Genomic DNA, 57,671 nt, shown 5'->3' on the forward strand with positions numbered 1-57,671 from the left:
TCTCGATGAAGTAACCACCGACTGGAGAGCTGTATGCGGGAGAACCGCACGTACAGTTCGGAGGGAGGGGATGGCTGATGCCATTCCCTACCCCTATCAGGGTTCACGGCGCCTGCCAGCCGCCCCCCAGCGACCGGATGAGCCCCACCGTGTTGGTGGCCCACAAGCCCCGCAACTGAACGGCCTGCCGCTCGATCGTGAGCAGGTTGCGCTGCGCGTCCATCAGCTGGAAGTAGCTGTCCTCGCCAGCGCGGTAGCGCTTGTCGGCCAGCGCCGCGGCGCGGCGGGCCGACCCCACGGCGGTGTCGGTGTAGGCCACACGTTCGCGCACGCTGCGCAGCCCGGAGAGGCTGCCCTCGACGTCGGCAAACGCCTGCAGCACCGATTGCCGGTAGTCGGCCACGGCCCCTTCGAGCTGGGCCTCGGCGCGGCTCACCGCGGCCTTGTTGCGGCCGCCGTCGATGATGGGCAGCGAGAACACGGCGCTCACCAGCCAGCTGCGGGCATCCCACTTGAAGAGGTTCTCCAGCTCGGCCGACGCGTAGCCGGCGTTGGCCGTCAGCGCGAGGGCCGGGAAGATGGCCGCCTTCGTGGCGCCCACGCGGGCGGTGGCCGCCTGCATGGACAGCTGCGCCGCGGCCACGTCCGGGCGCCGCTCGAGCAAGGCCGACGGCAAACCGGGCGGCACCACCGGCACCTGCACCGTGTCGGTGAGCGGCGCCACCTCGAACCGGAAGTTCGCCGGGGCTTCGCCGAGCAGCAGCGCGAGTGCGTGTTCGAGCCTGGCGCGATCGCCGCGCAGCGCGGCGGCCTCGGCCTGCACCGTGGCGAGTTCGGTGCGTGAACGGGCCACGTCGATCTCGGCCACGTCACCGGCCTGGAAGCGTTTGTCGATCAGGCGCGCGTTTTCGTCGCGCAGCTTGACCGTGGAGTCGATCTGCGCGAGTTCGGCGTCGGCCGTGCGGATGGCAAAGTAGGTCTGGGCCACGTCACCCTGCAGTGCGAGCAGCACGGAACGGTAGTCGGCCTCGACACGCCCTGCGTCGGCGCGGGCGGCGGTCACGGTGTTGCCGACACGGCGGAACAGGTCCACCTCGTAGGTGGCGCCCAGGCCCGCACGGGCCAGGTTGCCGGCGGACATGGGCGTGCCGTCGGCGAAGCCGGCTTCGGCCGGCGCCTGGCGCGAACGGGAGCCACCCGCCGAGGCAGTCACCTGCGGCAGGCGGTCGGCCTGTGCGCTGCGCAGCGTGCTGCGCGCGGCCTTCACGCGGGCCGCGGCCGACGCGAGCGTGGGGTTGGCCTGGGCGGCACGTTCCTCGAGTTCATCGAGTTGCGTGTCGCCAAAGCTCGTCCACCAGGCCCCTCGGGCCACGGCTTCCGACGGCACGGCCGGCTTCCACGTGCCCTGCGTGCCGGGCAGCTCGGGGATCTGGTTCTCCTTGAAGGCCGGGGTGATGCCCATGTCGGGCGCGGGCACCGACGGGGCGAGCGAGCAGCCAGCCAGCACGAGGGCGGCGGCAAGGGCAGAAAGTTTCAGGGTCATCATCAGGCTCCTCAGGCCTCGATCACGTGGGATGCGCCCGAACCAGCCGGCGCACGGCCGCGGTCGAGGCGCACCGCCAGCTTGCGCAGCAGCACATAGAACACCGGGGTCAGGAACAGACCGAACAGCGTCACACCGAGCATCCCGGCGAACACGGCCACGCCCATGGCATGGCGCATCTCCGAACCGGCACCCGACGAGAACACCAGCGGCAGCACACCCATGATGAACGCGAACGACGTCATCAGGATGGGGCGCAGGCGCAGGTGGCAGGCCTCGAGCGCGGCTTCGACGATGCCCTTGCCCTGGTGTTCCAGGTCACGGGCGAACTCCACGATCAGGATCGCGTTTTTCGCGGACAGCCCCACCAGCACGAACAGCGCGATCTGCGTGAAGATGTTGTTGTCTCCCTTCGTCAGGTACACACCGAGCAAGGCGAACAGGATGGATGCCGGCACGATCAGGATCACCGCGAGCGGCAGCGTCCAGCTTTCGTACTGGGCGGCGAGCACCAGGAACACGAGCAGCACGCACAGCGGGAACACGAGCACCATGGTGTTGCCGGCCAGGATCTCCTGGTACGTCAGGTCGGTCCACTCGAAGTTGATGCCACGCGGCAGCGTGTCACGGGCGAGCTGTTCCATGATGGCCTGGGCCTGGCCCGACGACACGCCCGGGGCAGCGCCGCCGTTGAAGTCGGCCGCCATGAACGAGTTGTAGCGCTCCACGCGGTCAGGGCCGTAGCTGCTGGTGATGTTCATCAGGCTGCCCAGCGGCACCATCTCGTTGCTGGCCGTGCGCACCTTGAACTGGCCGATCGACGAGGCGTCGGAACGGAACGCAGCGTCGGCCTGCGTGATCACCTGGTAGGTGCGGCCGAACTTGTTGAAGTCGTTCACGTACAGCGAACCGAGGTTGATCTGCATCGTGTCGAAGATGTCCGACAGCGGCACGCCGAGCTGCTTGGCCTTCGTGCGGTCGACCTTGGCGTCGAGTTGCGGCACGTTGATCTGGTAGCCCGAGAACACGCCCGCGAGCTGCGGCGTCTGCCAGGCCTTCATCTGCAGCGCCTGCACTGCCTTGAACAGTTCGTCCTGGCCCAGGTTGCCGCGGTCCTCGATGTACATCTTGAACCCGCCGATGGTGCCGAGCCCGTCCACCGGCGGCGGCGGGAACACCATGATGAACGCGTCCTGGATGGCGCCGAGGCGCTTGTTCACCTCACCCGCGATCTCGCCGCTGCTCAGGCCGGGGCCCTTGCGCTTGGAGAAATCGTCGAGGGTGTAGAACACGATGCCGGAGTTCGGCGCGTTCATGAAGCCGTGGATCGACAGACCCGGGAACGCCACCGCGCTCTTCACGCCGGGCACCGACTGGGCCACGTCCGTCATGCGGCGGATCACGCTTTCCGTGCGGTCGAGCGACGCGGCATCGGGCAGCTGGGCGAATCCCACGAGGTACTGCTTGTCCTGCGCCGGCACGAAGCCCGACGGCACGATGCGGAACATCACCGCCGCGAGCACCACCAGCACGAGGTACACGCCGATCGTGGCCGTCTTGTGCGTGAGCACCTTGCCCACGCCACGCTGGTAGCTGTTCGACGAACGGTCGAAGAAGCGGTTGAAGCGCTTGAAGAAACCACCGAACGCCCAGTCCATCGCACGCGACAGGCGGTCCTTCGGGGCACCGTGGGGCTTGAGCAGCGCGGCAGCCAGGGCCGGCGACAGCGTCAGCGAGTTGAACGCCGAGATCACCGTGGAGATGGCGATGGTCAGCGCGAACTGGCGGTAGAACTGGCCCGTCAGGCCGGACACGAACGCGATGGGCACGAACACGGCGCACAGCACGAGCGCGATGGCGATGATGGGGCCGGACACTTCCTTCATCGCCTGCACGGTGGCGTCACGCGGACTCAGCCCGTTCGCGATGTTCCGTTCGACGTTTTCCACCACCACGATCGCGTCGTCCACCACGATGCCGATGGCGAGCACCAGCCCGAACAGCGAGAGCGTGTTGATCGAGAAACCGAACGCGAGCATCAGCCCGAACGTGCCCACCACCGACACCGGCACGGCCAGCAGCGGAATGATGGAGGCGCGCCAGGTCTGCAGGAACACGATCACGACGATCACCACCAGCGCCACGGCTTCGAGCAGCGTCATCACGACGGCCTTGATGGAGTCACGCACGAACTGCGTGGGGTCGTAGACGATGGCGTAGTCGACGTCCTTCGGGAAGTCCTTCTTGAGCTCGTCCATCAGCGTGCGCACGTCGGTGGACAGCTGCAGCGCGTTCGACTGCGGTGCCTGGAACAGGCCCATCGCGACGGCGGGCTTGTTGTCGAGCAGCGAGCGCAGCGAGTAGACCTGCGCGCCCAGTTCGATGCGGGCCACGTCGCGCAGGCGCACCACGGCGCCGGTCTCGCCACCGGACTTGATGATGATGTCGCCGAACTCCTGTTCGGTGCTGAGGCGGCCTTGGGCGTTCACGGACAGCTGGAATGGCGCGTCCTTCGCGGGCGCGGCGCCCACCACACCGGCGGCCACCTGCACGTTCTGCTCGCGGATGGCAGCCACCACGTCGGGGGCGGTCAGGCCGCGTGCGGCGACCTTCTGCGGGTCGAGCCACACGCGCATCGAGTAGTCGCCGGCACCGAAGATCTGCACCTGGCCCATGCCCTGGACGCGGGTCATGCGGTCACGGATGTTGAGCACCACGTAGTTGCGGAGGTACACCTCGTCGTACGTGGAGTTGGGCGACAGCAGGTGGACCACCATCGTGATGTTCGGCGAGCTCTTGACGGTGGTGACACCGACCTGGCGCACTTCTTCCGGCAGGCGCGGCAGCGCACGCTGCACGCGGTTCTGCACCTGCGTTTCAGCCTGCTCGACGTTGGTGCCGACCTTGAACGTGACGGTCAGGTTCATGCCGCCGTCGCCGGTGGCCTGCGAGGACATGTAGAGCATGTCCTCGACACCGTTGATGGCTTCCTCGAGTGGCGCGGCCACCGTCTGGGCGATCACCGTGGGGTTCGCGCCCGGGAACCGGGTGCTCACCACCACGGACGGGGGCACCACCTCGGGGTACTCCGAGATCGGCAGCTTGAAGATGGCGAGCAGCCCGCCGAGGAAGATGACGATGGACAGCACGGCCGCGAAGATCGGCCTGTCCACGAAAAAGCGTGAGACGTTCATGGAGGGTCTTCTTTCTGTTCTTTACTTCGCGGATGCCACGGCCACGCCGGACGCCGCGGTGGCCGCCATCGGCACGTCCTGCGGGGTCACCGGGGCGCCGGGGCGCACGCGCTGCAGGCCGTTGACGACGATGCGCTCGCCGGGTTTCAGGCCGGAACGGGCCACGCGCAGGCCGTCGATCGACTGGCCCAGCTCCACCACGCGGTACTCGGCCTTGTTGCCTTCGCCGAGCACGTAGACGTACTTGCGGTTCTGGTCGGTGCCCACGGCGGCGTCCTGGATCAGGACCGACGACGTGCTGTTGGCCTCGGCGCCGATCTGCACGCGGGCGAAGAGGCCCGGCGTCAGCGTGCCGTTCTTGTTGTCGACGATGGCGCGCATGCGCACGCTGCTCGACGTGGGGTCGATGCGGTTGTCGACGAAGTCGAGGCGGCCTTCGCGCGGGAAGCCGGTCTCGTTCGCAAGGCCCAGGTGCACCTTGACGGCCGACGCACCACCGCGCGCGGCGGGGCCCAGCGCGAGGTACGTGGTTTCGTCACCGTCGAAGCTCACGTACACGGGGTCCACCGACACCACCGACGTCAGCACGACGTTGCCGTCGACCAGGTTGCCGATGGTGACTTCGGCCTTGCCGATGCGGCCGCTGAACGGCGCCCGCACCGCCGAGTACTCGACGTTGAGCTTGGCGCTGGACACGGCAGCCAGATCGGCCCGGGCGGCGGCGTCGAGCTGGCGCGCGTTGGCGGCGCGTTCGTCGAAGTCGCGCTGGGCGATGGCGTTGTCGGCCAGCAGGCGCTTGGACCGTTCGAGTTCCGTGCGGGCCAGTTCGGCCCGTGCAGCCGAGCCGGCGGCGGCGGCTTCACCGCGCAGCATTTCGGCTTGGTAGGCACGCGGGTCGATCGTGAAGAGCAGGTCGCCCTTTTTCACCATCGAGCCGGGTTTGAAGTGGATGGCCTCGACCGTGCCCCGCACGCGGGCGCGGATCTCGGCCGATTCCACCGCCTCGATGCGGCCGGAAAACTCGTTGTGTTCCGTCACCTGTTTCGTCACCACGGCGGCAACGCTGACAGGGGGCGGCGGTGGTGCCGCGCCTTGCGCCTGCGCGTCGATCCCCTTCGAGCACCCCGAGAGTGCGAGCAGGCCGGCCGATGCGAGGGCGAGGGTGGTGGTGGTCAGGGTAAGGGAAAGCGGGCGGTCAGTCATGGGGAACCTCGGGGTCTTTTGAAAGAAGGACGGATGCAACGGACTTCGATGGGTGGGGTTTGGCGGGTTGAACGAAAGGGGCGAGGAACGCCTTGATGGCGTCGCGGCAGGCGTCGCTGCCGGCGGCTTCGCAGCGTTCGTCGACGCCGGCCAGTTCGCTGGCGGGCAATGCGGTGCGCTGCACCGGCACGCCGGCGCGCTCGAGCTTGTCGGCATAGGTGCGGGCGCCCGCGGTCAGCGCGTCACCCTCCGCGTAGACGATCAGGGCCGGCGGCAGGCCGGCCATGCGGCTCGATTCAAGAGGGCAGGCGTACGGGTGCACCCGGTCGGCCGCCCGGGGCAGGTAGTCGCGGAAAGCGTCGCTGAAGGCCTGGGCCTCCCGGGCGCGCACCACGGGCTCGAACGGCGACGACCGCGACTCGCGCATGCTCGGGTCGAGCATCGGCATCAGCAGCACCTGGCCGGCCACCTTCGGGCCCAGCCGGTCGCGCGACATCAGCGTCGACACCGCCGCCAGGTTGCCACCGGCCTCGATGCCCGCGACGATCAGGTGCCGTCCGGTCCAGCCGCGCAGGCGGCTGCCGCGGGCGGCGGCCATCTTCAGCACCGCGTGGGTGTCCTCGATGGCAGCCGGGAACGGGTGCTCGGGTGCCACCGCGTAGCTGGGCGCAAGGATCGTCACCTGGCACTCCTGGGCGAGCGACTTCAGGCAGCTGTCGGCCGCGTCCAGGTCCGCCATGACAAAGCCGCCCGGCGGGAAAAAGACGAGCAAGGCCTCGGACTTGCGAGGACCCGCCGTGTAGAGGCGCAGCGTCAGCATGCCGCTGGCGCCTGGCCATTCGAACGTGTCGTCCGGTACGGCCTCGGGATGTGAAGGGCTGTTCATGAAACTGCTGGTAAGCACCGGGTGAATCTGGGCAAAATCGATGCGCCGCGACCTTGTGCAGCGCAGCACGAACTGTATTTGTCGTTGAACACGAGATAAACTACGAAATCTCGGAATGACTGTTCAGGATTCAAGACAATGGACACGATCAAGGCCATGCGTGCCTTTGTGGGCGTGGTCGACACCGGTGGGTTCACCCGGGCGGCCGAACTGCTGGGCACGCCCAAGGCCACCCTGTCCGCCAGCGTGGCCGAGCTGGAGGCGCACCTGAAGGTGCGGCTGCTGCACCGAACCACCCGCCGTGTCTCGGTCACCGCAGACGGCGCCGCGTACTACGAGCGCTGCGTGCGCATCCTGGAAGACCTGCGCGACGCCGAGGAATCCTTCTCGTCGCGCCAGGCCAACCCGCGCGGGCGGCTGCGGGTGGACGTGGCCTCCGCGGTGGCGAGCCGGCTGCTGATCCCGTCGTTGCACACGTTTTTCGAGCGCTACCCCGACATCCAGCTCGAACTGGGCTGCAGCGACGGCCCGCTGAACCTGCTGAGCGACGGGGTCGATTGCGCGCTGCGCGGTGGCGAGATCGAGGACCAGTCGATGATCGCCCGGCGCGTGGGCACGATGCACATCGTCACGTGCGCCACCACGTCGTACCTGGCGAAACACGGCCGCCCCAGGCACCCGCACGACCTGAAGAGCCACGTCTGCCTGAACTACTTCTCGCAGCGAAACGGCCACCTGTACGACTGGGACTTCTCCCGCGACGGCCAGCGGGTGTCGCTGCCGGTGGGCAGCCCGCTGACCTTGAACGACACCAACGCGTACGTCGACGCCTGCCTGGCCGGCCTTGGCGTGGGGCGCCTGCCCACCTACATCTTCAACCAGTACCTCGAGTGTGGTGCGCTCGAACTGGTGCTCGGCGAATGGCTCTCCGACCCCACGCCCTTCCACGTGGTTTACCCTTCGAACCGCCACCTGTCGCCGAAGGTGCGGGTGTTCGTCGAGTGGGTCGCTGAAATCTTCGAGCACCACGCAGGCATGCAGTTGTGCACGCGGCTCAGTGCAGCGCAGTGCGATTGGGTGTGCCAGGACGGCGCGAGGGATGCGCCGGGCAACGACGCGGAGAAAGTGGCAGGGAAGGGCGCGGGGAAAGGCGCGGTGCCGGCCTTGCCCGGATAACAAGAGCAAGACAGGGAGATTCGAGATGGGGTTGTCGATCCGCGCGGCCGCCGTGGCATGCGCCGTGTGGCTTGTTGCGCCTGCAATGGCCCAGGACGTCCGCCCCAAGGTCGGCCTCGTCTTGTCCGGCGGTGGCGCCCGGGGCGGGGCCCACATCGGTGTGCTCAAGGCGCTCGAGGAACTGCACGTGCCGGTCGACGTGATCGTGGGCACCAGCGCGGGGTCCATCGTGGGTGCGGCGTATGCCACCGGCATGTCGCTCACCGAGATCGAGCGTGAGATGGGCGGGCTCAACACCGCGATGCTGTTCCGCGACATCGAACGCGCCGAGGTGCCCCTTCGCACCAAGATCCACGACAACATCAACTACATCGGCCCGGAGATGGGCATCCAGGCCCGCGGCATCGCGCTGCCCAAGGGGGCCGTGGCCGGGGTGTCGATGGAAGCCGTGCTGCGCCGCCTCACGCACCGCCAGCGTGTCGAGGACTTCGACCGCCTGCCCATCCCGTTCCGTGCGGTGGCCACCGACCTCACCACGTCGGAGATGGTGGTGCTGGGCCACGGCAACCTGGCCATCGCGGTCCGCGCCAGCATGGCCATTCCCGCGGTGGTGGACCCGGTCGAGCTCGACGGCCGCTTGCTCGTGGACGGCGGCCCGAGCCGCAACCTCCCCGTGGACGTGGCCCGCGCGCTCGGGGCCGACGTGATCATCGCGGTCAACATCGGCACACCGCTGCTCAAGCGGGAGGAGATCCGTTCACTGCTCTCCGTGTCGGACCAGATGACACGCATCCTGACGAACTCCAACGTTGCCGCGTCCATCCGGGAAATGCGCCCCGGCGACGTGTTGCTCACGCCCGACCTCGGCACCGTCACCACCGGCGACTTCGACCGGCTCGGCGAGGCCGCCCTGGCCGGCGAAAAGGCGGCGCGCGAGGCCGCGGGTGCCCTCTCGCGCTACGCCGTCGCCCCCGACCGCTATGCGGCATGGCGCGCCGGCACGGTGGTGGCCGAGGACACCTCGAGGCGGCCCATCGACGCCATCCGGGTCAAGGGCACCGAGCGGGTGAACCCCGAGGTGGTGATGGCGGCGATGAAGTCGAAGGTGGGCGAGCCGTTCGACACCGTGCGGGCCGATGGCGACATCAAGCGCATCTACGCGCGGGGCGACTTCGAACGGGTCGCGTACACCATCACCGAGGAGCCAACCGTGGGCCGCGTGATGACGGCCGAGGTGTCCGAGAAGTCCTGGGGCCCGAATTACCTGCGGTTCGGTCTCGGCCTGTCGACCGACCTCGAAGGCAGCGCCGTCTTCAACCTCGCCGCCACCCACCGGGCCACATGGCTCAACCAGCTCGGGGGCGAGTGGCGCAACGACGTGCAGATCGGCCACACCGACAGCATCGCGTCCGAGTGGTACCAGCCGCTGACCCCGGCCCAGCGCCTCTTTGTCGCGGCGCGTGTCGAGGGGATGCGCGAACCGTTCGACGTGTACGAGGAAGGCGACCGCATCGCGCGGTTCCGGCGCGGCTACCTGGGCGCGGGCCTCGACGTCGGCACCCCCATCGGCCGGGGAGGCGAGCTGCGCGTGGGCCTCGTGCGGGGCCGCGTGCGCATGTTGACGGACACCAGCGCGGTGGCCGGCTCGCTGATCCAGCCGAATGCGCAGACCGGCGGTGTCCTGACCCGGCTGCGCTACGACACCCTCGACAACCTGCGGTTCCCGACCCGCGGCTACGCCGGTGAGTTCCGGGTGTTCGCCTCGCGGCCCGAGCTGGGTGCCGACGACACGTACACGAAGCTGTCGGGCACGCTCAACGGGGCCCGTGCCTGGGGCCGCCATTCGATGCAGGCGGGCCTGCGCGGCGCGAAGTCGGTGTCCGACGGCGACCTGCCGGTGCATGAGCTGTACAGCCTTGGTGGATTCCTGCGCCTGTCCGGCTACAAGACCGGCGAGTTCCTGGGCCGCGAGCTGGCGTTCGGCCGGCTGATCTACAACTACCGGCTCTCGGTCCCCGGCCTGCTCGATGGTGCGTTTTTCGGGGCGTCGGCGGAAGCCGGCCGCATCGGCGACCGGGTGTCGCGCAACAGTGGTGCGGTGACGCGCCAGGGCTACTCGCTGTACCTGTCGCTCGACACGCCGCTCGGCCCGGTCTACGCGGGCCTCGGCCATACCGGCGACGGCCGCCAATCGGTCTACCTCTACCTGGGGCAGCCCTAGTCCTGCGTGCGGTACCGATGCACCTCGAGCGCCGACACCACGCTGCCCTGGTTGCCCCAGCTCTTGCGGAGGTGGGTCAGTACCGCGGCGACGTCTTCCTCGCTCAGCGTGGTGGCAAACGGCGGCATGCCGAACGGGCGCGGGTTGCCGGCGGTGGACGGGGCGAAGCCGCCCAGCAGCACCACGCGCACGAGGTTGGCGGGTGGGTCCATGGTGACGGCGCGGTTGCCCGCGAGTGCCGGGTAGGCCCCCGGCACGCCTTCACCCTTGTCACCATGGCACTGCGCGCAGTGCTGGCCGTACAGGCGCGAGCCCAGGGTTTCGCCGCGCGGCGGTTGCGAGGCCGCGGGGTCGATCTCGCGTGCGGCCTGCTGCGGCAGCGCCTTCAGGTAGACGGCCATGGCCTGCAGGTCGGCCGCGTTCAGGTGCTGCGTGCTGCTCTGCACCACCTCGGCCATGGGGCCCAGCACCGACGCGTGGGTCGACACCCCGTCGCGCAGCAGCGCCACCACGTCGCGGGTGTCCCAGGTGGCCACGCCGGCTTCGTCGGGTGACGTGAGCGATGGGGCATACCAGTTCTGCATCGGGATCAGGCCGCCGCTCAGGTCGAGCACGCCGCTGGAGCCCCCCAGCAGGTTGCGCGCGGAGTGGCACGCGTTGCAGTGCCCGAGGCCCTGCACGAGGTAGGCGCCCCGGTTCCATTCGGCGCTCTGCGACGGGTTGGCCACGTCGCCCCCCGGCGAGAAGAACAGCGCCCGCCAGACGGCCAGCGCCACCTGCGTGTCGTACGGGAACCCCACCGTGTGCGCCGCGTTGGGCTGGCGCACCGGCGGCAGCGACCGCAGGTAGGCGTAGATGGCGTCCGAGTCCTCGCGGGTCACGTGCGTGTAGTTCGGGTACGGGAACGCCGGGAACAGCCGTCGGCCGTCCTTCGAGCGGCCATGGTGCAGCGCACGCCACAGGTGGGCGGACGACCAGGTGCCGATGCCGGTGGTGTCGTCGGGGGTCAGGTTCGATGTGTAGATGGCGCCGAACGGGGTGTCGATGGCCCGCCCGCCCGCATAGGGCACACCGCCCGGGGCGGTGTGGCAGCCCAGGCAGTTGCCCACGGTGGCGAGGTACAGGCCGCGCTTGACCTGCTCGGCCGTGCCGTCGGTGGGCACCGCGTCGGCGGGGATGGCCTCGTTGCTGCGGAAGTCGAGCACCACCAGCGCGGCCACCGCCAGGAGGCCCAGCGCGGCCAGCACACGGCCCACGTGCCGCATCATCGCGTCACTCCTTCGGTGACCCCGCCGCACGGCATCGGCAACGGGCCGGGAAGCGCGCTGGCGGCCTTCGCGGGCACCGGCACCGGTTGCGCGGCGAGCCACGTGGACACGGCGTTGATGTCGGCGAGGTCGAGCCGCACGGCCACCTCGCGCATGCAATCGGGCTGGTGCGCGCGGCGCTTGCCGGTGCGCCAGGCGCCAAACTGGCCGTTGAGGTAGTCACGCGGCAGGCCCAGCAGCCCCGGGATGGCGGGAGCCACGCCGGTCATCTGCGTGCCGTGGCAGCTGACACAGGCGGGCACACCACGGGCCGGGTCGCCCTTGTGCACGAGCACCTCGCCCCGCGCGGCCAGGTCGGGCGGTGGGTTGGCGGACGGGGCGGGGTAGGGCAGTTCGAGCGCCGAGAAGTGGTTGGCCATCTCGAGCAGGTAGGCGTCGGTGAGCGGCGCCACGAGGTGGGTCATCAGGGGGTACTGGCGGCGCCCGTCGCGGAAGTTCAGCAGCTGGTTGTAGAGGTAGCCGGCCGGCTTGCCGGCAATGCGCGGGTAGAAACCGTCGGGGCCTGCGCGGCCTTGCGCGCCGTGGCAACCGGAGCACGCCATCACCCGCTGGGCGATGGAATCCTCGAACTTGGGCGCGGCGGCGGCTCCGGGGGCGGCAAGCCCCCCGAGCGCCAGGGCGGACAGCAGCGGCAACAGTGGCGACAGCGGCGGGCGGAGCGGCATCCGCACAGCGTAGCAGTTGTGGGCGCCGCGTGGGTCCTCAGTGCAACGTGATGGACCGTGCGCCGCCGATGCCGCTGGGCAGGGCCGGTTGCGCATGCCGGGCCGTCCAGAGCATGGACCAACGCAGGAACTCGTCGGCCGGCAGCGGGCGGCTCATGTGGAAACCCTGGGCCTCGTCGCACCGCAGCGCCCGCAGCAGCTCCCACGACTGCGCGTTTTCCACGCCCTCGGCCACCACGGACAGGCCGAGCCCGTGGGCGAGGTCGATGGTGGACCGCACGATGCGGGCATCGTCGAGGTCGCGTTCCATGCTGAGCACGAACGACTTGTCGATCTTCAGTTCGTCGACCGGCAGCCGCTTCAGGTACGCGAGCGACGAATACCCGGTGCCGAAGTCGTCGATCGACAGGCGGAACCCGAGCGCGTGGAGGCGTTCGAGCGTGCCGAGCGCGCGTTCGGGGTCGTCCATGATCGCGCTTTCGGTGATCTCGAGGCAGAAGGCTTCGGCCGGCACCTGGTGGCGCATCAGCAGCGCATCGAACTTCTGCGGCAGCTCCTGGTCGAGCAGGTCGCGCGTGGACAGGTTCACCGACAAGGTCAGTTGCAGTCCGCTTTCCTGCAGGACCTTCCACTGGCGCGCCGCCTCCTCGAAGATCCACATCGTCAGCACCCGCACGAACCCGGTCTGTTCCGCGAACGGGATGAACTCCATCGGCGGCAAGAGGCCACGCTGCGGGTGTTGCCAGCGCATCAGCGCTTCGGCACCCACGACGCGGGCGGTCTCGAGGCCGAGCTTGGGCTGCAGGTACAGGCGCAGTTCACCGTGGTCCACGGCGTGGCGCAGCTCGGTCAGCAGCGACAGCGTCTGGCTGCTGGCCGCGTCGAGCTTCGCGTCGTAGACGTTCGGGCCGTCGTGGCGGCGCTTGCTGGTGTACATCGCCACCTCGGCGCGGCTCAACAGCGTGTCGGTGTCGTCGGCATGGTGGGGCCACAGCGCGATGCCGATGCTGGCGTTGATGTCGACGGCCTGGTCCGACAGCATCAGGCTGCGGTCGAACGCGTGGTTGATGCGCTGCGCCACGGCCTTCGCGAGGGCCTCGTCGCTGGCGGGGTCGAGGTCGGCCAGCAGCACGGCGAACTCGTCGCCGTCGAGGCGCGCCACGAGGTCGCCGCCGCGCACGGCCTGCTGGCTGAGGCGGTCGGCGACGGCCTTGAGCATCAGGTCACCCACTTCGTAGCCGAGCACGTCGTTGACGTGCTTGAACCGGTCGAGGTCCAGCATCACCACGGCCACCGAGCGGTTCACGAGACGCGCCGCCTCGGTGGCCGCCGTCACGGCGTTGCGGAACTGCACGCGGTTGGGCAGGCCGGTCAGCGTGTCCCAGTAGGCGAGCTTGAGGATCTCCTGCTGCTGGTCGGCGATGCTGATGCGCATGCGCTCGAACGACTGCGCCAGTTCACCGATCTCGTCGGCCCGGTGCTGGCCGCTGAGCGGGGTGGTGTAGTCGCCGGCGCCCAACCGCTCGGCGGCCGCGGCCAACCGCCGGATGGGGTTCGTCACGCGCCGGGCGGTCAGCACGCTGCTGACACCGAACACCACGACCCCGAGCAGTGTCAGCGCGGCCAGGCCCAGCTGCAGCTGGCGGTACGGGGCCACGGCCTCGTCCACCGATCGCATCAGCAAGGCCGAGACCTCGTTCGCATGTTCCACGGCGAGTGGCACGCGGCGGGTGCTGTACTCGCCGTCGGCGAGTTCCAGCGAGGCGGGGGTATCCCGGCTCTCCAGCAATGGCAGGGACGAGGCGGGCAGCGTCGAAACGGCGGTGACCCAGCGGGCGGCGGCCCCGTCGCGCACCTGAAGGCTCACGTGCAGCGACGACAGGTCGCGCATGTCGTCGACCAGCGGGCGGTCGATCGGGAACCCCATCAGCACCCAGCCCACCACCACCGGCGCACGCATCGGCACGAGCACCAGCTGGAACGGGCGCCGGCCCAGCATGACGATCTCGCTGGCCGTCTTGGCGGACGAGGCCCGGTCGGCAAGCCGGTAGAACGCGGGCTGGAGTTCCTCCAGGCCCGGCTGGGCCGCGGCACGCAGCGCGAAGCGGGTGTCGAGCAGCGCCGAGACGGTGGCACCGATGCGGTCGCCATGGTTCGCCAGCACCGACGCGATGGTTTCGGTGTCGTTGCCGTCGAGGGCCGATCGGAAGCCGTAGTCAGCCGCCAGGAGGCTCGCGCCCTGGGTCAGCTTCTGCGCGTTCTGTTCGAGGAGCCGCTGCAGCAGGTGGTCGCCGGACTCCAGCGACTCGGCGATCGAGGCGCGGGCGTTGCGGTCGATCGTCGCGCGGATCGCGAAGAAACTCAACGCCTGCACCCCAAGCAGCAGCCCGAGGAAGAGCAGCACGATGCGCACGCCGAGCGAGCGGCGTGACCAGCACTTCAGCAGGGCGAGGGCGGTGGTGAGCCGGTTCATGGTGCGGCCGTGGCAGCGATGCGCACGGAATCCGGCAGGTCGGCAGCCCACGCGGCGCCCGGCACCAGCAGGGCCAGGCACATCAAGCGGCATGAATTGGAAGGAGTCGCAACCATCGGAAGAACCCGGGAACGAGGCGCGTGGGCGCCGGGCACAGGCTCGTGGCCCGCTCAGCAGGGTATCGGCCCGGGAACGGCGGGGCTTGAACGATGCCGCACGGTCGTGTGACGGACATCACGGTTGCCGCCACACCCGCTCACGCCATGTGACATCCCGAAACCCCTTTGGACGCCGTGCGCCTGTAGCCTGACCGGATGCAATACCCGATCGCCCCCCGCCGCCTCGCGGCCCTCCTCGCCGTCTGTGCCACCCTTGCCGCCTGTGGCGGCGGTGGCGACGACACCCCCGACAACGACGTGGCCAGCGCCGCGGCCACCCCGGCCGCGGCCGACAACCCCGACACCGGCACCGGCACTGCCACCGAGGCGCCCACCAACGAGGTGCTCGCCGTCACCTCGGCTTACACCGGCAACTGCAGCGTCACCAACTTCGTGCCCGACACGCTGGCGCTGGTCAACGCGTTCCGGGCGCAGGCCCGCACCTGCGGCACCACCACCTACCCGGCCGCGCCGGCGCTCGTGTGGAACGACAAGCTCGCGCAGGCGGCCTATGGCCATTCGCTCGACATGGCCACGAACAACTACTTCTCGCACACGAGCAAGGACGGCCGCACGTTCGCCCAGCGCATCACCAACGCCGGCTACACCTGGAGTGCCGCGGGCGAAAACATCGCGGCGGGCCCCACCACGATGGCCTCGGTGATGTCCGGCTGGCAGAAAAGCGCCGGGCACTGCGCGAACCTGATGAACAAGTCGTACACGCACATCGGGCTGAGCTGCTCGAAGGGCTCGGCGACGGCCACGTACCGCACGTACTGGACGATGGACCTGGCGAAACCCCGCTGAAAACGGTCATCCCGGCGCAGGCCGGGATCTCGACCGGTGGCCGGGAACAGCCGTGGTTCAGCGAGATGCCGGAGATCCCGGCCCCCGCCGCGACGACCAGCCGTGAAGCGCAGCCTACGTCGCCGGAGCGCTCGCGATCACCCCACCCCCCAGGCACACCTCGCCGTCGTACACCACGGCGGATTGCCCGGGCGTGACCGCCCACTGGGCCTCGTCGAACTGCAGCGCGAACGATGCGCCGTCGGGTTCGGTCAGCGCACACGCCGAATCGGCCTGGCGGTACCGCGTCTTCGCGGCCAGCGTGGCGCTGCGCGGCGCGTGGCCGGCCACCCAGCTCGTGTCGTCGGCCGACAGCCGGTGTGACAGCAGCCACGGGTGGTCGTGCCCTTGCACCGCGTACAGCGTGTTGGCGGCCATGTCCTTGCGGGCCACGAACCACGGCGCGGCCTCGCGTTCCTTCAGGCCGCCGATGCCGATGCCCTTGCGCTGGCCCAGCGTGTAGAAGCTCAGGCCCACGTGTTCGCCGATGGTGCGGCCGTGGTCGTCCTTGATGGGCCCGGGCTGGTTCGCGAGGTAGCGGTTCAGGAACTCGCGGAAGGGCCGCTCACCGATGAAGCAGATGCCGGTGGAATCCTTCTTCTTGGCATTGGGCAGGCCGATCTCGGCGGCGATGCGCCGCACCTCGGTCTTTGGCAGTTCGCCCACCGGGAACAGCGTCTTCGACAGCTGGGCCTGGTTCAGGCGGTGCAGGAAGTAGCTCTGGTCCTTCAGCGGGTCGAGGCCCTTGAGCAGCTGGAACTGCCCGTCCACCTCGCGCACGCGGGCGTAGTGCCCGGTGGCGATCTTGCCGGCACCGAGGCGCATCGCGTGGTCGAGGAAGGCCTTGAACTTGATCTCGGCGTTGCACAACACGTCGGGGTTCGGCGTGCGGCCGGCCTGGTACTCGCGCAGGAAGTCGGCGAACACCCGGTCCTTGTAGTCGGCGGCGAAGTTGACGTGTTCGATCTCGATGCCCAGCACATCGGCGACGCTCGCGGCGTCGAGGAAATCCTGGCGCGACGAGCAGTACTCGCTGTCGTCGTCGTCCTCCCAGTTTTTCATGAAGATGCCGACGACCTCGTGGCCCTGCTCTTTCAGCAGGTGCGCACTGACGGCCGAATCCACGCCCCCGCTCAATCCCACGACCACACGTTGTTTTGCCATGCCGCGATTTTAGGCAACCCGGCCCGGGCCCGCGGGCGAGGGGCTACTTGAGCTCGGGATCGAAGAGACTCTGATCGGCAAACACCGTGTCGAGCGGGAACCGCCGCCCCGCCGCGAAATCCTCGATGCACCGCAGCACGAGCCCGCTGCGGTGGCGATCGCGGCTCGCACGCACCTCGTCGAGGGTCATCCACACCGTGCGTTCGATGCCGTCGTCGAGCGAGCGCGTGGAATCGGTCTCACCGGCCGTGCCGCCGTACGCGATGCGCAGGTAGGTCACGTCCTCGCCGGTGGCCAGCCGCTGGAACCGCGACAGGTACAGCCCCAGCAAACGGTCCGGCACGAACGTGCGTGCAGTTTCTTCGAGGGCCTCGCGGATGACCCCTTGTTCAGGCGACTCGCCGGGCTCGAGATGACCCGCGGGATTGTTGAGGCGAAGGCCCTCGGGTGTGTGCTCTTCGACCAGCAGGAATCGGCCATCGCGCTCGATCACGGCGGCGACCGTGACGCTCGGTTTCCATCGTTCATTCATGGACCGCATCCTAGGGGGAACGGCTCCTCGGGTTAACCCTTGGTCACTCCGATGGGTTACGCTTGCGGCCCGTTCGTCTTTGTAAGTTGGGTGAAAGTTCCGGTTCACCTGTGCCTGAGGAGGCTTTCATGTTGATTGGGGTTCCGCTCGAAACGGCGGCTGGGGAAGCGCGTGTCGCCGTCACGCCCGAAACTGCAAAGAAGCTGAAGGCCCAAGGGCACACGATCAAGGTGCAGTCCGGCGCAGGGGTTGCCGCCAGTGTTCCGGACGAAGCGTACGTGGCCGCGGGTGCCGAGATCACCGACCAGGCCGGCGCCTTCGGGGCCGAGCTGGTGTTGAAGGTGCGTGCCCCGCTCGACTCCGAACTGAGCCTGATGGAACGGGGTGCCAACCTCGTCGGCATGCTGAACCCGTTCGACCGCGACAACCTCTCGCGCATGGCCGGCGCCGGCATCACGAGCTTCGCGCTCGAAGCCGCGCCGCGCACCACCCGTGCGCAAAGCATGGACGTGCTCAGCTCGCAGGCCAACATCGCCGGCTACAAGGCCGTGATGATCGCCGCCGACAAGTACCAGCGCTTCTTCCCGATGCTGATGACCGCGGCAGGCACCGTGAAGGCCGCGCGGGTCGTGATCCTCGGCGTGGGGGTGGCGGGCCTGCAGGCCATCGCCACCGCCAAGCGCCTGGGCGCCGTCATCGAGGCGAGCGACGTGCGGCCGTCGGTGAAGGAACAGGTCGAATCGCTCGGCGCGAAGTTCATCGACGTGTCGTACGACACGCCGGAAGAGAAGGAAGCCGCGGAAGGCGTGGGCGGTTACGCGAAGCCCATGCCGCAGAGCTGGCTCGACCGCCAGAAGGCCGAGGTCGCCAAGCGCGTGGCCGCTGCCGACATCGTCATCACCACCGCGCTGATCCCGGGCCGTGCGGCGCCGGTGCTCGTGACGGAAGAGATGGTGCGTGCGATGAAGCCGGGTTCGGTGATCGTGGACCTCGCCGCGGCACAGGGCGGCAACTGTCCGCTGACCGAAGCCAACCGCACCGTCATCAGGCACGGTGTCACGCTCGTGGGCGAGACGAACCTGCCTGCACTCGTGGCGGCCGATGCCAGCGCGCTGTACGCGCGCAATGTGCTCGACTTCCTGAAGCTCGTCTTCACGAAGGAAGGGACGTTCAACGTGCCGCTCGACGATGACATCGTGGCCGCCTGCCTGATGACGCATGGCGGCGAGGTCAAGCGCGCCTGAGTTCCCGAATCCCGTTGTTGTCTTGTCTGTCAGTCCATCGAGAGTGTCATGAGTAACCGAGTCATGTTGCGGGCCAAGCTGCACCGCGCCACCGTCACCGAAGCCGACCTGCATTACGAGGGGTCCTGCGGCATCGACAGCACGCTGCTGGAGGCGGCCGACATGAAGGAGTTCGAGCGCATCGAGCTCTACAACATCAACAACGGGGAACGGTTCTCCACCTACATCATCAAGGCGCCGCCGGGTTCCGGCGTCATCTCGTTGAATGGTGCCGCCGCGCGCCGCGCCCAGGTGGGCGACCTGCTGATCATCTGCACCTACGCCACGATGTCCGAAGACGTGGCCGCGACCTACAAGCCGAAGGTGATCCTGCTCGACGAGCAGAACGTCATCAAGGAAATCCGCAAGTTCTGATCTTCAACCAGGAGCACGTCGGATGGACACCATCTCGCCGACCATCATCAACCTCATCATCTTCGTTCTGGCCATCTACGTGGGTTACCACGTGGTGTGGACGGTGACACCCGCGCTGCACACACCGCTGATGGCGGTCACGAACGCCATCTCGGCGATCGTGATCGTCGGCGCGATGCTCGCGGCGGCACTGACCGAGACCTACCTCGGCAAGTCGATGGGCGTGCTCGCCGTGGCCTTGGCCGCGGTCAACGTGTTCGGCGGGTTCCTGGTCACCCGGCGCATGCTGGAGATGTTCAGGAAAAAGGAAAAGAAGGCCCCGGCCAAGGAAGGCGAAGCGAAATGAGCATGAACCTCGTCACGCTGCTTTACCTGATTGCCAGCGTCTTCTTCATCCAGGCGCTGAAAGGCCTGAGCCACCCCACCACGTCGATCCGCGGCAACCTGTTCGGCATGCTCGGCATGGCCATCGCGGTGGTGACCACCGGGGCGCTGATCTGGAAGATCGCGGGCGACCTGGGCAACTCGCCGGTGGCCGGCCTCGCCTGGGTGCTGCTGGGCCTGCTGGCCGGCGGCACGCTGGGCACGGTGATGGCCAGGCGCGTCGAGATGACCAAGATGCCGGAACTCGTGGCCTTCATGCACAGCATGATCGGCCTGGCGGCCGTGTTCATCGCGGTGGCCGCGGCGGTGGAGCCCTGGGCCTTCCACATCGCAGGCAAGGGCGACCCGATCCCGCTCGGCAACCGGCTCGAACTGGCGCTGGGCGCGGCCATCGGTGCCATCACGTTCAGCGGCTCGGTGATCGCGTTCGGCAAGCTGTCGGGCAAGTACAAGTTCCGGCTGTTCCAGGGCGCCCCGGTGTCCTTCAAGGGCCAGCACCTGCTGAACCTGGCGCTGGGCCTCGGCCTCGTGTTCTTCGTGGTGGGCTACACCGTGAGCCAGGCCAACATCGACTTCGTGGGCCTGCTCGCCATCGCGTTCGTGCTGGGCGTGCTGATCATCATCCCCATCGGCGGGGCCGACATGCCGGTGGTGGTGTCCATGCTCAACAGCTACTCCGGCTGGGCCGCGGCCGGCATCGGCTTCTCGCTGAACAACAGCATGTTGATCATCGCGGGTTCGCTGGTCGGCTCGTCCGGCGCGATCCTGAGCTACATCATGTGCAAGGCGATGAACCGCTCGTTCTTCAACGTGATCCTCGGCGGGTTCGGCGGTGAAGCCACCACCGCCGCGGTGGGTGGCGCGGTGCAGCGGGCGGTCAAGAGCGGCAGCGCCGACGACGCCGCCTTCGTGCTCGGCAATGCCGAGACGGTGGTGATCGTGCCGGGCTACGGCCTGGCCGTGGCGCGCGCGCAGCACGCCGTGAAGGAGCTCGCCGCCAAGCTCGTGGAGCACGGCGTGACCGTCAAGTACGCCATCCACCCGGTGGCCGGCCGCATGCCGGGTCACATGAACGTGCTGCTCGCGGAGGCCGAGGTGCCTTACGACCAGGTGTTCGAGATGGAAGACATCAACGGCGAATTCGGCCAGGCCGATGTCGCCATCATTCTCGGAGCCAACGACGTGGTGAACCCCGCCGCGCTCACCAAGGGCAGCCCCATCTACGGCATGCCCATTCTGGAGGCCTACAAGGCCAAGACCGTCATCGTCAACAAGCGGTCGATGGCCGCCGGTTATGCCGGCCTCGACAACGAGCTGTTCTACATGGACAAGACGATGATGGTGTTCGGCGACGCCAAGAAGGTCGTCGAAGACATGGTCAAGGCCATCGAGTAGATCCAATAGCCGGGGAGGGCGCCCTGTCCGCCGGGATGAAAACCCGGGGAACGGTGGCGCGGTTTTCTGACCAGAATCGTGAATGCAAGCAGAGGGGTGAACCAATGGAAAAGACCTGGTTGAAGCACTATCCGAGCGGGGTGGTGCAGCACATCGATGCCGGGCAATACAGCTCGCTGGTGGCGTTGCTGGACGAGAGCTTCAAGAAGCACCGCGACCGCCCCGCCTACCGCTTCATGCGCAAGTCGGTCAGCTTCGCCCAGATCGATGACCAGTCGCGTGCGTTTGCCGCGTACCTGCAGGCGCAGGGTTTCGTGAAGGGCGACCGCGTGGCGGTGATGATGCCCAACGTGCCCCAGTACCCGGTGGCGCTCGCCGGCATCCTGCGTGCCGGCTGCGTGCTGGTGAACGTGAACCCGCTCTACACCCCGCGCGAACTCGAACACCAGCTGAAGGATTCGGGCGCAAAGGGCATCGTGATCCTCGAGAACTTCGCGGCCACGCTGCAGCAGGTGGCGGCCAACGTGCCCACCAAGAAGGTGATCCTGGCCTCGTTGGGTGACCTGCTCGGGTTCCCGATGTCGTTCATCGTCAACTATGTCGTTCGCAACGTGAAGAAGATGGTGCCGGCCTACGAGCTGCCCGGCGCCGTCAAGTTCAACGACGCGCTGGCACAGGGCCGCAACGGCACGCTGCGTGCGCCGGCCGTGGGCCCGGACGACATCGCCGTGCTGCAGTACACCGGCGGCACCACCGGCGTCAGCAAGGGCGCCGTGCTGCTGCACCGCAACCTGGTGGCCAACACGCTGCAGTCCGAGGCCTGGTACCAGCCCGCGCTGCGCAAGGTGCCGGCGGGCGAGCAGGTGGTCACCGTCTGCGCATTGCCGATCTATCACATCTTCGGTTTCACCGCGAACATCATGCTGGGCATGCGCACCGGCGGTTGCAACGTGCTGATCCCCAACCCGCGTGACCTGCCCGCGCTGTTCAAGGAACTCAAGGGCATCAAGTTCCACAGCTTCCCGGCCGTGAACACGCTGTTCGGTGCCATGGCCAACCACCCGCAGTTCAACACGGTGGACTGGAGCAACCTCGTGATCTCGGTCGGCGGCGGCATGGCGGTGCAGAGCGCCACCGCGAAGCTGTGGCTCGAGAAGACCGGCTGCCCCATCGTCGAAGGCTACGGGCTCTCGGAAACGTCGCCCACGGTGAGCTGCAATGCGGTCGACAGCACCGCCTACAGCGGTGACATCGGTTTCCCGCTGCCCGACACCGACATCGCGCTGCTCGACGACGACGGCAACGAAGTGCCTCAGGGCACGCCGGGCGAGATCGCCGTGCGTGGCCCGCAGGTCATGGCTGGCTACTGGCAACGCCCTGACGAAACCGCGAAGGTCATGACCGCCGACGGCTTCTTCCGCACGGGCGACGTGGGCACCGTGGACGCCCAGGGCCACTTCAAGATCGTCGACCGCAAGAAGGACATGATCCTGGTGAGCGGCTTCAACGTGTACCCGAACGAGGTCGAGGACGTGGTCACGCAGATGCCGGGCGTCCTGGAGTGTGCCGCGGTGGGGGTGCCCGATGCCAAGGCGGGTGAAGCGGTCAAGCTGGTCATCGTGCGCAGCAACCCGGCGGTCACCGAAGCCGACGTTCGTGCCTACTGTGAGACAAACATGACTGGCTATAAACGGCCCAAGGTGGTTGAATTCCGCACGGACTTGCCGAAAACCCCGGTCGGCAAGATCTTGCGCCGGGAACTGCGCGACAAAGTCTGAGTCGCAGGGTCCAAGCCACAATAACGTCACTGCAGTACCGAGACATGGCGGGCGGCCCCGTTCCGCGGGTCGTAGCTGCAAGGCCCGACGCGGAATGCGGCCTGTACCCCAGGCCATGATCACCATCGCTTTGCCTGGCGCCTATCGGTGCCGGGCGGGTGTCGCGCTCGAAGGGAGAGGTACGGATGATCTGGTCGAAGACCGATGCGGGCCGCGTGGAAATGCAGTCCCGCACCTTGGTGAAAGAACGCACGCAGCGCAACCTGCTGCTGCTGATCGACGGCGTGAAGTCGCAGGACATGCTGCTCGGCAGCATTGCCGGCGTGACGAAGGCCGACTTCGACGCCCTGCTGGCCCTCGGGCTCATCATGCAGACGGGCGGGGCCGCGCCGTCGTCATCGGCCAGCACGTCGAAGGCGGCCGCGGGCGCCACCACGGTGTCGCCGGCCGCACCCGCCGAGCCGGGCGACTACGCCGTCTTCACGCAGACGCTCACGCAGCTGATCTCGTCGGAGCTCGGGTTGCGGGGGTTCACGCTGACACTCGCCGTCGAAAAGGCCAGCACCAACACCGAATTGCGTGACGTGGCCGAGCGGGTGCTCAAGCAGATCCAGGACCGCAAGGGTGACGACGCGGCCGACAAGGCCCGCCGCAAGCTCTACGGCGCCTGAACCGCGGGAGCGTTTCCTGCGCTCGTTTTTGCGTCATCTCCTGCGTGGTGTTCGGGCGGTGCTGCTGGCGCTGGCCGCCGTGGTGCTGTTCATCGAGGAATGGGGCTGGCGGCCGCTCACGGCCTTGGCCGCACGCCTTGGCCGCTGGCCACCGCTCGCGCGCCTCGAAGCGCTGATCCGCCAGGTTCGCCCCGGTGTGGCCCTGGTGCTGTTCATCGTGCCGGCGGCGGCGTTGTTCCCCATCAAGCTCGTGGCACTGTGGCTCATCCACGTGGGCCAGACGACGCTCGGGGTGACGGTGATCGTGCTGGCCAAGCTGCTGGGCACCGCGTTCGTCGGCCGGCTGTTCCTGCTCACCGAGGCGCAGCTGATGACGTTCCCCTGGTTCGTCCGGGCCTGGACCTGGTGGCGCGCCACGAAGGCCCGGGTGGGTGAGGCCGTGCGGCGTTCGGCGCCGTGGCGTGCCGCCCGGGCCCTGCGGCTCCGGTGGCGCCGCTTTCGCAGGCGGGGCGACGCCTGAGAGACCTGAGGCACACTGTCGGCCCGTTCCCCGTGTTCTGCTGTTGCCATGCCGCCTCGTTTTTACGTCGACCTGCCGCTTGCCGCCGGCGCCTCGCTCACGTTGCCTGCCGGGGCCTCGCGCCACGCGCAGGTGCTGCGCCTGCAACCGGGTGACCCCGTCACGCTGTTCGACGGCCGCGGCGGTGAATGGCAGGCCGACATCGCGCAGATGGGCCGCAAGGACGTGTCGGTCACGGTCGGCGCCCACCACGCCGCCGACCCCGAGCTGGCCTTGTCGGTGACGCTGGCCGTGGGCATGCCGGCCAACGAACGCATGGACGACCTCGTGGAAAAGGCCACCGAACTCGGCGTGGCCCGCATCCAGCCGCTGATGTGCGAACGGTCGGTGCTGCGGCTGTCCGGCGAACGTGCCGAGCGCAAACGCGACCACTGGCAAGCCGTGGCCATCTCGGCCTGTGAGCAGAGCGGCCGCACGCGCGTGCCGGTCATCGAGCCGGTGCGCACGCTGGCCGCCTGGCTGCGGGACCTGCCGGCGGGTGATGCGGCGAAGGTGCTGCTGAGCACGTCCGACTCGCCGCCGCTGCCGGCGGCCCGGGGCGCGGTGATCTCGCTGAGCGGCCCGGAGGGCGGGTTCTCTCCGGCCGAAGAGCAGGCCGCGCGTGGCGCCGGTTTCCAGCCGGCGAGCCTTGGCCCCCGGGTGTTGCGTGCCGACACGGCGCCGCTCGCGGCGCTCGCCGTTTGGGGCTTGATGGCATAGGCAGCGCCTGTTCCCGGGGGGGAGGGCTGCCTTCTACGCGCGCATCTCTGAAGTTTTTTGCCGACGGCGAAATTCCATCGGCGTGCACTCAGCCTCGCGCTTGAAGAACTTGCTGAAGTTGGTGGGCTCGTCGAAGCCCAGTTTCTCGGCGATGGTGACGAGGGACGAGTCCGTATGCACCAGCAGGCGCTTCGCTTCCAGAACGATCCGCGCCGCGATGAAGGCTTTGGCCGTCATGCCCATGGATGCCGTCACGGCGCGCGCCACACTCTTCTCCGTGTAGCCGAGTTGGCGGGCATAGTCGGCCACCTGATGCCACTCTGCGAAGCGTTCCTCCACAAGCTGCTGGAACCGCCTGAAGCGCTGCAATGCCGGGGAGGTCACCGGCTCTTGGGCCTGCTCCCGGCCTTGCAGGATGCTCAGCCGTGTCAGCAGTGCATGAAGCTGATGGCGCAGCAGTGCATGCACATCGTCAAGCGGGGCGTCGAGCTGCGTGTCCTCGCGCATCTGCTCGATCGAGCCCGTCACGATCCGCAGCAGGTCGTCGCCCATCACGATGTGCTCCGGCAGTCTTTCCAGATCGACTGCGAACTTCAGGTTGCGGGCCGTGGTTGAAACGGGCAGGACGAATTCCGGGCGAAACAGAACGACCCAACCATCCCAATCCTCGTCGTGGCCGAAGTTGTGAGCTTGCCCCGGTCGCAAGACGAGCAACGATCCCGGTGCAGACGGGATCGGCTTGAAATCGACTGTTTGAGTGCCTGCGCCCTGCGTGACGCACACCAACATGTGGAATTCGTACCGATGTGTTGTCCGCACCTTCTCTTTGCTGCCCCGCTGCCTCAGGTCGGCCACGGTAAAGGCTTCGAAATCGAGCTGGTAGGGTGCTCGCGGCCGATAGTCCAGGCGCTGAATATCCGTGCTCACGTTCGTGTTTCCTGACGCAGATCGCCCCGTCGTGGCCGTCTTGCACGGGGCCTATCCTTCAAGGATGTCCTGAAAGTATCATTCGTTGTCCGGGAATTATCGTTTAAACCCGTCGATGATGTCCAATAATAATCATATCGGAATTGCCTTTGGAAGGTTAAACGATGAAGGCAGCCGGGGGCTACACGCCGGCACTGGCACAGCCATCTTTCACAACCGCACCAGGACAGGAGCGCACCATGAACAACAGCATCGACATCGCGAAGACGTACATCAAGGCCGTGCAGACCGGCGACCAAGCCACGCTCGGCAGCATCATTTCGCCCGACGTGACCTGGCACCAACCGGGCAACAACCAGTTTTCCGGCACGCATCGGGGCATGGCCAATGTCGGCCCGATGCTGGGCAAGATGATGGAGGTCTCCAAGGGGACGTTCGCGATCACCCGTGCTGACCACTACATGGCCAGTGGCGATTGGGTGGCCATCACGCTGGAGTTCGCTGGCGAGGCCAACGGCATCAGGCTCAAGCAACCAGGCGTGGACCTCATCCGCATCGAGGGCGGCAAGATTGTCGAAGTGCGGCTGTTCTCCGGCGACCAAGCGCAAGAAGACGCTTTCTGGGGGCAGTGACGCCCCTGCCTCACAACGCGCGGTGCCCCTACGCCGCCGCCCCCGGACTTCCAGGGGCTGCCACGCCGTCGGCTTGGCGCATCGACCCGGCCACCAGGTCAAACCGGAAGAGCCGGCATTCGATGGGGCCGTTCCACATCGGTACGCGGCGTGCTTCTTTCAGCCGCATCGCGGTGGGCAGTTTCATGTCGGGGCTCAGCACCCAGGCGGTCCAACCGGCATCGTGTTTCGTGTACGCGCGTTTCCAGTGCGCCGACAGGCGCGGGAAGAAGTCGTCCGGTGTGTCGCGGTCTTCGGCCGACGGGCGTGCGGCCTTGCCCGCCACCTCGATGCGCTCGCCGTAGGGCGGGTTGATCATCAGCGTGCCGTGCAGGCCGCCGGGCAGGTCGGGTGCGGGGCGCTCCAGGGCATCGCCGCCGTTGAACTGGATGGCGTCGAGCACCCCGGCCCGTTCGGCGTTGCGGCGGGCGAAGTCGACCATGCGGAATGACACGTCGCTTGCGAAGATGGGCACTTCGCTCTTGTGGATGTGGCTCTGCGCGTGGCTCTTCTGGCGTTGCCATTCGCCGCGTGAATCGGCGTCGGAGAATGGCAGCAGGCGCTCGAATGCGAAGCGGCGCTGGAGGCCCGCGGCGATGCCGCAGGCGATCTGGGCGGCCTCGATGGCAATGGTGCCGGACCCGCAGCACGGATCGTGCAGGGCGCCGCCCGCGTCGGGTGTGCCACGCCAGCCGGCCGCGGCCAGCATGGCCGCAGCCAGCGTTTCCTTCAGCGGGGCGTCGCCCTTGTCCTCGCGCCAGCCGCGCTTGAACAGCGACTCGCCGGAGGTGTCCACGTACAACGAGGCGCGCTCGGGTCCCAGGTGCAACTGCAGCTGCAGGTCTGGGTGGCGGGTGTCGACGCTCGGGCGTTCACCGGTGGCCTCGCGCAGCACGTCGCACACCCCGTCCTTGATGCGCAGTGCGGCGAAGTTCAGGCTGCGCAGCGGGCTGCGGGTGGCGGTGGTGTCCACGCGCAGCGTGTGCTGCGGTGTGATCCATTGTTGCCAGTCCACCGACCGGGCCAGGGCGTACAGATCGGCCTCGTCGCGGTACGGGCCTTCGGCCACCTCGGCCAGCACCCGCATCGCGAGGCGGCTGTGCAGGTTGAGCTTCATGACCTCCTGCGGGCCGCCGTCGAGTCCCACGCCCCCGCGCGTGGGGTACAGGATCTTGCTGGGCAGGATGCGCTGGACCTCCTCTTCGAGCAGGGCTTCGACGCCGGCGGCGCAAGGGAGGAACAGGGGCAGGGCCATGGGGCGGGCAGTGGGTGGGACGGGACAAACGGGGGAGGCGAGCCCCCATTGTCGCCGTTCCGGCCCGCTCAGCGGCCGTATCGGGCTTCCAGCGTGGCTTGCCCGAGGCGATTCATGCCCAGGAAATAGCCCACCATCGCGGCCGACGCACCGGCGGGCACCTCGAGCCGGTCCACCTTCAGCGCGTGCACGGTGAACACGTACCGGTGGGGCTTGTCGCCCACCGGCGGGCAGGCACCTCCAAAGCCCGCGCTGCCGTAGTCGGTTCGGCCCTGGGCGGCCGGGGCGGGCAACGCCCGGCCGTCGGCCGTGCCGGCGTTGGCAGGCAGGCGGGTGGTGGTGGCGGGCAGGTCGTAGACGACCCAGTGCCACCAGCCCGAGCCGGTGGGCGCATCCGGGTCGTACACGGTCACGGCGAAGCTGCGGGTGCCGGCCGGTGCGCCCGACCACACGAGCGCGGGCGACTGGTTGCCGCCCTGGCAGCCGAACCCGTCGAATACCTGGGCAGACCCGAGCGTGCCGCCGGCCGGGACCTGGGGGCTGGTGACGGTGAAGTCGGCGGCGCGGGCCCCGCAGGCGAAGGCGAGGGGGACGAGGAAGGCGGCGAGTCGCATGGTGCGGACCGGAAGTGGAGAGGCCTCCATGGTTCCCGGCCGCGGCCGTTCGTGTCAGCCCGGGCGTGTCATCCGCTGTGCGAGCGGCGTCACCGGCCGCAGGTCGGACGGCGGCAGCCCGAACCGCGTTCGGAACGCCGCGGAAAACCGGCTGTGCGACTCGTAGCCGCAGCGGGTGGCGATCTCGCCCACCGGCAGGTCGGTGCCATGCAGCAGGCCGAGTGCGGTCTCCAGCCGCACCTCGCGCACCAGGTCGCTGGCGGACGTGCCATCGGCCGCGAGCCGCCGCTGCAGGGTGCTCGGGCTCACGAGGAAGGCATCGGCCAGCGCCGTGACATGCCAGCTTTCGTGCGGGTGGCGGGCGATGCGCTGGCGCACGCGCTCGGCCCATGTGAGGTCGAGGCCCGGGTCGAAGCGCCAGCCGCGCTCGGCCAGCAGCATCAGCACCTCCTGCAGCCGGTGCTGCCGCACGGCGGGGGATACCGCTGCACCCGGGTCGAGCGCGCGTGCCGCGCGCTGCAGCGTGTCGGCCAGGTCGGTGTCGGCGGGCAGCGATGCGCAGCCGGCCACCGGGCGGGCGGCGTCGGCCGGGATGGCGCGGAGGAGGTCACGGCCGGGTGCGAGCACCAGGGCGCGGTAGTGGCCGTCGGGGGCGGGGTCGTTTTCGACGTCCCATTGCGTGCCCCGTTGCAGCAGGAACAGCTCCCCGCGGTGCCATGTGCGGGTGCCACCGGGGAACTGGAGCGTCTTGGTGCCGGCCTGCACCCAGCCGATCATGTCGTCGCGCACGACGACGGTCTTCAGGCGGTGCCGCACCGTGGCGACCACCTGCGCGGACTGGCCTGCGTCCGCCATGCCCTACATCTCGCGGCGCAGGTTGGCCGGTGCGATGCGCAGGGCCTCGCGGTACTTCGCGACCGTGCGGCGCGCCACCTGGATGCCCTGCTCCTCGAGCATGCGGCTCAGCTGGCTGTCCGACAGCGGCTTGTTGGGGTCCTCGGCCGCGACGAGCTGCTTGATCAGCGCCCGCACCGCGGTGCTCGATGCGTTGCCGCCCGCCTCGGTGTTCAGCGACGACCCGAAGAAGTACTTCAGCTCGAACGTGCCGAACATGGTGGCCATGTACTTGGCGGTGGTCACGCGCGAGATGGTGGATTCGTGCAGGCCCAGCTCGTCGGCGATCTCTCGCAGCACGAGCGGTTTCATCGCGATCTCGCCGTGCGTGAAGAAGCTCTTCTGCCGCTCGACGATGGCCTGCGACACACGCTGGATGGTGTCGAACCGCTGCTGGATGTTTTTCATGAACCAGCGCGCCTCCTGCAGGCGCGAGCTGAGTGCCGCGCCAGCCCCGCTGCTGGCCGACCCGCGGCTCTGGCGGATGGCCTGCGCATACAGGTCGTTGATGCGCAGCTTGGGCATCACGTCGGGGTTCAGCACCACCTTCCAGTTGCGGCCGGACTTCTGCACGATCACGTCGGGCACGATCACGTTCGCCTCGGCCCGCGAGAAGCGGCGCCCCGGTTTGGGTTCGAGCGCGACGATCAGCGTCTGCGCTTCCTTGATCAGCTCCTCGTCGGCGCCGGTGGCGGCCATGAGCTTTTTCATGTCGCGCCGCGCCAGCAGCTCGAGGTGCTGCTTGCAGATGATGATGGCGATGGTCTGGGCCTCGCAGCGCTCCTGCGCGCGCAGTTGCAGCGCCAGGCATTCGCCCAGGTTGCTCGCGCCCACGCCGAGCGGCTCCATGTTCTGGAGCCACTTCAGCGCCACGTGCAGGCGCTCGAGAAACAGCTCACGCTCTTCCTCGTCGTCCGCGAGCTGGCCGGCGATTTCCTCGAGCGGGTCGTCGAGGTACCCGTCGTCGTTGAGCGATTCGATCAGCACGTGCACTGCCGCCGCATCCTCGGCGCTCAGGCGCATCCCCAGCAACTGGTCGCGCAGGTGGTCCTGCAGGCTCGGGCCCACGGGGTTGCGGTCTTGCGGCTCGAAGTCGTCGTTGTCGTTCTGCGACGAGCTGCTGCTGGTCCCGGGCGTTTCGCGGATGCCGTCGAAGTCGTCGCGTTCGGTGCCGTTTTCCCAGTCATCGCGTTCGGTGGCGCCGAATTCGGCGCTGTCGACCCCGGCGGTGTCTTCCGCGGCGTCCGCGGTGGGTGATTCGGCGGCGCGGTCGACCTCGCGTTCGGCCGTGCGTTCGGTGGGCGACAGCCGTTCGGCGAGCGGCTCGAATGGCGTGGTCGTGTCCTCCTCCACGTCGAGGAACGGGTTCTGCTCCAGCATCTGCTCCACTTCCTGGTGGAGTTCGAGCGTGGACAGCTGGAGCAGGCGGATCGACTGCTGCAGCTGGGGCGTCAGCGCCAGGTGCTGCGAGAGGCGGACCTGCAACGACGGTTTCATGCCACCCTCCGCGGGATCGAACGGGAGGGTGTCGCGCCGGCCGGGCGGAAGGTGACTGCTGTGCTCATGCCGCGCTCACATCCGGAAGTGTTCGCCGAGGTAGACCTTTCGGACGTCGGCGTTCTCGACAATCTCACCCGGGGTGCCTTCGGCCAGCACACGGCCTTCGCTGATGATGTAGGCGCGGTCGCAGATGCCCAGCGTCTCGCGCACGTTGTGGTCGGTGATCAGCACACCGATGCCGCGGCTCTTGAGGAAGCTGATGATGCGCTGGATCTCGATCACCGCGATGGGGTCCACGCCGGCAAACGGTTCGTCGAGCAGGATGAACCGGGGCTGCGTGGCCAGTGCCCGGGCGATCTCGACCCGGCGGCGCTCACCGCCCGACAGCGCCGGGGCGGGGCTGTCGCGCAGCTTCTCGATGCTCAGGTCGTTCAGCAGGCCGTCGAGCAACTGGTCGATGGTGGCCTTGGCCAGCGGCTTGCCGTTGGCGTCGTGCTGCAGTTCGAGCACGGCGCGGATGTTTTCCTCGACCGTCAGCTTGCGGAAGATCGACGCTTCCTGCGGCAGGTAGCTGAGCCCGAGGCGCGAGCGCTGGTGGATGGGCAGGCGCTCGACCCGCTGGCCGGCCAGCGTGATCTGCCCGGCATCGGCCCGCACGAGGCCCACGATCATGTAGAAGCTGGTGGTCTTGCCGGCCCCGTTGGGGCCCAGCAGGCCCACCACCTCGCCGCCCTGCACCGACAGGCGCACGTCCTTGACGACCTTGCGGGCGCCGTAGGTCTTCTGGAGGCCGTGGGCCACCAGGCTGTGGGTGGCGGCGGTCATCGGGTGCTCCCGGAGGCCGATGCGGCCTGGGACGCGGCTTCGGCCGCGGCGGGGGTGCCGCTGCGGGGCGCAAGTTCCACGATCACGCGGCCGGTGGGGTTCTCGGGTGTGGCCGATTTGGCCCCGCCGGACACGGTGAACACCTCGGCGCCGTTGTCGTACACGATGACCGCGCCGATGGCCTGGTCGGCCAGTTCGGTGCCGCGAAGCCGGCGCACCTTCGCCTGGTCGGTGAGCCTGAGGGTGTCGGTCTTGCTGTCGTACGTGAGCGTGAGGGCCTCGCCCTCGATCCATTCGTTCACGCCGTCGCGCTTCTGGCGGAACCGGGCGGGGCTGCCGGTGGCGACCGCGGTCTGGTACCCCTCGGCGTTCTCGCGCACCTCGATGCGGGCGGCGTGGATGGACATGGTGCCCTTCGTGACCACGACGTTGCCGTTGAAGGTGACGATGCGCTTCTGGATGTCCACCTTGCTCGGCTGGTCGGCCTCGACCTGCATCTTGGCGAAGCGGTCGGCCCGCTCGGCAGAGGCCGGCACCGCGGCCAGCAGGGACAGCGCGGTGAGGGAACCCAGCAGGAGTTTGTAAGAGGATGAAGTCATAGCGGCATGAAACTTGCAGACCATTTTAGCCACAAGTTGCATGCCGCTCTGAAGTTTAAGTGCATCCGGGGGGAGGGATGCACCACCGGCGGGCCGCCGGTTCCGGGGGGTCAGCCGCCTTTGCGCACCCGGTCGATCAGGGCGTCGGCCACGACCAGCGAGCGGTCGGGCGAGCCGGCCTGTTGGCCCGAGGTGTAGTACTTCCCGCCGATGCCTAGCGCCGGCACGCCGTCGATCTTGTAGGCCTCGGCCAGGCGGCTGGCCTGCTTGGCCTTCGTGGACACGGTGAACGACGACAGCAGCTCCTTGAACTTGGCCGTGTCGACGCCGTTCTTGCCCACGAACTCGAGGATCTCGTCTTCCTTCTCGAAGCGCTTGCGCTCGCCGTGGATGGCCTGGAACACCTTGCGGTGCAGTTCCTCGACCTTGCCCATGGCCTCGATGGCGTAGAACAGGCGCTGGTGGATGGTGTAGCTCTCGCGGAACGCCACCGGCACGCGGCGGAACGCCACGTCGGCCGGGAGCTTCTTCTGCCAGGCGTCGAGCGCCGGCTCGAACGCGAAGCAGTGCGGGCAGCCGTACCAGAAGAACTCGACCACCTCGACCTTGCCCTTTTCCACCGACAGCGGTTGGCTCAGGCGCACGTAGTCCGACTCGGAGAGCGCCTTGGCCTGGGCCTGTGCCAGCAAGGGGGTGGCCAGGGTGGATGCACCAAGGCCGAGGCCGGCCAGGCGGGCGGAAAAATCGCGACGTTTCATGTTCGGGTCCATGCTGATGACGGTGTGTGGAGTGGGGACAGGCCGCAAAAGTTCAGGCCGGAGCCGTCACTTTTGAACCTGGATCAGCGACGTGTCCACGCCGGCGCTGTCGAGCCGTTCTTTCGTCGACAGCGCTTCGTCCTTCTTGTCGAACGGGCCGAGGCGCACCCTGAAGACGGTACGGCCCGATTGTTCGCGTTCCGTGACACGCGCTGTCATGCCGAGCATCGCGAGTTTGCCCCGCTGCGCTTCGGCATCCTCCGCCCGGCCGAACGCACCGGCCTGGACGAAGTAGCTGATCAACGGATCAGCGCCCGGTTTGGTGGACGAGGCCGGCGAAGAAGGCTTGTCGGCCAGGATGGCGGCCGGGTCGCGGGCGGGCACCGCGGCGCTGGTGGCCGGCGGGGGCACGGCCGGGGCGGACGCCGCCGGCAGCGGCGGCACGACACCGCTGGACGACGACGCCGGGCGCGAGGGGTTCTTGCCGGCCAGCCCGCTGTTCGGGTCCCAGTTCTTGTTCTTCTCGGCTTCGGCCGCGTCCTGCTCGGCGCTGCGTTGTGGCACCTTGTTGACAAACGGCACCGGCACCTTGGCGATGTACAGCGCCACGCCCAGGGAAAGCGACAGCCCGATCAGCAGGCCGACGATCATGCCCAGGAAAAAGCCGCCACGTTGGTTCTTCTTCATTCTTTCTCCATCACATCGAGTCAGGGGCGCTCACGCCGATGAGCGCGAGCGCGTTGCGCAATACTTGGCGCGTGGCCGCCACCAGGGCGATGCGCGCGCGAACGAGCTCAGGGTCGTCCACGCCTTTCAGAATTCGTTCGGCGGCATAGTAGCTGTGGAACGTGCTGGCTACCTCTCGCAGGTAAAAGGCAACGTCGTGCGGGGCCAGCGTGGTGGCCGCGTTGGCGAGCATGTCCGGGTATTCGGCCAGCTTGAGCAACAGGCTGGCCTCGCTGGGCGCGGCCAGCAGCGCGGTGTTGGCGTCCTTCAGCGACGCCAGGTCGCCGCCGTGGTCGGCCACCCAGTCGCGCAGCACCTTGCTCAGGCGGGCGTGCGCGTACTGCACGTAGAACACCGGGTTCTCGTCGTTGGTCTTCAGCGCGAGGTCGATGTCGAACGTGAACTCGGTGTCGGCCTTGCGGCTGATCAGGAAGAAGCGGACGGCATCCTTGCTGGTCCAGTCGATCAGGTCGCGCAGCGTGATGTAGCTGCCGGCGCGCTTCGAGATCTTCACCTCGGCGCCGTCACGAACCACCCGCACCATCGTGTTGAGCACGTAGTCGGGGTAGCCCTGCGGCACGCCGGCGTTCGACGCCTGCAGGCCGGCGCGCACGCGGGCGATGGTGCCGTGGTGGTCGGTGCCCTGCAGGTTGATGGCCTTCGTGTAGCCGCGGGCGAACTTGTTCAGGTGGTACGCCACGTCGGGCACGAAGTAGGTGTACGTGCCGTCGGACTTGCGCATCACGCGGTCCTTGTCGTCGCCGTAGTCGGTGGTGCGCAGCCAGAGCGCGCCGTCCTGTTCGAACGTCTTGCCGGCGGCCACGAGCCCGGCGACGGTGGATTCGACCGCGCCGGTGGTGTACAGGCTCGACTCGAGGAAGTAGTGGTCGAAGCGCACCGCGAAGGCCTGCAGGTCCAGGTCCTGCTCGTGGCGCAGGTAGGCGACCGCGAACTGGCGGATGCCGTCGAGGTCGTCGGCGTTGCCCGACGCGGTGAACTCGCGGTCGTCGGCCTTGACGGTCTTCTTCGCCATGAAGTCGGCGGCGATGTCGGCGATGTAGTCGCCGTTGTAGGCCGACTCGGGCCAGCCCGTGTCGCCGGGCTTCAGGCCCTTGATGCGCGCGTGGGTGGAGGCGGCCAGCGTGCCGATCTGGACGCCGGCGTCGTTGTAGTAGAACTCGCGGTTGACCGTCCAGCCCTGGCTCTCGAACAGGTTGCAGATGGCGTCACCCAGCGCGCCTTGGCGGGCGTGGCCCACGTGCAGCGGGCCGGTGGGGTTGGCCGAGACGAACTCGACGACCACGCGCTGGTCTTGCGCCGGCTGGCGGCCGAAGGTGTCGGCGGCGGACAACACTTCACCCACCACCGCCTGCTTGGCGGCGGCCTTCAGGCGCAGGTTGATGAAGCCGGGGCCTGCGATCTCGAGGCTCTCGACCCAGCGTGCGACGGCGGGCTGGCGGCCCAGCGCGTCCACGAGCGCCTGGGCCACTTCTCGGGGGTTCTTCTTGAGCGGCTTGGCCAGCTGCATGGCCGAAGTGATGGCGAAATCACCATGGGCCGCCTGCTTGGGCAGCTCGAATGCGGCGCGCACCGCGCTGCCGGGGCTGACTTCCGCGGTGGCCGCGGCGAGCGCGAGCAGCAATTCCTGTTTGGCTTGGATCATGGCCGGGATTCTAAGTGGCGGCCGCAGAGAGCCCCCAGGGCGGGGCTGCGCCCGACCCGCCCCCTGTTGAGCGCGGGAACTGGCGGTTGAAACGTGTGTAATTTGGCATGCGGGGACTTTCGGTCGGTGACAAGATGCACACCCGGTCCCGGCCCATTCACCGATGTCCATTCCCAACGCCGCCGATTACAACCCGCCCCAGAGCAACTTGCCGCTGCCCGCGCAGATCGGCAAGTACCCGATCCTGGGCCGGCTCGGCGACGGGGCCACCAGCGAGGTGTTCCTCGCCCGCGACGAATTCCACCAGCGCGACGTCGCCATCAAGCGCGTGCGCTCCGGCGCCGTCAACGACCCGAGCGACGGCCGCTACTTCGAGCGCTTCTTCGCCGCCGAGGCCGCGCTCGTGGGCCGCCTCAACCACCCCAACGTGGTGCAGATCTACGACGCGGTGGCCGACCCGCACGAACCCTACCTCGTCATGGAGTACGTGGCCGGCAGCACGCTGCGCCGCCACTGCCGGGCCGACCAGCTGCTGCCGCTCGAACTCATCGTCGAGATCGGGTTCAAGTGCGCCATGGCGCTTGGCTACGTGTACCGCCAGGGCCTGATCCACCGCGACGTGAAGCCGGCCAACCTGCTGGCCGTCATCACCAACGGCAACATCACCGACGTCAAGGTGAGCGACTTCGGCAGCGTGCTGAACCTGGCGTCCGAAACCACGCAGGTGTACCGGGTGGGGTCGCTCGCCTACATGTCGCCCGAGCAACTCGACGGCAACACCCTCGACTGCCGGGCCGACATCTACTCGCTGGGCGCCGTGCTGTACCACCTCATCGCAGGGCGCCCGCTGTTCGACGCGAACTCGCAGTCGGCCATGATGAACCAGATCTACACGGCCGAGCCGGTGCTGCTGAGCCAGTTGCGCTCGGGCGTGGGCCCGGGCGTGGACGGCGTGATCCTGAGCGCCGTGGCCAAGCGCCCGGAAGACCGCTACGGCAGCTGGGACGAGTTCGCCCAGGCGCTCTCCAGCCTCATCACCACCCAGCAGGTGCCTCGCGGCCAGCTGCAGGGGGTGCTCGACTCCGAGCGTTTCAACCTGCTGCGTTCGCTCGATTTCTTCTCCAACTTCGGTGACGTCGAGTTGTGGGAGGTGGTGCACCGCGCCCGCTGGCAGCGGTTCGCCTTCGGGCACGCGCTGTACCGCAAGGGCGAGGAGGGGGCCAGTTTCCACATCCTCGCGCAGGGCGAGGTGGAGGTGTTCCGCGACGGGCAGCGCGTGGCCCAGCTGGGCGCCGGTACGTCGGTGGGCGAGATGGCCTACCTGGCCCCCAGCGACGAACTGAGGCGCCACAGCACCGACGTCATCGTCACCGAGTCCACCACCACCATCAGCTTCACGCCCGACACGCTGGCGCAGGTCAGCCCCAACTGCCGGCACCTGTTCGACGAAGCCTTCATCCGCGTGCTCGTGCGCCGGCTGCACGCCGCGCACGAGGCGCTGGCCCATCCGCGCCGCATTCTTTAGCCAAGGCGTCCACCGCAGCGGCGTGCCGCGCGTTGGTCATCCAGGCGGGATCTCCCGGGCGCATACTTCCCGCGCGGGGGCTCGACCCGCCCCGTCACCTACTTCCGAAGGAGTCGACCGATGAAACGCCTCATGACTGTGCTGGCCGTGGTTGCGGCCATGTTTTCCACTTCTGCCTTCGCTGCCGATTCGGCCTGCGAAGCCCAGGCCGCCGAGAAGAAACTCGCCGGTGCCGCGAAGACCAGCTTCGTCAAGAAGTGCGAGAAGGACGCCGGTGCGGGCGCCGCCACCTGCGACGCCAAGGCCGACGCCAAGAAGCTGGCCGGCGCGGCCAAGAACAGCTTCGTCAAGAAGTGCGAGAAGGACGACAAGGCTGCCGGGGCCAAGGCCACCTGCGACACGCAGGCCGCGGACAAGAAACTTGCCGGAGCGGCGAAGAACAGTTTCGTCAAGAAGTGCGTGGCTGACGCCTCGGCTTGAACGACGAACCGGCGGAGGCCCCGGCCTCCGCCGGGACGACCTGAGGGTGGCGATCAGCCCTTCGGCCGCCAGTACGCCTCGTCGCTGTAGGTCTGCTTGAGAAAGTCGATCCACAGCCGCACGCGCAACGGCATGTGTTTCGCGTGCGGAAACACCGCATAGATGCCGTTGGGTGGCGCCGCGAAGGTGTCGAGCACGCTGACGAGGCGCCCGGCGCGGATGTCGCCCTGCACCTCCCACGTCGAACGCCACGCGATGCCGAGACCGGCCAGGCACCAGTCGTGCAGCACCTGGCCGTCGCTGCAATCGAGGCGGCCGGACAGCCTGAGGTGGCTCACCGCCCCGTCGACGATGAAGGCCCAGCCGCGGGTCTGGCTGGCGTCGCTCGACAGCGTGAGGCAGTCGTGGCGCTGCAGTTCGTCCGGGTGCTGCGGCGCGCCGGCCCGTTCCAGGTACGCGGGGGCGGCCACGCACAGGCGGCGGTTGTCAGCCAGGCGCACGCTGACGAGGCTGCTGTCGGGCAGGTCGCCCACCCGCACGGCGCAGTCCACCCCTTCGTGCACGATGTCGACCACGCGGTCGCTCAGGTTCAGCGACACCTTCACCTCCGGGTGGGCCGCGAGGTAGCCCGGCACCAGCGGCGCCACGTGGCGCCGTCCGAAGCCGGCCGGGGCAGTGACCCGCAGGTGGCCGCTGGCCCGCACGCCGCCGGCGCTGACCCCCGACTCGGCGCTGGCCAGGTCGTTCAGCAGCCGCTGGCAGCTTTCCAGGAAGGCGCTGCCTTCATGGGTCAGGCTGATGCGCCGGGTGGTGCGCACGAACAGCTTCACGCCCAGGCGCTCCTCGAGCGCGTCGATGCGGCGGCCCATCACGGCGGGGGCCACGCCCTCGGCCTGGGCGGCCGCGGTCAGGCTGCCGCGGGCGGCCACCGACACGAACGACTCCAGCTGCTTGAACTTGTCCATGGCCGACAACTATATTCAAAAAAGTCACAAATCAACGACTTTGCAGGTTCTTAATGAAAGCCTGCGTCTCGAATAGAGTGGAAGGACTGATGCGCCGCAGGGCGCCCCCCGTTTCAACTCCTCGCTGAAAGACCGCACCATGAGCCTCTCCCTGCCCCAAGGCATGCAGATCAACGCGCCGATCCTGCCTGGCTTCGAGTCCATCCTGACGCTGCCCGCGCTGGAACTCGTCGCGGCGCTGCACCGCCAGTTCGAACCCACCCGCCAGGCCTTGCTGGCCAAGCGGGTCGAACGGGTCAAGCAGCTGGACGCCGGTGCGAAGCTCGACTTCCTGCCCGAGACCGCCCACATCCGTGCAGGCGACTGGAAGGTGGCCCCGATCCCGAAGGCGCTGCACTGCCGCCGCGTGGAGATCACCGGCCCCGTCGACGCGAAGATGGTCATCAACGCGTTCAACTCGGGCGCCGACAGCTACATGACCGACTTCGAGGACAGCAACTCCCCGCTGTGGTCCAACCAGATCCAGGGCCAGATCAACCTGGGCCAGGCCATCCGCCGCACGCTGACGCTGGAGCAGAACGGCAAGTCGTACAAGCTGAACGACAAGATCGCCACGCTGCAGGTGCGCCCGCGCGGCTGGCACCTCGACGAGAAGCACGTGACCATCGATGGCCAGCGTGTCAGCGGCGGCATCTTCGACTTCGCGCTATTCCTGTTCCACAACGCCAAGGAGCAGATCGCCCGCGGCGACGGCCCGTTCTTCTACCTGCCGAAGATGGAAAGCCACCTCGAGGCGCGCCTGTGGAACGACGTGTTCGTGGCGGCGCAGAACGCCATCGGCCTGCCCCAGGGCACCATCAAGGCCACCGTGCTGATCGAGACGATCAACGCGGCCTTCGAGATGGACGAGATCCTGTACGAGCTGCGCGAACACAGCGCCGGCCTGAACGCCGGCCGCTGGGACTACATCTTCAGCTGCATCAAGAAGTTCAAGGTCGACCGCGACTTCTGCCTGGCCGACCGCGCCAAGGTCACGATGACCGCGCCGTTCATGCGCGCCTACGCGCTGCTGCTGCTCAAGACCTGCCACCAGCGTGGCGCCCCCGCGATGGGCGGCATGAGCGCGCTGATCCCGATCAAGAACGACCCGGAAAAGAACGCGGTCGCGATGGCCGGCATCATCGGCGACAAGAAGCGCGACGCCACCGACGGCTACGACGGCGGCTGGGTGGCCCACCCGGGCCTCGTGGAACCGGCGATGAAGGAATTCGTCGCGGTGCTGGGTGACCGCCCGAACCAGTTCGACAAGCAGCGTCCGGACGTCCAGGTGACCGCCGCCGACCTGCTGAACTTCCAGCCGGAAGCCCCGATCACCGAGTTCGGCCTGCGCATGAACATCAACGTCGGCATCCACTACCTCGGCGCCTGGCTCGCGGGCAACGGCTGCGTGCCCATCCACAACCTGATGGAAGACGCAGCCACCGCCGAGATCAGCCGTTCGCAGGTGTGGCAGTGGATCCGCTCGCCGAAGGGGGTACTCGATGACGGCCGCAAGGTCACCGCCGACCTCGTGCGCGCGCTGGTGCCGGAAGAACTGGCCAAGATCAAGGCGGGTGGGTTCGAGGGCAAGTTCGACCGCGCGGCGGAGATCTTCACGACGATGTCGACGCAGGATGCCTTCGAGGAGTTCCTGACGTTGCCCCTCTACGAAGAAATCTGATCGGGCGACCCGGGGTGCCCGGCGGAACCCGGGCTCGCGGGTGGTTTGATCTGCGGCTGCGATGTGGCTCGTCGATCAGACCAGGCGTTGCGAAGTTCTCATTTCATCTGTTCGAGTTCATCACCTGTGAACTTCTCGAAGTTCGAAGAAAAGAAGTGAACCGGCACCCGGATTTCCGGGCGGTGGAATACAGACAACAGCGCGTTCATGCTTTGCGCCGAATCGCTATCAAGAAGCGATTCGGCCAAAGGGCGGGCGGCAGTCGGCGCGGACTTCGACGATGGCAGAGATGACAGCTTTTCGTTGACCGTCCTCAGCTTGCTGATGAGAGAGAAGGCGGTCCCAGCGATAAAGTCCTCGCCGCTGAATATGTCGTTCAAGGCCTCCGGATCGTTCAGGTAGTCTCGCCAGTTGCGACCGTATCCGATCTCTTTGCGAATCACGTCGCGTTCGGCGTCGTTGAGCCCCGGGATGTAGCGGTCGATGTTCTTGTGTTCATCCACGTCAACGATGATGTCGTCCAGGGTGCCCCACGCAACTTGCCGGAATACCGGGGCGTCGAAGGGTACCCGGTATAACGTCTTGCCGAAACGGCTACTCAATTTCTGCGGTTCCTCGCCACATTCAAGCGAAAAGAAGACGAAGTCTTGGTCTCCTTTGATGTGGCGGTCCGTATGGGTTGTGTTGTCCTGATTGAAGCTGATCCCGCGCTGATCGAGTTTGCTCCGGGAAAAGAGCGACATCGTGCTGACACTGGACGAAGGGTGATCAAGTTTCGCATCAGTGAAATGGGTGGCGAAGAACTGCTGGCGCGTGAAACGATCGAAGAAGTCGACTTCACCTTGGTTCAGCTTTCCCAGGCGCTTTCGCAATCGAGAGATGTTGATCGAAGACAGCTTGTCGACGGTCAGCGCTTCTTTGGGACCCAGCAAGCCCGCCTTGCGCAAGAGTCCCGGCGCTACCGAAAATACGATGCCCGCCCGCATTCCCTGATAGGCCGGCTTGGCGATGTGCGCGCGCACATGGCGACCAATCACATTGGCAGCTTGTTCTTGCACTTGTTCATTCGTTCGGGATGTCGTTGCCCGGTTCCGCGAAGACAGGCCGGCCAACGGACCGCCCTGGTCACGCCGATCCTGCGTTCTGCCAACGTGGGAGCTGTCGGGTTGCCGAACTGACCGATTCGTGCCGGATGTGCCGCCCGACGTGGCGTTTGCCCGCCCGATGCAGTTGCCCATGATGCTGCTTCAGCCTGATTTGCAATGTTTCGATGATCCGAAATTCTTCCGAAGCACCGTATCGGAAACGCGAACGAACCAATGCAGAAGCGCAGGAACAAGAACCAGGCGATTGGGGCTCGGCCCCGACCTTGGGCGCTGGGCGGGTACGATGACTTCGTGAGCCAACATTTTGCTTTCACCCGGCGGCGCTCTCCGCCAACGCGCTGTGGCTCCTGTCGCATGAAACTCGCCGCGGAGCCATCGCGTGACCCGGCGTGACCTGCGCATCCTGATCCTCGGCGCCGGGTTCGCGGGACTGGGGGCTGCAGTGCGCCTCAAGCGGGAGGGCTTCCAGCGGCTCACCATCGTCGACCGAGGCGCCGAAGTGGGGGGCACCTGGCGCGACAACACGTACCCCGGCTGCGCCTGCGACGTGCCGTCGCACCTGTACTCGTTTTCGTTCGACACGCAGTTCGACTGGTCCCGGCCCTATGCGCAGCAGCCGCAGATCCTCGCGTACCTGAACCACATCGCCGACACCCACGGCCTGCGCCCGCACCTGCGGCTGCACACGGAGGTGGAACGGTCGGTGTGGGACGACACGCGGCAGGTCTGGCAGGTTCACCTCGCCGGCGGTGACGTGCTGGAGGCCGATGTGCTGGTGAGCGGCATCGGGGCCCTCGTGAACCCGAAGCTGCCCGACCTGCCGGGGCTCGCGAGCTTCACCGGGCCGGTGTTCCATTCGGCCCGTTGGCGCCACGACGTGGACCTCGCTGGCCGGCGTGTGGCCCTGATCGGCACCGGCGCGAGCGCGGTGCAGATCGCCCCGGCGCTGGCGCCGGTCACCGCGCACCTGACCGTGTTCCAGCGCACCGCCCCGTGGGTCATGCCCCGTCCGGACACCCCGTACGGCCCGTTCCGGCGCTGGTTGCACCGCCGCGTGCCGGGGTTGCTGCGGGCCAACCGGTGGCGCATCTGGGCGTTCAACGAGGTCGTCACGGCCGGGTTCCTGGGCCACCGCGGCATGGCTTGGCTGATGCGGCGCGTGGCGCTGCGCCATCTGCACCGCCAGCTGAGCGACCCGGACTTGATCGCCCGCGCCATGCCCGGCTATGCCACCGGTTGCAAACGCGTGCTCGTGAGCGACACCTGGTACCCGACGCTGCAGCGGCGCGATGTGTCGCTGGTGACCGAGGGCATCGACCGCATCGTGCCCGAGGGCATCGTCACGCGCGACGGGCAGCTGCACCCGGCCGATGCGATCGTGTTCGGCACCGGGTTTGTCGTCACCGCGCTCACCCACACCCGGGGCCGCGGCGGCCGGGACCTGGCGGCGCAGTGGATGCGCGCCGCGACCACGTGGCTGGGCATCTCGACCCCCGGCTTCCCGAACCTGTTCACGCTGCTCGGGCCCGGCACGGGCCTCGGCTCCAACTCCATCGTGTTCATGCTCGAGGCCCAGATGAACCATGTCGTGCGGGCCGTGCGCCACCTCGCCGCCCAGCCCGGCGCCGTGGAGGTGCGGGAGGACGCGGCGGCCGCGAGCTACGCCGGCGTGCAGCGGCGCATGAAGGGCACGGTGTGGGCGTCCGGGGGCTGCCGCAGCTGGTACCAGTCGGCCGACGGCCGAATCGACACGCTGTGGCCCGATTTCACGTGGAAATACTGGCGCCGCACGCGACAATTCGACCCTGCCATCTACCAAGCCCATCCCGCACCGGGGTCGCGTTCATGAACCTGTCTGCCGAGCACCTGCCTCCTTCGTGTGATGTCCTCGTTGTCGGCGCCGGCCCGGCCGGCAGCGCCGCGGCCATCCAGCTCGCCCATGGCGGGCTCGACGTGGTGCTGGTGGACCAGCACACGTTCCCGCGCGACAAGGTGTGCGGTGACGCGCTGATCCCCGACGCCCAAGCCGCGCTGCGGCGCCTGGGCATGTTCCGCGCGGTGATGGCCAAGGCGCGCCGCGTGGCCCACGTGGGATGCGTGGCGCCGCGTGGCGGGCGTGTCGACGTGCCGGGCTCGCTGGCCGTGCTGCCGCGCCGGGTGCTCGACGACATGCTGTGCCGCGCCGCCGTGCTGTCGGGGGCGCGCATGGTGGCGCCGGCCCGGTTCGTCGAGCCGCTGGTCGAGGCGGGCCGTGTGGTGGGGGCGCGCCTGCGTGGCGGCCAGACCGTGCGCGACGTGCGGGCCCGCTGGGTGGTGCTCGCCACCGGCGCCGTACCGCAGGCCCTGATGGCGGCCGGCGTGTGCGAGCGGCAGTTGCCGAGCGGCGTCGCGTTGCGCGGCTACGTGCGCAACGCGGCGATGGAGGGCAAGCTCGAGTCCCTCGACATCGTCTGGGACCGCACGCTGCGCCCCGGCTACGGCTGGATCTTCCCGTGTGGCGACGGCCTCTTCAACATCGGCGTGGGCGTGGCCCAGAGCCACCGCGCGCTCGCCGGTGGGGGCGCCAGGAAGCGCGGCGACGCCAACCTGCGCGAGATCTTCGACACGTTCACCACCATCTACCCGCCGGCCCGCGAGCTGATGGCCGGCGGCCAGCTGGAGGGCGAGCTGAAGGGGGCGCCGCTGCGTTTCACGCTGGAAGGGTCGGCGTGGTCGCGTGACGGCCTGCTCGTCACCGGCGAGGCGGCCGGCAGCACCTACTCGTTCACGGGCGAAGGCATCGGCAAGGCGTTGGAGACCGGCATGCTGTGCGCCGAGGCCATCCTCGGTTCGGGCGACGACGAGATGATCCGCAGCGACTACGACAACAGCCTGAAGCGCCTCAAGCCCCGGTTCGACCTGTACGAACGCGCGAACCACGTCAACGCGCACCCGTGGCTGATGGACCTGCTCGTGTGGCGGGCCCGCCAGAACCCCCGGCTCGTCGAGCGCATGAGCGGCGTGCTCGACGAAACCAGCAACCCCGGCAGCCTCGTCAGCCTGCGTGGCATGGCGAAACTGTTCCTCCGGTGACTCGACCATGTGCCAACTGCTGGGCATGAACGCCAATACCGCCACCGACCTGGTGTTCAGCTTCACCGGGTTCGCGCGGCGCGCCGAGGAACACAAGGACGGCTTCGGCATCGCGTTCTTCGAAGGGGCGGGCGTGCGCCTGTTCGTCGATGCACAAAGCGCGAGCACGTCGCCGGTTGCGCAGATGGTGCGCAGCTACCCCATCCGCAGCAGCCACATCATTGCCCACATCCGCAAGGCCACGCAGGGGGCCGTGCTGCTCGAGAACACCCACCCGTTCGTGCGCGAGCTGTGGGGGCGCTACTGGGTGTTCGCCCACAACGGCAACCTCGTCGACTTCCACCCGCGCCTGCACGCCGCGTTCCGCCCGGTGGGGTCCACCGACAGCGAACGCGCCTTCTGCTGGCTGATGCAGGAACTCTCGAAGGCGCACGCGAGCGTCCCGTCCATCGATGAGCTCACCGCCACGCTGGCCGAACTCGCGCCGCAGGCCGCGCGCCATGGCACGTTCAACTTCATGCTGAGCAACGGCCAGGCCTTGTGGGCCCACTGCTCCACGAACCTCCACTACATCGAACGCCGCCACCCGTTCGGCCGCGCCCGCCTGCAAGACGAGGACATGAGCGTCGACTTCTCCGACGTCACCACGCCGGACGACCGGGTGGCCATCGTGGTCACGGAACCGCTCACGCAGGACGAGGCGTGGACGCAGATGCGCGCGGGGGAACTGAAAGTGTTCGTGGATGGGGTGGGGCGTTGAGCCCCGGTCCGACGATGGCGCCGGGAGCGCGCTGATCCAGGAACGCCAGGATGTTTCGAACTCACGCCCCCGGTCGCGGGTCGAAGCTGCGTTCGCAACAGGTTCGCCAAGGTTTCGATCTCGATTCGACGTGGCGCACGCTGTGCAGGGGAGAGAAAACACGGGTACGTCGCGCTGACAAACCCGGGAAAATCAGTACCTAAACGACGCCCGGGCTCCGCCCGGCGAGGGGCCATGCCAACCAGTCTTCGCGCAGCCAGTTTGCACACGAAGCTGATGCTTGCGCTCGCGGTGGTCGTCTGCGTGATGGCCGTCGTCTCGGTCGCGCTGCTGACCGGGCGTGAGCGTGAGCGGCGCATGCATGAGCTCGATGCGCGCGCCGAGCGGATCGCGGCCCTCTTCAGCCGCTCGCTCGTGTCCACGCTCTGGACGGTCGACTGGGGCTCCATCAAGGGCCAGCTCGAGGCGGTCGCCTCCAACCCGGAGGTCGTGCATATCCGCGTGACGGCGGTCAACCACGGCACCGTCGCCGAGGTCGTGCGACAGCCCGATGCGGATCTGTCGCGCGCGGTGATCCACCGCCGCCCGATCGTCTACACGCCGCCCGGCGGACCGCCGCAGACGCTCGGCGAAGTGGAGGCCGCGTTCACACGCGCCATCGCCGAGCGCGCGCTCGAGGAGGCTCGCACCACGATCGCCGCGTTGATCGTCACCGTGATGCTGGTGGTCTACGTCGTCACCTTCTGGCTGCTGCGCCGCCTGGTGACCCGGCCGATCGTGCAGATGCAGGCCACGATCGACCGCATTTCGTCGGGTGACCTGACCGCCCGCTGCGACGTGCGAAGCCACGACGAGTTCGGCCGGCTCGGGGAGCGGGTCAACACGATGGCCGATGCGCTGGACCGGTCGACGCTGCGGCTGCGCGAGCATCTGGACACGCTGGAGCACGCGGTCCAGGATCGCACCGCGCAGCTCGAGGACGCCAAGGAGCGCGCCGAGATCGCCAACCGCGCGAAAAGCGATTTCCTCGCGAACATGAGCCACGAGGTCCGCACGCCGATGAACGCCATCCTCGGCATGTCGCACCTGGCGCTGCAGACCGGGCTCAGCGCGCGACAGGAGAACTACGTCCGCAAGATCAACGCCTCGGCCGAGGCGCTGCTCGGCATCGTCAACGACATCCTCGACTTCTCGAAGATCGAGGCCGGCAAGCTGGACATCGAACGTGCCGACCTCGACCTCGGCGCGGTGCTCGACAACTTCGCCCATGTCGTCGGACTGAAGGCCGAGGAGAAGGGGCTGGAGCTGCTGTTCGTCGAGCCGCCGGACCTGCCGACCGCGCTGATCGGGGATTCGCTGCGCCTCGGCCAGGTGCTCCTGAACCTGGGAAGCAACGCGGTCAAGTTCACCGAGCGGGGCGAGGTGATCCTGGCGCTGTCGGTGGCCGAACGCGGCGACGGCTGGGTCGCACTGCGCTTCGAGGTGCGCGACACCGGCGTGGGCATCGATGCGGACCAGCAGCAGCGGCTGTTCCTGCCGTTCGAGCAGGCCGACGCATCGACCAGCCGGCGCTACGGCGGCACCGGCCTTGGCCTGGCGATCTGCCGCCAGCTTGTGCGCCTGCTGGGCGGCGAACTCGAGATGGCGAGCGAGCCGGGCCGGGGTAGCCGCTTCTTCTTCACGCTCCGCATGGAACTGCAGCCCGCAACCGCGGCCGCGACACCGCTGCGTGCGGACGGTCTGCGCGGCAGGTGCGCACTTGCCGTCGACGACAACGCGGCGGCGCGCGAAGTGCTCGCCGAAATGCTCACCTCGCTCGGCTTGCGGCCCGACGTCGCCGCGGACGGCAGCGAGGCACTCGCGAAGGTGGCCCGCGAGCAGAGCCGCGGCCGACCGTACGACTTCATCCTGCTCGACTGGAAGATGCCGGGCATGGACGGCGTCGAATGCGCCCGCCGCATCGCCGGGACCGCTGCGCCCGGCGCGCGGCCGCCCACCGTGCTGATGCTCACGGCCTTCTCGCGCGAGGAGGTGGTGCGGCGCATCGACGAGTCTGGCGTCCGGGTGGACGGCATGCTGCACAAGCCGGTGACGCCGTCGACGCTGCTCGACGCCTGCTGCCGGGCGCTGGGCTTCGCGTCGCCGGCCCCGCCGAGGTCCGTGCGGCGCAAGGGCGTCCAGACGGCGAACCGGGCCCAGCTGAAGGGCGCGCGCCTGCTGCTCGTCGAGGACAACGAGATCAACCGCGAACTCGCGCTCGACCTGCTGCGCCGCGAAGGCATCACGGTGGAGGTCGCTTGCGACGGGCGCGAGGCGCTCGAGGCCTTGCGCGAGAGCCGCTTCGACGCCGTCCTGATGGACTGCCAGATGCCGGTGATGGACGGCTACGCCGCCACCCGCGCGTTGCGCGAGCGCGCCGAGCTGCGTGACCTGCCGGTGATCGCGATGACGGCCAACGCGATGGTCGGCGACAAGGAGAAGGTGCTCGCGTGCGGGATGAACGACCACATCGCCAAGCCGATCGACATCGAGCAGCTCTTCGGGACGCTGGTTCGATGGATCGCACCGATGCGCGCCGCCGCTTCGCCGCCGGCACCGCAGGCGCCGGCCGCATCGGCCGCCGGCGTCCACGCGCTGCCGGGCATCGATGCGAACGCCGCACTCGACCGGCTTGGCGGCGATGAGCCGGTGTTCAGGCGCACGCTGCTGCGCTTCCTCGCCGCCTATCGCGACTTCGTCACGCAGTTCACCGACGCTTGTGCCACCGGCGACGCGGATCGGGCACGGCGCATGGCGCACGACCTGCAGTCCGTGGCCGGCACGCTGGGCATGCATGGATTGCAGGAGCGCGCCCGCGCACTGGAGGAAGCCTGCACGGCCGGCAGCGACCCCCGGGTGCTCGCCCGGCTCGACGACGTGTCCGGCACGATCCGGCCGATCCTGGACGGCCTCGAAGCGTGGCACAGCCAGCAGGCGGCCTCGCCTGCGGGAATGACCTGAAGGAGTTCGCATGCATCAACGATCCTCTCTCGTGCCCTCGCGATCCGGCGTGACGCGACGGCGCCTCGCGGCCCTCGGCGGCGCGTGCCTGTTGGCGCCGTTCGGCATCGCGCGTGCCCAGCCGGCACTGCGGCTGGCGCGCCTGGAGAACGTGCCGGACCAGGCGCTCGGCGCCGAGATCCTGAAGGTGGTCTACGGTCGGCTCGGGATCCCGGTCGAGTTCGTCGACCTGCCGGCCAAGCGCTCGCTGCTCGAGTCGAGCGAGGGACGCGTCGACGGCGAAGTGCAGCGCATCCTCGCGGTGCAGACGCAGTACCCCACGCTGATCCCGCTGCATCCTTCGTTCAACTACATCGAGCCGTCGGCCTTCGTGAAGGACGTGGCGCTGCGCGCCGAGGGCTGGCCCTCGCTCGCGCCGCACTCGGTGGGCATCGTCCGCGGCGTCGGCTCGTCGGAGGCCGGCACCCGGGGAATGTCGCGTGTCGAGGCGGTCAGCACGATGGATCAGCTGATGCAGGCGCTCGCCGCGGGCCGCTACGAGGTGGCGGTCAACGACCGCTTCAGCGGCCTGCTGATCATCCAGCGCCTGGGCCTCGGCGGGGTCGTGCGGGTGGTCGATCCGCCGCTCCAGAACATCCCGCTGCACCACTTCCTGCACGAGCGGCACCGCGCGCTGGTGCCTCGCATCGAGCAGGTCCTTCGCAGCATGCAGGCCAGCGGCGAACTGCAGCGGGTGCGGCAGGACGCCGTCGCGGCGATGTTGGGCAGCGCCCGGCGCTGAGCGGCTGACGTGCCCGGCGCCGCCCGCCTGGGCGCCGCGTTCAGTCGTCGTCGCGGCCCAGTTCGGTGCTCGACGCCTGGCGCGGCAGCACCGGCGCCTCGCTCATGGCCTCGCGCCACACCTTCTTCGGGATGAAGGTGCGCAACTGCTCGATGGCCTTGGCGATCAGCTGCGGGTGCAGCTCGTGCGCGACGCCGGGCAGCACGTCGGCCGTCACGTCGCCGCCCAGGGCCACCAGGCGTTCGGCGGAGTCGATGGCGGGGCCCGGAGGTACCACCTGGTCGAGCAGGCCGTGCAGCAGGTGCACCGTGGTGTCTTCCGGTGCGTGTTCGGGCGGGGTGGCATGGCGGCCGCAGAACGCGATGACGCGGCCCGCCAGGTGGGGCTCGGCCTGCACGGCTTCGAGTGCCAGGATGGCGCCCTGCGAAAACCCGAAGATCGCGGTGTGCTGCCACGGCAGCTGGAACCGCATGGCCAGCGAGCGCACCACGCTGGTGAACTCGGGCAGGGCGGCAGCCACCCGTTCCCGGCGCAGGTCTTCGGTGAGGCCCATCGGCGAGAACCACTGGTAGCCCGGCCGGCCCGACGTGGGGCCCTCGTAGGGCCTGGGGGCGTTCACCGACACCACCGCGGCCTGCGGGTACTCGGCAGCCAGCGCCTCGGCCAGCGGTTTCATCGCGTCGGCGTTCAGCCCCACACCGTGGAACAGCACGAACAGCAGTTGCGGGGCGCCCGATGCGGGCAGGATCTCGACGGTGGCACTCATGGGGCAGGGAATTGGCGCAAAGCGACAGTGTGCCTGCCCCGGCCGCCCCATGCAAAACGGTGCCCGAAGGCGCCGCTCTGGCGGGAGGGTCGAACGGGGGTCAGTACGTGAGGCGGATGCCGGCGCCGACGCTGTTGCCGCTGTTCAAGCCGGTCTGCTTGTCGTTCATGTAGACGGCGTAGACCTCGGTGCGCTTCGACAGGTTGTAGTCGTAGCCCACCGTCGTGGTCTTGCGGGTCACGTCGGTGCTGGCGCCTTGCGCCTTCGACTGGCCGTAGGCGAACTGGGCCTTGCCGTTGCCGATGGGCACGGTGGCGCCGAGCTGGTAGATCTTCGTCTTGAGTTCGGCGGTGCCGTCGTTCTCGACCTGGCCGGCCTGGCCGAACAGCTTGACCACGCCGAAGTCGTAGGTGACGCCGAGCTGCACCGAATCCTGGTTGTCGATGCCCGCTGCAAGGCCGCCGTTCGCGTTCTTGACCTTCTGGTAGGCCACGGTGCCCGAGAAGCCGCTGCTGAAGTACAGCACGTTGCCGCCGAAGTTGTTGCCCTTCTGCCCCACGGCGTTTTCATCGGTGTTGGCCAGCAGGTTCACGCTCAGGCCATTGAGGCTCGGGCTGCTGTACGCGATGGAGTTGTTCCAGCCCGAGTCACCGATCAAGGCGCCGCCGGTCTGGAAGTAGTGCAGGATGCTGGGTGAGTACGAGAACGAATCGCCGAACGGGTTGAACGCGAGTGTCGACACGAAGAACGGCGTGGTGTTGCGGCCAAGCGTGGTGGCGCCGTAGGCCCCTTTCAGGCCCACGTAGGCGCTGCGGGCCCAGAAGGCGTCGCCGTTGAAGCGGCCGGCGGCACCCTCGTCGGGACGCAGGAAGTGCTCGATCATGAAGACCGCGCTGATGCCGCCGCCCAGGTCCTCGGCGCCCTTGAAGCCGACGAAGCTCGTGGTCATGTCGCCACTCGAGACTTCCTTGTTCTTGACCGAACCGGCGGTCTGGTACGACCGCACCGAGGCGTCCATCAGGCCATAGAGGGTGACGGTGGATTGCGCGGCAGCAGACGCGCAGGCGCACACGGACGCCGCAGCGAGGGCAACGGCACGGAGGGAACGGCTCATGAGAGGGAACTCCAGATGGGTATGTCGAAGGTGGCGGAAGTCGCGAACGGCTTGTATGCAATTGGCGTACCCGATTGTCACATTCGTTGTTTTCGTGCCGCCGTTCACGAGGGGGCCGGGGCGGCTTGGCGTCAGAATGCCCCAACAGCCTTCCGCACCCGGCGATGCACCGGCTTGACGCATGAACCTCCTCCTCAACGGTCACACCCGCCCGCTGCCCGACGACGCCGTCGCGGCCGACATGCCCGTGCTGTGGGTGCTGCGTGACGTGCTGAACCTCACGGGCACGAAATACGGGTGTGGGGTGGGAGCGTGCGGCGCCTGCACGGTGCACGTCGACGGGCAGGCCACGCGGTCGTGTGTCACGCCGTTGTCGGCGGTTCAGGGAAAAAATGTGTATACGATCGAGGCGCTGGGCGCGCCCGATCGGCCCCATCCGTTGCAGCAGGCGTGGCTTGCCCACCAGGTGCCCCAGTGCGGCTATTGCCAGAGCGGCATGCTGATGGCGGCAGCGGCGCTGCTCGCGAAAAACCGCGACCCGAGCGACGCCGACATCGACGCCGCCATCACCAACCTGTGCCGCTGTGGCACCTACCCGCGCATCCGCGAGGCCATCAAGGCGGCGGCGCGGCAGTTGCGCACCGGGGTGTCCCGATGAATCGGCGCAGCCTGCTGCTGGGCGGCCTCACCGCCACCGGGGCCCTGCTGGTGGGGTGGGGCGCGCTGCCGCCGCGCAGCCGCCTGGGCAGTGCGTCCCGTGCGGTGGCCGACGGCGGTGTCGTGGCGCTCAACGGGTGGCTCAAGGTGACGCCCGATGGGGTCGTGCACCTGGCCATGCCACGCAGCGAAATGGGGCAGGGGGTGCACACGGCGCTGACGATGCTGGTGGCCGAGGAACTCGACGTGCCGCTGGCGGCCGTGCGCCTGGTGCCGGCCGGCCCGGACCGCATCCACGGCAACGTGGCGCTGTTCGTGGCGTCGTTGCCCATCCATCCGTCGGCCATCGATGCCGAATCGCCTGCCGCCGTGGTGCGGGGCAGCCGCTGGCTGGTGGGCAAGGTGGCCACCGAGCTCGGCGTGTCCATCACCGGCGGGTCGTCGAGCGTGAGCGACGCATGGGACGTGCTGCGCCTGGCCGCGGCCACCGCGCGTGCCCAGCTGCTCGGCGCGGCCTCGTTGCAGTGGAAGCTGCCCGTGGCCGACCTGGCCATCGACAACGGCATCATCAGCCACCCGTCGGGGCCGAGCGGCCACTTCGGGGAGTTTGCCCGCGCTGCCGCCGCCACGCCGGCCACCGGCGTGCGCGTGAAGGACCGCAAGGCGTGGTCGCTGATCGGCACCGCGGCGCCCCGCACCGACCTGCCGGCCAAGGTAGACGGCTCCGCGGTCTTCGGTCTCGATGTGCGCCGGCCCGGCCAGCTCTACGCGGTGGTGGCCCATGCGCCCATGTTGTTCGGTTCGCCGGGCCGCGCCGACACCGCCGCGGCGCTGGCGCTGCCGGGTGTCGAGCGCGTGGTGCGCCTGGGCCGGTACGCCGGCTCGCACGAGGCGGTGGCGGTGGTGGGCCGCACCACGTGGCACGCGCGGCGCGGGGTGCAGGCGCTCGACGTGGAATGGCGGGGTCCGCCCGCCGGGCACCCTGACACCCGCGAACTGATCGACACCCTCGAACGCCGTGCGCGCGAGGCCGACCACGCCGGCGGCGGTTTCGCGTTCCATGACCGCGGCGACATCCTGGCGGCGCATGCGGCGGCCAGCAGCCGCCACGAGGCCGTGTACCGCGCGCCCTACCTGGCGCACGCGGCCATGGAGCCCATCAACTGCACCGCCCGGGTGGCCGACGGGCGGGTGGAACTTTGGGCGCCCACGCAGTTCCCCACCGCCGCGCGTGCCATCGCGGCCCAGGTGGCGGGAGTCGACGCGGATGACGTCACGCTGCACGTCACGTACCTTGGAGGCGGGTTCGGCCGCCGCCTCGACGTCGACTTCGTGGGCCAGGCCGTGCGCATCGCCATCGAGACCAGCGGTCGGCCCGTGCAGCTCGTGTGGCCTCGCGAGGAAGACCTGACCCACGACTTCTACCGGCCGGCCGCGGTGGCCGTCTTGCGCGCGGCATTCGACGCCGACGGCGCCGTCAGCGCGTTGTCCGTCACCAGCGCGGGGGATGCCATCACCCCGCGCTGGCTCGAACGCACGCTGCCGTTGCTGGCTGCCGTGGACACGCCCGACCGCAGCAACAGCGAAGGCCTGTTCGACCAGCCCTACGACATCCCCCACCAGCGCATGGCCCACGTGGCCACCCACAGCGGCGTGCCGGTGGGCTACTGGCGTTCGGTGGGCCATTCGCACAACGCGTTCTTTGCGGAAGGGTTCATCGACGAACTGGCCGCCCAGGCGCACCAGGATCCGCTGGCGTTCCGCCTGGCCCTGCTCGCGAACCAGCCGCGGCACGCCGCGGTGCTCAAGCTCGTGGCCGACAAGTCCGGCTGGGCGTCACCCTTGCCGCCCGGGCGCGCGCGCGGTGTGGCGCTGGCCGAGAGTTTCGGCAGCATCGTCGCGCACGTCGCCGAGGTGGTGCTGGTGGATGGCAAGCCGCGCGTGGTGCGGGTCGTGTGCGCGGCTGATGTGGGCACCGTCGTCAATCCCGGCATCGTGGCGCAGCAGATGGAAGGGGCCATCGTGTTCGGCCTGTGCGCGGCGCTGCACCAGCGCATCGACATCCACGACGGCGTGGTCCAGCAGTCCAACTTCCACACCTACCGGTTGCTCACGCTGGCCGAGACCCCGCGCATCGAGACCCACCTCATCGCCAGCGAACGCCCGCCCAGCGGCGTGGGTGAACCCGGCGTGCCACCAGTGGCGCCTGCGGTCGCCAATGCGGTGTTTGCGTTGACAGGAGAGCGGCTGAGGGCACTGCCTTTGATGTTGTGATGATTGCGGCCGGACGAACGACGAGGCCAAGCCTGCGCAGTGCCCGGCTGTATCGATGACCAAGCCGGAGACCCGTCCAGGGTGACGCGAGTGGCACGGGTGGTGCGGAGCCTGGGAAGGCAGACCCCGGGAGTCAGGGCGTGGAGAGACGTCCTGGCTTGATCGAGTCCTCGGCGTACACCGAGCGAGTCCCGCTCAGCCGAAGCGCGAAGCGCCTGGGCAAAGGTCTGGGAAGCTGGTGTTGAGGTGTTTTCTTGGTTCCTTCTTTTTCACCAGAAAAAGAAGGGACTCGGCTGCCGGGCCGAGTCCCGGCGCGGCCTCGCGCAGCGAGAAAACGCAGCTCGCAGCGAAGAGTGGGCCCCGTCGTTCGACGGGGTGACGAGGGGGTGACGGGGAAGGGGTGACGCAGCCCGTGTGAGGCCCCGCCCTGGCAAGGGCATCACCCCAGCGGCAGCAACGCCCCGAAGTTCGAATGCCCTTCCACCACCCGCACCAGCGCCTGCCGCAGCTTCACGGCGTCGAGCGGTTTGGTGAGGAAGTCGTTCATGCCGGCGGCCATGGCCTCCTCGCGTTCGGACACCAGCGCCGCTGCCGTCAGCGCGATGATGGGGAGCGCCTCGGCCGAGTGTTCGGCGCGCAGGCGGCGCGCGGCCTCGTGGCCGCTCAGGTGGGGCATCTGCACGTCCATCAGCACCACGTCGAACGGCCGGCGCGCCACCACGGCCCGTTCCACCGCCGCGATGGCCTCGCGGCCGTCGCTCGCCTGCACCACGTCCACGCCCCACTGCTCGAGCGTCGACACACCGATCAGCATGTTGACGGGGTTGTCCTCCACGAGCAGCACATGGACACCCTGCAGCCGGGCCACGTCCTGCGCTTCGTCGTCGACACCGGCCACCGGGGCCTGCGCCTCCGGCATGGGCAACTCCGCCCAGAAGCGGCTGCCTTCACCGACGCGGCTTTCCACACCGATACGTCCGCCCATCAGCACGGCGAGTTCCTTGCAGATGGACAACCCGAGGCCGGTGCCGCCAAAGCGGCGGGTCGTGGATTCGTCGGCCTGCGTGAACGGCTGGAACAGCCGCATCTGGGTGTCGGCGTCGATGCCCGGGCCGGTGTCCTGCACGCTGAAGCGGATGAACCCGTCGCCGGCCGGTGACACCGAGATGCGCACATGGCCGCGCGCGGTGAACTTCAGGCCGTTGGTGATGTAGTTGCTCAGGATCTGGCGCAGGCGCAGCGGGTCGCCGCGCACGGTGCCGGGCAGCGCTTCATCGATGTGCAGGTGCAGCGCGAGCGAATGCGCATGGGCGAGGGATTGGTACGCGTGGTGCACGGCGCCCAGCAGCGCCCGCAGGTCGAACGGGACCGATTCCACGCTGAACTTGCCCGCCTCGATCTTCGAGAGGTCGAGGATGTCCGAAATGATGCCGGCCAGGCTCTGGGCGCTGTCGTGGATCTGCGCGAGGTACTGCTGGCGGCGGCGTTCCTCCAGGCCCAGCTGCATGGCGAGCCGGGCGAGCCCCAGCAGCCCGTTGAGCGGCGTGCGGATCTCGTGGCTCATGTTCGCGAGGAACGCGCTTTTCGCGCGGTTGGCGGCCTCGGCCCGGTCGCGTGCGTCGGCCAGGGCCTGGTCGATCTGGTGCCGTTCCGTGATGTCCTCGGCGATCCAGATGGTGCCGTCGAGGCTCGGGTGCGGGGACGTCACGGCCTGCGCCATCACGCGGCCGATGAACGTGCTGCCGTCGCGCCGGCGCATCACGCGTTCGAGTTCGAGCGGGGCACCGGTGTCGTCGTCGGCGCGGTCTTCGCCGTGCAGCCACACCACCTGCTCGTCCTGGCCCACGAGGGCGCCCGGGGCCCAGCCGAACATGCGCTCGAAGCGGTCGTTGACCTGCACGAAACGGCCCTCGCGCGTGAGCGCGATGCCGATGAGCGCGTTCTGCAGCATGGCCTCGTGTTCGTGCTGCACCCGCTGCGTCTCGGTCACGTCGCGCCCGTTGACCACCATGTACTCGCGGCCGTCGAGTTCGAAGCGCGCGGCCGACAGCAGCAACGACACGGGTTGCCGTGCCTTGTTGAGGCACGTGACGGGCAGCTCGTGGATCTCGCCGTGGGCCGCGACGGCGTCGAGGAGCGGGCCGCGTTCCGCCGGGTGGTACCAGATGCCCAGGTCGAGCGCGGACTTGCCCACGACCTCCTCGGCCGTGTACCCGAAGATGCGCGAGAAGCTCTCGTTGACCATCAGGAAGCGGCCGGTGTCGAGTTCGCCCAGCGTGATGAAGTCGGGGCTCGTCGCGAACATGTGCGTGAGCATCACCTCGGACCGGCGCAACGCGTTCTCGGCGGCCACCCGCGCGGTGATGTCGTAGAAGATCGACAGCGTGGCGGGGCCGTCCACCTCGTTGACCCGCACGTCGGTGGCCTGCGCCGTCAGGCGCTTGCCCTGCACCGACGTCAGCTGGAAGTCGATCATCTCGAGGGCACTGCCCACCGGCATGTGCTCGAGCTCGGCCAGGCGGCGGGTCTGCAGGTTGCGCGACGGGCCGGCCTCGTAGCGCTGCAGCAGGTTCGTGCCCGCCAGCGCGGCCGGCGACGCATGGCCGAACATGTAGGCCGCTGCCTCGTTGGCGTCCAGCACGAACCCGCGCCGGTGCAGCAACAGCGGGGTGGGCGAGCGGGTGAAGAGTTCCTGGTAGCGGCTCTCGCTGGCACGCACCGCCTGCTGGGCCATCAGTTCGCCGGTGATCTCCTTGCCCACGCCCCAGTAGCCGAGGAACTGGCCGCCTTCGTCGAACCGCGGGCGGCCACTGATGACAAATTGCCGCAGCCGGCCCTGGCGGTCAGTGCGCTGCAGCCGCACCTGGGAAAACGGGTGGTGCGCCTGCATCGCGGCGCGGGTGGTCAACCGGTCCTGTTCGCTCATGCCCACGTCGAGGTCCCACGGCAGCATGCCGGCCTGCGAGCGCGCGGGGCGCCAGAAACCGTTCGCGAGGTCGTCGGCGACGTCGACCAGGCGAAGGTTCTGATCCACCTCCCAGTACATGTCGGCCGCGATGGTCAGCAGGCCGCGGAACCGCTGTTCCCGTTCGTCGGCCTGGTTCAGGGCCAGGTTCACGAGGCGGGTCATCATGGCACCTGCGATCAGCGACGAGGCCAGCAGCATGCCGTGGGAGATGGTGTACAGCGGGCTCGGCGGACCGTTCAGGTGGCCGAAGGACTGGGCGGCCGCGAGGCCAGCGATGGCCAGTTCACCCGCGACCGCGAGCATCGCGGCGGCCCGGATGCCCGACAGCACCGCCACGAGGCACACGAACAGCCCCACGTAGGCGAGGTTGGGCGTGTGCACGCCTTCACCGGTGGCCACGGCCGACAGCACCGCGACGATGGAGGCACACCACCCGGCCACGTTGATGACGGCACCGACGGGCCACACGCGCACCTGCCACATGGCCCCGATGAACACCCCGCACAGCAGCACGCACGCGGCCACCAGCAGGGCCTGCGGGAGCGGCCGCATCTGCAGTGGCAACAGGGCATACATGGCCGCGTTGCCCAGGGAGACCACCGCGGCCGCACCGAAGAACACCCGTGCGACCTGGGGTCTGACGCTGGGCCGCACCTTGCGGACAGGCGCTTGCGGTGCGGGGTCTGGCGAAGGGGTCATGCGGCTGATGACGGCATGTGACACATCAGGTGCGGCGGGCGTACCTCAGTGTGTCATCGCGGCCGCCGTGCAGAGCCCTTCGTTTTCCCCTGTCCGGGACAGGTCAGGCGGTGCTTCGTGCGGAATTCAGCAGCGCGCGCGTCTCGAGCGCCACGCGCCGGGCAGCGGATGCGAAGTCGTCGTCCGCCGACGCGTACAGCACCGCACGCGACGAATTGACGACGATGGGGGCATCCGGGCGCCAGCCGGCCTTCACGGTGGCCACCGCGTCTCCCCCCTGGGCGCCCACGCCCGGGATCAGCAGCGGCAGGTTCGGGGCCAGGGCACGCACGCGGGCGATCTCCTCGGGGAACGTGGCGCCCACCACCAAGCCGAGCTGGCCGTTGCGGTTCCAGTCGGTCTGCGCCAGATGGGCGAGGTGCTCGAACAGGCGCGGCTGGCCCGGCACGTCGGCCAGGCGCTGGAACTGCCAGTCGCTGCCACCGGGGTTCGACGTGCGGCACAGCAGGATCACGCCCTTGCCGGGGTACCGCAGGTACGGTTCGATCGAGTCGAAGCCCATGAACGGCGACAGCGTGACCGCATCAGCCTGGTAACGTTCAAATGCCTCGCGGGCATATTGCTCGGCGGTGGAGCCGATGTCACCGCGCTTGGCGTCGAGGATCACCGGCACCTCGGGGGCCACGCGCCGGATGTGGGCCATCAGCTGTTCGAGCTGCGCCTCGGCACGGTGCGCATGGAAGTACGCGATCTGCGGCTTGAACGCGATCACGAGGTCCTTCGTGGCGTCCACGATGC

General features: G+C 68.5%; 47 protein-coding genes (1 of these 47 running past the window's edge). 22 read left to right on the plus strand and 25 right to left on the minus strand.

Annotated elements, in window-relative coordinates; all coding sequences use genetic code 11:
- Positions 1-103: 103 nt before the first annotated feature.
- Genes ASC87_RS18435 through ASC87_RS18450 form a run of 4 tightly spaced genes read right to left on the minus strand, consistent with a single transcriptional unit; the run spans position 104 to position 6,826 of the window.
- Complete coding sequence (locus ASC87_RS18435) at positions 104-1,543, minus strand: efflux transporter outer membrane subunit (RefSeq protein WP_235582206.1); 1,440 nt, start codon at positions 1,541-1,543, stop codon at positions 104-106.
- 11 nt (positions 1,544-1,554) lie between these two features.
- The gene (locus tag ASC87_RS18440; protein WP_056665351.1) at positions 1,555-4,737 is read right to left on the minus strand and encodes an efflux RND transporter permease subunit; all 3,183 of its coding nucleotides are present in this window, start codon (positions 4,735-4,737) and stop codon (positions 1,555-1,557) included.
- A gap of 21 nt (positions 4,738-4,758) precedes the next feature.
- Entirely contained in the window at positions 4,759-5,940 is a 1,182-nt protein-coding gene (locus tag ASC87_RS18445) for an efflux RND transporter periplasmic adaptor subunit (RefSeq protein ID WP_056665353.1), read from the minus strand.
- Complete coding sequence (locus ASC87_RS18450; RefSeq protein WP_056665356.1) at positions 5,933-6,826, minus strand: alpha/beta hydrolase; 894 nt, start codon at positions 6,824-6,826, stop codon at positions 5,933-5,935. The genes ASC87_RS18445 and ASC87_RS18450 overlap by 8 nt, the downstream gene beginning before the upstream one ends.
- 138 nt (positions 6,827-6,964) lie before the next feature.
- On the opposite strand from ASC87_RS18450, the gene ASC87_RS18455 reads away from it, so the two are divergent.
- Positions 6,965-8,002 carry a LysR family transcriptional regulator gene (locus tag ASC87_RS18455; RefSeq protein WP_082568733.1) on the plus strand — a complete coding sequence of 346 codons (1,038 nt, stop codon included), beginning with the start codon at positions 6,965-6,967 and terminating at the stop codon, positions 8,000-8,002.
- Positions 8,003-8,027: 25 nt separating this feature from the next.
- Positions 8,028-10,223 carry a patatin-like phospholipase family protein gene (locus ASC87_RS18460; RefSeq protein ID WP_056665360.1) on the plus strand — a complete coding sequence of 732 codons (2,196 nt, stop codon included), beginning with the start codon at positions 8,028-8,030 and terminating at the stop codon, positions 10,221-10,223.
- On the opposite strand, the gene ASC87_RS18465 is transcribed toward ASC87_RS18460, so the two are convergent.
- From ASC87_RS18465 to ASC87_RS18475, 3 genes are read right to left on the minus strand one after another with little or no spacing between them, the layout of a single operon-like run.
- On the minus strand, positions 10,220-11,488 hold the full coding sequence (locus ASC87_RS18465; RefSeq protein ID WP_082568743.1) for a cytochrome c: 1,269 nt from the start codon (positions 11,486-11,488) through the stop codon (positions 10,220-10,222). The two genes, ASC87_RS18460 and ASC87_RS18465, sit on opposite strands and share 4 nt — an antisense overlap.
- Complete coding sequence (locus ASC87_RS18470; RefSeq protein ID WP_157604123.1) at positions 11,488-12,216, minus strand: cytochrome C; 729 nt, start codon at positions 12,214-12,216, stop codon at positions 11,488-11,490. Before ASC87_RS18470 ends, ASC87_RS18465 begins: the two co-directional genes overlap by 1 nt.
- 37 nt (positions 12,217-12,253) lie before the next feature.
- Positions 12,254-14,689: a bifunctional diguanylate cyclase/phosphodiesterase gene (locus ASC87_RS18475; RefSeq protein WP_082568734.1), complete on the minus strand. Its 2,436-nt coding sequence runs from the start codon at positions 14,687-14,689 to the stop codon at positions 12,254-12,256.
- A 314-nt stretch (positions 14,690-15,003) separates the two neighbouring features.
- Between ASC87_RS18475 and ASC87_RS30810 the strand changes: the two genes are divergently transcribed.
- Positions 15,004-15,654, plus strand: coding sequence for a CAP domain-containing protein (locus ASC87_RS30810; protein WP_082568735.1), 651 nt, complete (start codon positions 15,004-15,006; stop codon positions 15,652-15,654).
- 114 nt (positions 15,655-15,768) lie between these two features.
- Here the strand turns inward: ASC87_RS30810 and mnmA are convergent, their stop codons facing one another.
- Together mnmA and ASC87_RS18490 are read right to left on the minus strand one after the other, a co-directional pair.
- A complete protein-coding gene (mnmA, locus tag ASC87_RS18485; RefSeq protein WP_056665366.1) occupies positions 15,769-16,857 on the minus strand; it encodes a tRNA 2-thiouridine(34) synthase MnmA in 1,089 nt (362 codons plus the stop codon).
- 43 nt (positions 16,858-16,900) lie between these two features.
- Positions 16,901-17,389 (minus strand): NUDIX hydrolase, encoded by a 489-nt coding sequence (locus tag ASC87_RS18490; RefSeq protein ID WP_056665368.1) that lies wholly within the window; start codon positions 17,387-17,389, stop codon positions 16,901-16,903.
- A gap of 128 nt (positions 17,390-17,517) precedes the next feature.
- Between ASC87_RS18490 and ASC87_RS18495 the strand changes: the two genes are divergently transcribed.
- The 8 genes from ASC87_RS18495 to ASC87_RS18530 all read left to right on the plus strand — a co-directional run bounded on the left by ASC87_RS18495 (position 17,518) and on the right by ASC87_RS18530 (position 24,554).
- A complete protein-coding gene (locus tag ASC87_RS18495) occupies positions 17,518-18,633 on the plus strand; it encodes a Re/Si-specific NAD(P)(+) transhydrogenase subunit alpha (protein ID WP_056665371.1) in 1,116 nt (371 codons plus the stop codon).
- Between the two features lie 48 nt (positions 18,634-18,681).
- Positions 18,682-19,047, plus strand: coding sequence for an aspartate 1-decarboxylase (gene panD / locus ASC87_RS18500; protein WP_056665374.1), 366 nt, complete (start codon positions 18,682-18,684; stop codon positions 19,045-19,047).
- Positions 19,048-19,069: 22 nt separating this feature from the next.
- A complete protein-coding gene (locus ASC87_RS18505) occupies positions 19,070-19,393 on the plus strand; it encodes an NAD(P) transhydrogenase subunit alpha (protein WP_056665378.1) in 324 nt (107 codons plus the stop codon).
- Entirely contained in the window at positions 19,390-20,826 is a 1,437-nt protein-coding gene (locus ASC87_RS18510; RefSeq protein WP_056665381.1) for an NAD(P)(+) transhydrogenase (Re/Si-specific) subunit beta, read from the plus strand. The genes ASC87_RS18505 and ASC87_RS18510 overlap by 4 nt, the downstream gene beginning before the upstream one ends.
- Before the next feature lie 104 nt (positions 20,827-20,930).
- Positions 20,931-22,604, plus strand: a complete 1,674-nt coding sequence (locus ASC87_RS18515; RefSeq protein WP_056665384.1) for a long-chain-fatty-acid--CoA ligase — start codon at positions 20,931-20,933, stop codon at positions 22,602-22,604.
- A 185-nt stretch (positions 22,605-22,789) separates the two neighbouring features.
- Positions 22,790-23,275 carry a hypothetical protein gene (locus ASC87_RS18520; RefSeq protein ID WP_056665387.1) on the plus strand — a complete coding sequence of 162 codons (486 nt, stop codon included), beginning with the start codon at positions 22,790-22,792 and terminating at the stop codon, positions 23,273-23,275.
- Positions 23,276-23,303: 28 nt separating this feature from the next.
- Entirely contained in the window at positions 23,304-23,795 is a 492-nt protein-coding gene (locus ASC87_RS18525; RefSeq protein WP_235582207.1) for a hypothetical protein, read from the plus strand.
- Positions 23,796-23,843: 48 nt separating this feature from the next.
- A complete protein-coding gene (locus ASC87_RS18530) occupies positions 23,844-24,554 on the plus strand; it encodes a 16S rRNA (uracil(1498)-N(3))-methyltransferase (protein ID WP_056665393.1) in 711 nt (236 codons plus the stop codon).
- Positions 24,555-24,587: 33 nt separating this feature from the next.
- Here ASC87_RS18530 and ASC87_RS18535 read toward each other — a convergent pair whose 3' ends face one another.
- Positions 24,588-25,481, minus strand: coding sequence for an AraC family transcriptional regulator (locus ASC87_RS18535; RefSeq protein ID WP_056665397.1), 894 nt, complete (start codon positions 25,479-25,481; stop codon positions 24,588-24,590).
- A gap of 239 nt (positions 25,482-25,720) precedes the next feature.
- On the opposite strand from ASC87_RS18535, the gene ASC87_RS18540 reads away from it, so the two are divergent.
- Positions 25,721-26,113, plus strand: coding sequence for a nuclear transport factor 2 family protein (locus ASC87_RS18540; RefSeq protein ID WP_056665400.1), 393 nt, complete (start codon positions 25,721-25,723; stop codon positions 26,111-26,113).
- Positions 26,114-26,141: 28 nt separating this feature from the next.
- Here ASC87_RS18540 and ASC87_RS18545 read toward each other — a convergent pair whose 3' ends face one another.
- From ASC87_RS18545 to argS, 9 genes are all read right to left on the minus strand, one after another.
- Positions 26,142-27,407 (minus strand): class I SAM-dependent RNA methyltransferase, encoded by a 1,266-nt coding sequence (locus ASC87_RS18545; protein ID WP_056665403.1) that lies wholly within the window; start codon positions 27,405-27,407, stop codon positions 26,142-26,144.
- Between the two features lie 68 nt (positions 27,408-27,475).
- On the minus strand, positions 27,476-28,021 hold the full coding sequence (locus tag ASC87_RS18550; protein WP_056665406.1) for a YbhB/YbcL family Raf kinase inhibitor-like protein: 546 nt from the start codon (positions 28,019-28,021) through the stop codon (positions 27,476-27,478).
- 54 nt (positions 28,022-28,075) lie between these two features.
- Entirely contained in the window at positions 28,076-28,876 is an 801-nt protein-coding gene (locus tag ASC87_RS18555) for an AraC family transcriptional regulator (protein ID WP_056665409.1), read from the minus strand.
- 3 nt (positions 28,877-28,879) lie between these two features.
- Positions 28,880-30,412, minus strand: a complete 1,533-nt coding sequence (locus ASC87_RS18560; protein ID WP_056665414.1) for an RNA polymerase factor sigma-54 — start codon at positions 30,410-30,412, stop codon at positions 28,880-28,882.
- A 75-nt stretch (positions 30,413-30,487) separates the two neighbouring features.
- The gene (gene lptB, locus ASC87_RS18565; protein WP_056665417.1) at positions 30,488-31,240 is read right to left on the minus strand and encodes an LPS export ABC transporter ATP-binding protein; all 753 of its coding nucleotides are present in this window, start codon (positions 31,238-31,240) and stop codon (positions 30,488-30,490) included.
- Entirely contained in the window at positions 31,237-31,839 is a 603-nt protein-coding gene (gene lptA, locus ASC87_RS18570) for a lipopolysaccharide transport periplasmic protein LptA (RefSeq protein WP_056665420.1), read from the minus strand. Before lptA ends, lptB begins: the two co-directional genes overlap by 4 nt.
- A gap of 110 nt (positions 31,840-31,949) precedes the next feature.
- On the minus strand, positions 31,950-32,597 hold the full coding sequence (locus ASC87_RS18575) for a thiol:disulfide interchange protein DsbA/DsbL (RefSeq protein ID WP_056665511.1): 648 nt from the start codon (positions 32,595-32,597) through the stop codon (positions 31,950-31,952).
- Between the two features lie 66 nt (positions 32,598-32,663).
- The gene (locus ASC87_RS18580) at positions 32,664-33,284 is read right to left on the minus strand and encodes an SPOR domain-containing protein (protein ID WP_056665423.1); all 621 of its coding nucleotides are present in this window, start codon (positions 33,282-33,284) and stop codon (positions 32,664-32,666) included.
- A 10-nt stretch (positions 33,285-33,294) separates the two neighbouring features.
- The gene (gene argS, locus ASC87_RS18585) at positions 33,295-34,986 is read right to left on the minus strand and encodes an arginine--tRNA ligase (protein WP_056665425.1); all 1,692 of its coding nucleotides are present in this window, start codon (positions 34,984-34,986) and stop codon (positions 33,295-33,297) included.
- A 163-nt stretch (positions 34,987-35,149) separates the two neighbouring features.
- On the opposite strand from argS, the gene ASC87_RS18590 reads away from it, so the two are divergent.
- A complete protein-coding gene (locus ASC87_RS18590; protein WP_056665428.1) occupies positions 35,150-36,511 on the plus strand; it encodes a serine/threonine-protein kinase in 1,362 nt (453 codons plus the stop codon).
- Between the two features lie 120 nt (positions 36,512-36,631).
- Positions 36,632-36,991 (plus strand): hypothetical protein, encoded by a 360-nt coding sequence (locus ASC87_RS18595; RefSeq protein ID WP_056665431.1) that lies wholly within the window; start codon positions 36,632-36,634, stop codon positions 36,989-36,991.
- Positions 36,992-37,044: 53 nt separating this feature from the next.
- Here the strand turns inward: ASC87_RS18595 and ASC87_RS18600 are convergent, their stop codons facing one another.
- On the minus strand, positions 37,045-37,956 hold the full coding sequence (locus tag ASC87_RS18600) for a LysR family transcriptional regulator (RefSeq protein ID WP_056665434.1): 912 nt from the start codon (positions 37,954-37,956) through the stop codon (positions 37,045-37,047).
- A gap of 139 nt (positions 37,957-38,095) precedes the next feature.
- Here ASC87_RS18600 and aceB point away from each other — a divergent pair, with 139 nt between their 5' ends.
- Complete coding sequence (aceB, locus tag ASC87_RS18605; protein WP_056665437.1) at positions 38,096-39,676, plus strand: malate synthase A; 1,581 nt, start codon at positions 38,096-38,098, stop codon at positions 39,674-39,676.
- A 98-nt stretch (positions 39,677-39,774) separates the two neighbouring features.
- Here aceB and ASC87_RS18610 read toward each other — a convergent pair whose 3' ends face one another.
- On the minus strand, positions 39,775-40,914 hold the full coding sequence (locus ASC87_RS18610) for a hypothetical protein (RefSeq protein WP_157604125.1): 1,140 nt from the start codon (positions 40,912-40,914) through the stop codon (positions 39,775-39,777).
- A gap of 247 nt (positions 40,915-41,161) precedes the next feature.
- Here ASC87_RS18610 and ASC87_RS18615 point away from each other — a divergent pair, with 247 nt between their 5' ends.
- The 5 genes from ASC87_RS18615 (at position 41,162) to ASC87_RS18635 (ending at position 48,395) form a co-directional block, all read left to right on the plus strand.
- Positions 41,162-42,631 (plus strand): NAD(P)/FAD-dependent oxidoreductase, encoded by a 1,470-nt coding sequence (locus ASC87_RS18615; RefSeq protein ID WP_056665442.1) that lies wholly within the window; start codon positions 41,162-41,164, stop codon positions 42,629-42,631.
- Complete coding sequence (locus ASC87_RS18620) at positions 42,628-43,854, plus strand: NAD(P)/FAD-dependent oxidoreductase (protein ID WP_056665445.1); 1,227 nt, start codon at positions 42,628-42,630, stop codon at positions 43,852-43,854. The genes ASC87_RS18615 and ASC87_RS18620 overlap by 4 nt, the downstream gene beginning before the upstream one ends.
- A 7-nt stretch (positions 43,855-43,861) precedes the next feature.
- On the plus strand, positions 43,862-44,614 hold the full coding sequence (locus ASC87_RS18625) for a class II glutamine amidotransferase (protein WP_056665448.1): 753 nt from the start codon (positions 43,862-43,864) through the stop codon (positions 44,612-44,614).
- A gap of 234 nt (positions 44,615-44,848) precedes the next feature.
- Positions 44,849-47,614 (plus strand): hybrid sensor histidine kinase/response regulator, encoded by a 2,766-nt coding sequence (locus ASC87_RS18630; RefSeq protein WP_082568737.1) that lies wholly within the window; start codon positions 44,849-44,851, stop codon positions 47,612-47,614.
- 10 nt (positions 47,615-47,624) lie between these two features.
- The gene (locus ASC87_RS18635) at positions 47,625-48,395 is read left to right on the plus strand and encodes an ABC transporter substrate-binding protein (protein WP_082568738.1); all 771 of its coding nucleotides are present in this window, start codon (positions 47,625-47,627) and stop codon (positions 48,393-48,395) included.
- A 40-nt stretch (positions 48,396-48,435) separates the two neighbouring features.
- Here the strand turns inward: ASC87_RS18635 and ypfH are convergent, their stop codons facing one another.
- Positions 48,436-49,161, minus strand: a complete 726-nt coding sequence (gene ypfH, locus ASC87_RS18640) for an esterase (RefSeq protein ID WP_056665458.1) — start codon at positions 49,159-49,161, stop codon at positions 48,436-48,438.
- A 100-nt stretch (positions 49,162-49,261) separates the two neighbouring features.
- On the minus strand, positions 49,262-50,275 hold the full coding sequence (locus tag ASC87_RS18645) for a porin (protein ID WP_056665461.1): 1,014 nt from the start codon (positions 50,273-50,275) through the stop codon (positions 49,262-49,264).
- Between the two features lie 241 nt (positions 50,276-50,516).
- On the opposite strand from ASC87_RS18645, the gene ASC87_RS18650 reads away from it, so the two are divergent.
- Together ASC87_RS18650 and ASC87_RS18655 are read left to right on the plus strand one after the other, a co-directional pair.
- A complete protein-coding gene (locus ASC87_RS18650; protein ID WP_235582208.1) occupies positions 50,517-50,933 on the plus strand; it encodes a (2Fe-2S)-binding protein in 417 nt (138 codons plus the stop codon).
- On the plus strand, positions 50,930-53,206 hold the full coding sequence (locus ASC87_RS18655) for a xanthine dehydrogenase family protein molybdopterin-binding subunit (RefSeq protein ID WP_056665467.1): 2,277 nt from the start codon (positions 50,930-50,932) through the stop codon (positions 53,204-53,206). The genes ASC87_RS18650 and ASC87_RS18655 overlap by 4 nt, the downstream gene beginning before the upstream one ends.
- Before the next feature lie 439 nt (positions 53,207-53,645).
- On the opposite strand, the gene ASC87_RS18660 is transcribed toward ASC87_RS18655, so the two are convergent.
- Positions 53,646-56,873: a PAS domain S-box protein gene (locus ASC87_RS18660; RefSeq protein ID WP_082568740.1), complete on the minus strand. Its 3,228-nt coding sequence runs from the start codon at positions 56,871-56,873 to the stop codon at positions 53,646-53,648.
- A gap of 103 nt (positions 56,874-56,976) precedes the next feature.
- Positions 56,977-57,671 carry the 3' portion of an orotidine-5'-phosphate decarboxylase gene (gene pyrF / locus ASC87_RS18665; protein WP_056665471.1) on the minus strand. 136 nt of this gene lie beyond the right edge of the window, so 695 of the gene's 831 nt are visible here — the last part of the coding sequence; its start codon lies beyond the right edge, outside the window — the gene reads right to left on this strand; its stop codon occupies positions 56,977-56,979.

It is taken from the genome of Rhizobacter sp. Root1221 (genome assembly GCF_001425785.1).
In the GTDB taxonomy this organism is placed as follows: domain Bacteria; phylum Pseudomonadota; class Gammaproteobacteria; order Burkholderiales; family Burkholderiaceae_C; genus Rhizobacter.

Coding starts and splice junctions, on each gene's coding strand:
- ASC87_RS18435 (WP_235582206.1), bottom strand. CDS start 1,543: ATGACCCTGAAACTTTCTGCCCTTGCCGCCGCCCTCGTGCTGGCTGGC.
- ASC87_RS18440 (WP_056665351.1), bottom strand. CDS start 4,737: ATGAACGTCTCACGCTTTTTCGTGGACAGGCCGATCTTCGCGGCCGTG.
- ASC87_RS18445 (WP_056665353.1), bottom strand. CDS start 5,940: ATGACTGACCGCCCGCTTTCCCTTACCCTGACCACCACCACCCTCGCC.
- ASC87_RS18450 (WP_056665356.1), bottom strand. CDS start 6,826: ATGAACAGCCCTTCACATCCCGAGGCCGTACCGGACGACACGTTCGAA.
- ASC87_RS18455 (WP_082568733.1), top strand. CDS start 6,965: ATGGACACGATCAAGGCCATGCGTGCCTTTGTGGGCGTGGTCGACACC.
- ASC87_RS18460 (WP_056665360.1), top strand. CDS start 8,028: ATGGGGTTGTCGATCCGCGCGGCCGCCGTGGCATGCGCCGTGTGGCTT.
- ASC87_RS18465 (WP_082568743.1), bottom strand. CDS start 11,488: ATGCGGCACGTGGGCCGTGTGCTGGCCGCGCTGGGCCTCCTGGCGGTG.
- ASC87_RS18470 (WP_157604123.1), bottom strand. CDS start 12,216: ATGCCGCTCCGCCCGCCGCTGTCGCCACTGTTGCCGCTGCTGTCCGCC.
- ASC87_RS18475 (WP_082568734.1), bottom strand. CDS start 14,689: ATGAACCGGCTCACCACCGCCCTCGCCCTGCTGAAGTGCTGGTCACGC.
- ASC87_RS30810 (WP_082568735.1), top strand. CDS start 15,004: ATGCAATACCCGATCGCCCCCCGCCGCCTCGCGGCCCTCCTCGCCGTC.
- mnmA (WP_056665366.1), bottom strand. CDS start 16,857: ATGGCAAAACAACGTGTGGTCGTGGGATTGAGCGGGGGCGTGGATTCG.
- ASC87_RS18490 (WP_056665368.1), bottom strand. CDS start 17,389: ATGAATGAACGATGGAAACCGAGCGTCACGGTCGCCGCCGTGATCGAG.
- ASC87_RS18495 (WP_056665371.1), top strand. CDS start 17,518: ATGTTGATTGGGGTTCCGCTCGAAACGGCGGCTGGGGAAGCGCGTGTC.
- panD (WP_056665374.1), top strand. CDS start 18,682: ATGAGTAACCGAGTCATGTTGCGGGCCAAGCTGCACCGCGCCACCGTC.
- ASC87_RS18505 (WP_056665378.1), top strand. CDS start 19,070: ATGGACACCATCTCGCCGACCATCATCAACCTCATCATCTTCGTTCTG.
- ASC87_RS18510 (WP_056665381.1), top strand. CDS start 19,390: ATGAGCATGAACCTCGTCACGCTGCTTTACCTGATTGCCAGCGTCTTC.
- ASC87_RS18515 (WP_056665384.1), top strand. CDS start 20,931: ATGGAAAAGACCTGGTTGAAGCACTATCCGAGCGGGGTGGTGCAGCAC.
- ASC87_RS18520 (WP_056665387.1), top strand. CDS start 22,790: ATGATCTGGTCGAAGACCGATGCGGGCCGCGTGGAAATGCAGTCCCGC.
- ASC87_RS18530 (WP_056665393.1), top strand. CDS start 23,844: ATGCCGCCTCGTTTTTACGTCGACCTGCCGCTTGCCGCCGGCGCCTCG.
- ASC87_RS18540 (WP_056665400.1), top strand. CDS start 25,721: ATGAACAACAGCATCGACATCGCGAAGACGTACATCAAGGCCGTGCAG.
- ASC87_RS18545 (WP_056665403.1), bottom strand. CDS start 27,407: ATGGCCCTGCCCCTGTTCCTCCCTTGCGCCGCCGGCGTCGAAGCCCTG.
- ASC87_RS18550 (WP_056665406.1), bottom strand. CDS start 28,021: ATGCGACTCGCCGCCTTCCTCGTCCCCCTCGCCTTCGCCTGCGGGGCC.
- ASC87_RS18555 (WP_056665409.1), bottom strand. CDS start 28,876: ATGGCGGACGCAGGCCAGTCCGCGCAGGTGGTCGCCACGGTGCGGCAC.
- ASC87_RS18560 (WP_056665414.1), bottom strand. CDS start 30,412: ATGAAACCGTCGTTGCAGGTCCGCCTCTCGCAGCACCTGGCGCTGACG.
- lptB (WP_056665417.1), bottom strand. CDS start 31,240: ATGACCGCCGCCACCCACAGCCTGGTGGCCCACGGCCTCCAGAAGACC.
- lptA (WP_056665420.1), bottom strand. CDS start 31,839: ATGACTTCATCCTCTTACAAACTCCTGCTGGGTTCCCTCACCGCGCTG.
- ASC87_RS18575 (WP_056665511.1), bottom strand. CDS start 32,597: ATGAAACGTCGCGATTTTTCCGCCCGCCTGGCCGGCCTCGGCCTTGGT.
- ASC87_RS18580 (WP_056665423.1), bottom strand. CDS start 33,284: ATGAAGAAGAACCAACGTGGCGGCTTTTTCCTGGGCATGATCGTCGGC.
- argS (WP_056665425.1), bottom strand. CDS start 34,986: ATGATCCAAGCCAAACAGGAATTGCTGCTCGCGCTCGCCGCGGCCACC.
- ASC87_RS18590 (WP_056665428.1), top strand. CDS start 35,150: ATGTCCATTCCCAACGCCGCCGATTACAACCCGCCCCAGAGCAACTTG.
- ASC87_RS18595 (WP_056665431.1), top strand. CDS start 36,632: ATGAAACGCCTCATGACTGTGCTGGCCGTGGTTGCGGCCATGTTTTCC.
- ASC87_RS18600 (WP_056665434.1), bottom strand. CDS start 37,956: ATGGACAAGTTCAAGCAGCTGGAGTCGTTCGTGTCGGTGGCCGCCCGC.
- aceB (WP_056665437.1), top strand. CDS start 38,096: ATGAGCCTCTCCCTGCCCCAAGGCATGCAGATCAACGCGCCGATCCTG.
- ASC87_RS18610 (WP_157604125.1), bottom strand. CDS start 40,914: ATGGGCAACTGCATCGGGCGGGCAAACGCCACGTCGGGCGGCACATCC.
- ASC87_RS18620 (WP_056665445.1), top strand. CDS start 42,628: ATGAACCTGTCTGCCGAGCACCTGCCTCCTTCGTGTGATGTCCTCGTT.
- ASC87_RS18625 (WP_056665448.1), top strand. CDS start 43,862: ATGTGCCAACTGCTGGGCATGAACGCCAATACCGCCACCGACCTGGTG.
- ASC87_RS18630 (WP_082568737.1), top strand. CDS start 44,849: ATGCCAACCAGTCTTCGCGCAGCCAGTTTGCACACGAAGCTGATGCTT.
- ASC87_RS18635 (WP_082568738.1), top strand. CDS start 47,625: ATGCATCAACGATCCTCTCTCGTGCCCTCGCGATCCGGCGTGACGCGA.
- ypfH (WP_056665458.1), bottom strand. CDS start 49,161: ATGAGTGCCACCGTCGAGATCCTGCCCGCATCGGGCGCCCCGCAACTG.
- ASC87_RS18645 (WP_056665461.1), bottom strand. CDS start 50,275: ATGAGCCGTTCCCTCCGTGCCGTTGCCCTCGCTGCGGCGTCCGTGTGC.
- ASC87_RS18650 (WP_235582208.1), top strand. CDS start 50,517: ATGCCCGTGCTGTGGGTGCTGCGTGACGTGCTGAACCTCACGGGCACG.
- ASC87_RS18655 (WP_056665467.1), top strand. CDS start 50,930: ATGAATCGGCGCAGCCTGCTGCTGGGCGGCCTCACCGCCACCGGGGCC.
- ASC87_RS18660 (WP_082568740.1), bottom strand. CDS start 56,873: ATGACCCCTTCGCCAGACCCCGCACCGCAAGCGCCTGTCCGCAAGGTG.